Genomic DNA, 57,029 nt, shown 5'->3' on the forward strand with positions numbered 1-57,029 from the left:
GAACCTTTTCAGGTTGTGCCGAAGGAAGATCAACTTTGTTGATAACTGGTACTATTTCCAAGTCATTATCAATAGCTAGATAGGCATTAGCGAGTGTCTGTGCTTCAACACCTTGTGCAGCATCTACTACTAGCAACGCACCTTCACAAGCAGCCAATGAACGTGAGACCTCATATGAGAAATCGACGTGTCCTGGTGTATCGATAAGATGAAAAATATAGTCCTTACCATCTTTGGCAGTATATTCTAATTCAACTGCATTAAGCTTAATTGTAATTCCACGTTCGCGCTCCAAGTCCAAATCATCAAGAATTTGAGCTTTCATATCACGTTTTGAAACAGTATGTGTTTTTTCCAAAATACGATCAGCAATTGTTGATTTACCATGATCGATATGCGCTACGATAGAAAAATTACGAATTCTTTTTTGTCGTTCTTTTAATTTATCAAGATCCAGATCCATAAATGTTTCCCTTCTATCAATTATTTCCAATTTATTTTGAATTAATTCTCATTTCATCTATTTTACACTATTTTAAAGTATACAACCACGAAGCAAGCTATTCTTCCTTATCATCAAAATGTGGTCGAAGATTTTCTACTTGAATTATGTGTAATTTAAATATATATGCAAATATATCTCCATAACATATCAAGAAAAACACTAACAGAACTGCCCCAGCAGCTATGGCAATAAAAATCATATCTGTCCCAGTATTTATTTTGCGCAAAAATATAGCCAGTTGCGCTATTCCACCCCCGATTAGTGAACCAATAACAATCCTTGAAATTGTATATACTAATTGGAGATTCTTGGCTCTCGATGAAATTTCATCCCTTCTAGTTAGATATTTCGACGTATTAGAAATGAAAATCGGGAACTTATAACTTCCCTGACTATAGCTATCTATCTCAGCTCCTTTAGAAATAGAATGCCACCCGAATCCATATAAAATCTGGTAATTAAGTTCTGTTAGAAGCAGGAAAACAAATATTGATACGGTTATTCCATAAAACAATCCCATAGAATTACTTTTAAAAAGTACTTCCGTATATACACTGAGATGTATCATCGCAATTGCAAATGCAATAATTTGTAACACGATCCATCCAAAGAACGCTGTACCTGAAGAACCAAATGATTCTGTATCATTAGCCGTAGATACCTCCTTGATATTATTATCTACACTAGTCTTCTTCAATACTTGTGAAATATTAGAATGAACTGAATTTTTACTTCTTATAAACTGCTCATTAGTCATATCATCCCCGCGTAAAAAACCATTTATGACTTCCACAAAACTTGCAACTTTATTATCGTCTGCACCACTACACTTTATTTGCCGTTTACTATTATCATTCAAATACAAGATCACAGCTGGAACTGTCACTTCTCCTTGTGGTACATCTTCATATTCACAATTTTTAATATCCTTCAGTTGTAATCTTTCTTTGATTGAATACAAATTAGCCCTAAATGATATGTCTTGGTCATCAATCAAGATAATTGGTTTTCCAGTTAAACATCCAATCATAATAATTGAATAATAAAATGACAGTATTAACAAAATAATCCCCAAAGTAACATACATTACTGAACCATTCATAATGTATATTAACAATCCTGAAAAAATAAAACCGCATAAGGCCATAAAAAAATAAGTTATAAATGAGTTTTTTTCTCTAGCTAAGACATATTTATCTCCCATGACAAAATCCCCTTAGAAGTACATTTACTTAAATTATAACAAAAAAAGAAGTTCCGGCTTATTTAAAACCAAAACTTCTTTTTTTACGATATATGAACCTATCTATCCATTAAATGCATCTTTGATCTTATTGAAAAAGTTACTATCTTTTTCTTTAACTTTGTCTCCACCTGCTTCAGCAAACTTCTTCAAAGCATCTCTTTGTTCCCCGGACATCTTACGTGGTGTAACAATATTAACTGTTACCTTCTGATCACCGATGTTCTTACTATTAAGAACTGGAGCTCCTTTACCACGCAGTCTGAATGATGTACCAGTTTGAGTACCACTAGGGACTGTTAGTTTCACAGCACCGTGAACAGTATTAACCTGGATCTCATCGCCCAATGCAGCTTGTGGGAAACTAATATTTACTGATGAATAAATTGTTGAACCATCACGTTGAAATTCTTTACTTGCAGCAACATGAAATACAATATATAGATCACCGTAAGGTCCACCATTTTCACCGGCTTCTCCTTGGCCATCTAAGCGCATTTGTTGACCATCTTCGACACCTGCTGGAACGGTAACTTTAAGAGTATGTTTCTCATTAACTTTACCCTTACCATGACAAATGTTGCACTTTTCTTTAATTTCTTTACCAGTACCACCACAAACGTCACAGACAACCCTTGTACGCATACGGCCAAGTGGTGTTTGACGGTCTACTTCAACATAACCAGAACCGTGACACTTAGAACATGTTTCAGGATGTGTACCAGGTTTGGCACCACTACCATCACAAGTTTTACAGATTTCTTCACGATCATAAGAAATGTCGTCTTTCTTACCAAAGACACCCTCTTCAAAGGTCAAATCCATACGATATTGCAAGTCTGATCCTTGTCTTGGAGCATTAGGACTTTGGCGAGCAGTACCACCACCAAAGAATTGACTAAAGATATCTTCGAAGCCGCCGAATTGTTCACCACCGGCTCCTCCGCCACCAAAGCCACCGAATCCTTGGCCTTGATTCATGCCAGCTGATCCATATTGATCATATGCAGCACGTTTTTGAGGATCTTTTAGTGTTTCATAAGCATCGTTGATTGTCTTGAACTTTTCTTCAGCATCTGGAGCCTTATTAATATCTGGATGATACTTCTTCGAAAGTGTACGGAAAGCTTTTTTGATTTCATCTTCTGAAGCGTTTTTATCAACGCCTAAAGTTTCATACGGATCTCTATCTGCCATTTAAAAATCACCCTTGTGTTGACTAGGACTTTTCGTCCGATTTTATCTTTTATGCTCAAAAGAGCAGTTGTTAATACTATACCATTGTTGGTCTAGTAATTAAAATGACTGCTCTTTATCACAATAATATTATTATTTCTTGTCTTTATCTGGATCTACTTCTTCAAAGTCACCATCAACTGTACCATCGTCAGACTTCTTACCATCTTTTGAATCAGTACCAGTTCCAGCATCTGTACCAGTAGCACCTTCAGCACCACCAGCTTGTTGAGCCTCTTGAGCTTGTTGATATAGTTTTACAGAAAGATCTTGAACGATCTTATTCAAATCGTCACGTTTCTTCTTCATATCTTCAAGATCACCAGAGTCTTGTGCCTTCTTCAAAGCATCACGAGCATCTTCAGCCTTCTTGATTTCATCGTCAGAAACTTTACCCTTAATGTCTTTAAGAGTCTTATCAGTAGCGAATAATGCTTGTTCAACATCATTCTTAACGTCTACTTCTTCCTTACGTTTGTTATCTTCGTCTGCGTGTTCCTTAGCTTCTTTCATCATTTCGTCGATTTCGTCATCGCTCAAACCTGATGAACTCTTGATAGTAATCTTTTGTTCCTTATTAGTACCAAGATCTTTAGCAGAAACATTTACAATACCGTTCTTATCGATATCGAATTTAACTTCAATCTGAGGTACACCACGTGGTGCAGCTGGAATATCATTTAATTGGAAACGACCTAAGGTCTTATTGTCAGCAGCCATTGGACGTTCACCTTGTAGAACATGGATATCAACAGCGCTTTGGTTATCAGCAGCAGTTGAGAATGTTTGTGACTTGCTTGTTGGGATAGTTGTATTTCTATCGATCAACTTAGTGAATACTCCGCCCATTGTTTCAATACCTAATGAAAGTGGTGTGACGTCAAGTAGAACAACATCTTTAACATCACCAGAGATAACACCACCTTGAATAGCAGCGCCTAAGGCAACGGCTTCATCAGGGTTAATTGAGTGGTCAGGTGTCTTACCAGTCCATTTCTCAACAGCATCTTGAACAGCAGGTGTACGTGTTGAACCACCATTTAAGATAACTTTGTCAAGATCATTGATTGATAAACCAGCATCTCTAAGAGCATTGTCAACAGGAATTTTTGTCTTTTCAACTAAATCTGATGTCAATTCATCAAACTTAGCACGTGTTAATGTTTCTTCCAAGTGAAGTGGGCCATTAGCGCCTGATGAAATAAATGGAAGACTGATTGATGTTTGTGTAACACCTGATAAGTCCTTCTTAGCTTTTTCAGCAGCGTCCTTTAGTCTTTGTAAGGCCATCTTGTCTTGACCTAAGTCAACACCATTTTTGTTCTTAAATTGTTCAACTAACCAGTCGATAACTTTTTGATCAAAGTCATCACCACCAAGATGTGTATCACCATTTGTTGAAAGTACTTCGAAGACACCGTCACCTAATTCAAGGATAGAAACATCGAATGTACCACCACCAAGATCATAAACAAGGATCTTTTCGTCACCCTTATCATTATCAAGGCCATAAGCAAGTGCTGAAGCTGTTGGTTCGTTAACGATACGTTGAACGTTTAAGCCAGCAATCTTACCGGCATCTTTAGTAGCTTGTCTTTGTGAATCATTGAAGTATGCAGGAACTGTAATAACTGCATCTGTAACTGGTTCACCGAGATAATCTTCTGAGAACTTCTTAATGTGTTGCAAGATCATAGCTGAAATTTCTTGTGGAGTATATGACTTGCCAGCAACGGTAACCTTGTATCCTGCTTCACCCATATGTCTCTTGATTGATGAAACTGTATCTGGGTTAGTGATTGCTTGTCTCTTAGCAACTTCACCAACTTGAATTTCACCGTCTTTAAAAGCTACAACTGAAGGTGTTGTTCTTGCACCCTCCGCATTAGCGATAATCTTTGGTGATCCACCTTCAAGTACGGCAACGGCTGAGTTGGTTGTACCTAAATCAATACCAATAACTTTTGACATAAATATAAACCTCTTTTGATTTTTAATATTATTTAATTAACTTAATTATAAAAAACTATTGAGCTACAACGACCATTGCTGGACGTAGAACACGATCTTCTAGTTTGTAGCCCTTTTGTAAAACTTGAACCACGGTATCCTTAGCATGGTCTTTGTCAGCAGGAATAGTTTGAACAGCTTGACTGTCAGCTGGATCAAATTTATCACCAGCATTATCAATAATCGTGACATGATTATCAGTCAGAGCCTTAACCATATGTTGTTGAACCATTTCGATACCCTTCTTTAGTTGCTTGCCAGCATCATCGCTGACTTCAACTGCCAAAGCTCGTTCCAAGTTGTCAATAACTGGAAGAATTTCTGTAGCCAACTTTTGACCATCATACTTAAGAATTCCAGCAACTTCCTTCTTATGACGATTATTCATATTTTGAATTTCAGCTTGGCTTCTCAAAAACCTATCTTCTAGCTCTGAATTCTTAGCCTCAAGATCCTTGATTTTTACATCCTTCGGATCGATCTTGGTTACTTTTTCAGCATCCTTTTTAACATCTTTGGCTTCTTTCTTTGCCTCTGACTTAGGTGCTTCTTTTGTTTGTTCACTAGAAGATTTTAAATCTTCTTGTTTCTCTTTATCTGCCATTACTTCCTCCTAAATATCAAGAATCATCATACCGTGAATAATAGTCGATCAGGCGCTTAGCCAGTTCTTGTCTAAATTCGCCAAGTAAACCAATTAATTGTGAGTAATGCATTGTTGTTGGACCTAGCAGTGCTATCACTCCCTTACCATGATGACCAACATCATAGTTAGCAGTGATAATACTGTAGTTCTTCAATGCATCAGATCCTAACTCACTACCCAGACGAACACGAATGCCGTCGTCAGTATCACTTGGATCAAGTAGTTTTTTCAAATCTGTACTTTGATTAATAATTGAGAATAACGATTGAACATCTGACAGATCTTCATTATTCGCATAATTCAACAAATTAAGTTGACCATCAACGAAATACTTTTCTGATCCGGCTTTTTTGAATAATTGATCTATCATGTCCATCAGTCCGTTGTTTGAATACATGTATTCCGACAAAATAGCAGGTATGTCATTGTGAAGCATTTTTAAAACGATTGGCAATGGCTGACCGACTAACTTATCATTAACAACTCTTACAATTTTTTCGATTAACTCTGTATCAAAGTTTTCATCAATTGTATAAATGTTACTCTCAACATTATTGTCACTCGTGACGATGATCGCCATAATTTGACGTGGATTCAAAGGTACGATTCTAAATCCTGTTAGCAGAATTGAACTGCTCTCTGGTCCTAATGTGATTGCTGTATAACTAGTTAGATGAGATAAGATTTTCGCCGATTGTTCAATGATATCATCGATCTGATGATAAGTTTGACCAAAATCCTCGTCGATTCTCTTTGCGATATCTTGCGGTACGGTAGTTGGTTGTACCAAATTATCTAAATAATAACGATATCCCATTGCCGAAGGAATACGCCCAGAAGATAAATGAGTCTTCTCTAGATAGCCTATTTCTTCTAGCATAGCCATTTCATTTCTGATAGTCGCTGAACTAACGTTAAATGGCAATGCATTCATCAATGTTTTTGAACCAACCGGCTGGCCGGTATCTGTGAAAATGCGCACGACTTCTCTCAAGATAGTATCTTGACGTTCCGATAACATTATACCGTCCTCCTTTTAGCACTATTCATATTGGAGTGCTAACAATGTAAAATATAACAATCTATCCTTATAGTGTCAAGTGGTGAGACTCATAAAATTTAAAATTTACACAAAGAAAAAAGCAGGTCTACTAAACCTGCTGATCTTAATGTTCTTTGAAATAATCGAGTGCATCCAGCTTGTCCTTGTGAAGTTGTTCTACCAATCCCTTGGCACTGTCAAACTTCACTTCACCACGTAAATAATGTAACCATTCGACACGAACGTCTTTACCATAAATATCTTGATCAAAGTCGAAAATATTACATTCAATCGTTACACCTGTATCCTCTTTGAAAGTAACGTTATAACCGACTGAAGTCATAGATGGATACCACTTACCATCTATCTCGATACGAGTCACATATACGCCGATGGAAGGCTTTAATTGGTTATTGCTAGTAACTACATTGGCAGTTGGGTATCCAAGCGTACGCCCTCTCTGCAAGCCATGTACAACCTGTCCCTGATTCTGATAGTTATAACCAAGATACGTATTGGCCATATCGACTTGATCACCCAAAACAAGTTTCTTAATCGTACTAGAACCAATCTTATCACCATTAATGGTTTGTTCCGGTACAGTCACTACTTCGAACCGACCCCTGCTGTATTCTGGCAGTGTCTGCATATTAGCAATATCCTTTTTACCATATGTATAATCAAATCCAGCAACTATGTACTTGCTTCGCATTCGTACCATATACTCATCAACAAAGTCCTGTGGTGCTAAACTAGCAAAATCAGTTGTAAATTCAATGAAGTATAAATAATCCACTCCTAATTTCTCAACAAGTTCAGCCTTACGAGCCATCGTTGAAATATACTTATAATTTTCTTCATGTTGGTATATTTCACGAGGAGACCGATCAAACGTCATAAGAACCGATTTCAAACCTTTTTCATGTGCCAAATCAACACCACGTTGAATAACCTTTCGATGGCCTCGATGAACACCATCGAAAAAGCCCATAATCAAAACAATGTCTGATTCAGGTATTTGACTGTCCCTCAACGGATGCTTTACATTAACAATTTTCATCAGTTCATCCCCTTAATCATTATTCAAAAGCATTGTCTCCGGTATCCACAATTGTCTTTCCTTATTAAACTTATAAATTGCCTTAGTCACGTGATTACGAGTAACGCGCATCATATCACTTTCATCATATCCTGTAAGATCCAAGAAACCACCATGCAAGACGCGAACTTCCCATTCATCATCAGTCAGCTCATGTGCTTGCATATCTGACAAGACATCATCGGTTGAACGCAAGAATTCGTGATTATTCTCTGCCATCATTCTTTCAATATCAGATAGTTTGTATGTTTCATCAATACTGAATCCTGCACTCTTAGTTCTCGTTAACTGAGACATAAACGAAGGCACACCAAGTAGTTCACCAAACTCCACTGCTAATGTTCTAACATAAGTACCTTTGGAACATTTGACATGAAATTTCAACTTTTGTTTTCCAGACTCAACGTCAAATTCTGGTTCACCCATCATATAAAAATCATAAATATGGATATGTCGTTCTGGCCTTTCAACTTCGATTCCAGCACGAGCATATTCATACAGTTTTTTTCCATTAACTCTAACAGCTGAATACATTGGTGGAATTTGTGTTAAATCACCGATCATCTTTTTGAAATTATCTCTCAAAATATCATCAGTGAATGCATCCTTCAAATTCACTTCTTTTACAGTATCGCCTTCACGATCTTCAGTAGTCGTTGAACGACCAAGCGTAATCTCGCCTTCATATTCCTTTGGAGAACCTGTCAAACGATTAACTAGCTTAGTAGATTGTCCAACACAGATTGGTAAGACACCATCTACTAATGGGTCTAGCGTACCCGTGTGCCCAATTTTTCGTGTGTGCAATACTTTTCTTAATTTATATACATAATCAGAACTTGTCATTCCAACTTCTTTATTTAGGGGAATTACTCCATTCATTACTATCTCCCGATTCATCAAAATTATTAATTTCAAACCATATCAAGAACTATTTTACTAGTTATTAAAAATAATAGCATTCATTTTTTAAAAGACGGCCAAAAAAAGACTCAGCAGAATTTGCTGAGTCTTAATTTATCTTATTTATTCGCTTCATCTTGGTGCATTTTAGCGATTAAACGATCGATTTTTTCTCCATATTGAATGGATTTATCTTGTTTAAATTCGAGTTCTGGAATCTTATACAATGTCAGTCTTGGAGCTAATTCTTTACGAATAAGTCCCTTAGCCTTATCTAATCCTGCTTGAGTATTCTCAATATCTGCGTCTTTCTCAGATAAGATACTGTAATAGATCGTAGCGGATTGTAAGTCACCCGTCATCTCAACGCCAGTAACTGTAACGCCTTGTACACGTGGATCACGAACACGTTTTAGTAGAATATCATTTACTTCTTTTTGAATCTCTTGTTCTACACGACCGATTCGATGTTTTACCATACTATCATCTCCTATTTGACTGGAACTTCTTCCATCACATAGGCTTCAACTTCGTCGCCAATCTTGATGTCATTGTAGTTTTCGATTGTGATACCACATTCGAACCCTGACTTAACTTCTTTGACGTCGTCCTTGAAACGTTTAAGTGAGGCAAGTTTACCTTCATAGACAACAATACCGTCTCTAATCAAACGAACTCCACTTTCACGAGTGATGCTACCAGTATTTACGATACATCCAGCAATTGTACCGATCTTAGAAACATTATATGTTTCACGAACAGTAAGATTACCTGTGATTTTTTCTTCATAAACTGGTTCTAGCATACCCTTCATAGCGGCTTCAATTTCATCAATAGCCTTATAGATAACTCTGTGTAGACGAATATCAACATTTTCATCTTTAGCTTGAATACGAGCTTGCGCAGTTGGACGAACATTAAATCCGATAATGATAGCATTACTTGCTGAAGCAAGGTTAACATCACTTTCAGTAATAGCACCAACGGCTTGATGAATAATATTAACACGAACACCCTCAACTTCGATCTTCTTCAAACTTCCAGCAATGGCTTCAGCAGAACCTTGAACATCGGCTTTGATAATAACGTCGACAGTCTTAAGTTCTCCCTCTTTCATTGTTTCAAATAAGTTATCAAGTGTTACAGGGTTAGTATTCTGACGTTCGATTTGAAGAGCACGACTTGCACGTTCTTCACCAGCTGCACGAGCTGTCTTCTCATCATCGAAGACAACGAACTTATCGGCTGATTCAGGAACATCATTCAAACCAGTAACTTCAATTGGTTGAGAAGGCAATGCCTTAGTAACCTCTTTACCGTTATAGTTTGTCATCGTTCTAACACGACCATATGTATTACCAACAACGATTGGATCTCCGACATGAAGTGTACCTTGTTGTACCAATAGTGATGCAACCGGTCCACGTCCCTTATCAAGCTTAGCTTCAATAACAGTACCAACGGCTTTTTGTTCAGGATTTGCTTTCAATTCCATCACATCAGCTTGTAGAAGAACCATTTCTAGCAATTGATCAATGTTTGTTCCGACTTTGGCAGAAATATTAACAAAGATAGTATCCCCACCATAATCTTCGGGAACAAGTTCATATTCCATCAATTGTTCGATAACATGTTGTGGATTGGCACCTGCTTTATCGATCTTATTAACTGCAACGATGATTGGATCATTAGCAGCTTTAGCATGGTTGATAGCTTCAATAGTCTGTGGCATAACACCATCATCAGCAGCAACAACTAGGATAACGATATCAGTAATATCAGCACCACGAGCACGCATATTTGTAAAGGCAGCATGTCCTGGAGTATCAAGGAATGTGATCAAACGATCGTTTAATCTTACTTGATAAGCACCGATATGTTGAGTGATACCACCAGCTTCACCGGCTGTAACGTGAGTATGTCTCAAGTGATCAAGCAATGTTGTTTTACCATGATCAACGTGTCCCATGATAGTAACAACTGGAGGACGTGGTACTAAGTTCTCTTTGTTAGTTGTTTCAGCATCAAAGTATTGATCGATATCAGCAATATCTTCTTGAACTTTTTCTTCTGCATTAATACCGTAATCAGTTGCTAACAACTCGATTGCGTCTTTATCCAATGATTGGTTTTGGTTGATCATAATACCAAGCATGAACAACTTCTTAACAATTTCAGCTGGTTCACGGTGAATCAACTTACCAATATCTTGAGCGTTCATACCAACTGTATAATTAAGTGTTTCTGGTAATGGACGATCTTTTCTTTGTGGCATTGGCTTCTTTGGTTCAGTTCTTTGACGTTGTTGTCTCTTTCTTTCCTTCTTCTTCTTACGAGTTCCGAAAGGATTAGCCAAGTTTGTCTTATGACCAAAGTTACGATTGTTATTGGTTGGCTTGCTCTTCTTGTATTCTGGCTTTGGAACTTCAACACTTGCTGGTGATACAGCTGTCTTTTGAGTTTCTTTAGCCTTGTTATCAGAAGCTACAGGTCTTCTTGAATTGTTATTATTATTGTTTCTGTTATTGCTATTGTTATTGTTATTACTGTTGTTATTATTGAAACGATTGTTATTAGGACGGTTGGTATTGTTGCTATTGCTATTACGGTTAGCATTATTATGGTTATTATTATTGCGATTGTCGCTTGGACGACTGGCATTGTTACCATTACGGTTATTATGGTTGTTAGTTCTAGGACGGTTAGTTGAACGACTTGCTTCTTGGATATTTGTCTTGAATTGTTCTAGATACTTGTTACCAGCACTTTGTTGTACAGGTCTTGGTGCTTGTTGTGATTGTGGACGATCACGTCTAACACTGCCATTGTTACGACGATCACGATTTTGGGAATTATTTCTGTTGCCGTTATTATTACGATTGTTCGGATTGTTTCGATTATCGTTTGGACGACTGTTCCCGTTATTATTTGCATTACGGTTACCGTTAGTATTATTGGTACTGTTGGTATTACTTCTATTGTTTGAGTTAGAAGTATTAGGACGATTACCGTTATGATTATTATTGTTATTATTTCCACGATAATTACTGTTGCCGTTACCATTACTATTGTTGCGGTTATGATCGAAGTGACCCTTATTCTTATTTGGATCTCTTCTTACAGCAGTAATCTTTATTTTAGTCTTTTGATCACCATTTTGTTGGTGGTTTTCATTAGACTTTTCTTTTGGAGCATTGTTTGATGTATTATTTGAAGTTGCGTTTGTAGCAGGCTTTGTGGCTGGTCTTTGTACTGATTTAGCAGCTGGTTTACCACCCTTAAGACTACCTACAATCTTCTTTTCACTATTTTCATCTACTGATGACATGTGATTTTTTACATCGATACCTAGTTTGGCAGCGGCATCTAATACAACCTGGTTTTCAACACTATTTTCTTTTGCAATAGTATAAATTCGTTTTTTGGCCATCCTATCACTCTCCTTAATTTTCCATAATTTCAATTAACCTTCTAGCAATTCCAAGATCCGTAATACCGATAACTTTTCGTTCCTTACCGATTGCATCTTTTAGTTCTTGACTGGTGAAATTATCAATCAACACTACATCATAAGAATTTGTCTTATTAGTCAAATCCTTTTTAGTACGATCACTACAATCACTTGCCATTATTACTAATTTAACACTTTGGTTTCTAATTCCTTGCATGGTTAACTCTGTACCACTAATCATTTTTCCGGCACGTAAAGCTATACCTAAAAAATCTAAAAATGACTTTTTCAATGTTTCTTACCTAAATCACCGAATAGATCCATTCTGGCTTTTTGATGATCAACAAAGTCGAATAGTTCATCATAAAAATCCTCTGGAACTGCATGTGAAAATACCTTCTCCAAAGTTTTTTTAGACTTTGCTTCCTTAATGGCGTCAGGATCTAGCCCAACATAAGCACCACGTCCGGATTTTTTACCTGTTGGATCAATCGAAATAGTACCTTCTTTATCTCTTACAATTCTAACTAATTCTCTTTTAGGAAACATTTGATTGGTTAGAACATCTTTTCTCATGGGTATCTTACGCGTTGCCAAACCCATCACCCCCTTAATCTTTTGAATCAGTATCAGGATCTGTATTTGTATCAGTGTCAGATTCTGAAGTTGCTTCTGTATCAGATTTGACATCTGCATTAGATTCCTCGTCTAATTTCTTGTCAATATCATCTATAGCTACATCTTGGTCGTTTGCATCCACAAATTCAACTTGTGATTCTGGTTTAATGTCGATTTTGTATCCTGTTAGCTTAGCAGCCAAACGTGCATTTTGACCCTTTTTACCGATTGCTAGTGATAAATGATAGTCGGGAACAATTACAATACATTGTTTCTTGTCAGTATCATCGAATTGAACAGCAATCACCTCTGCTGGATTCAATGCATTAGCAATGAAGTCAATTGGATCGTCAACATAAGGAACAACATCAATGTTTTCACCGTTTAACTCATCAACAACAGCTTGAACACGAGAACCTTTAGGACCGACACAAGTACCAACTGGGTCAATATCTGGGTTATCAGATTTAACAGCAATCTTAGTTCTGTCTCCAGCCTCACGGGCAATTGAAACAATTTCTACTGTTCCATCATATATTTCTGGAACCTCTTGTTCAAATAATCTTTTTACTAGACCTGGATCAGTTCTAGATACGAAGACTTGAGGTCCCTTAGTAGCATTTTCAACTTTTGTAACATACACACGAATTCTATCACGTGAATTGTAAGTTTCACCTGGCATTTGGTCAGACTTAGCCATAACTGCCTCAATCTTACCAAAGTTAATGTATACAAATCTACTATCACTACGTTCAACAATACCTTGAATGATTTCATGCTCGTATTGACTGTATTCACTATAAATGATATCACGTTCTGCTTCACGAACACGTTGCATAATTACTTGTTTAGCAGTTTGCGCAGCAATTCTACCGAAATCCTTAGGAGTTACCTCTTCACGAACGTGATCACCGAGTTCATAACCTTTGCTCTTCTTCATTGCATCTTCTAATGAAATTTCTAATCGTTCATCAACTACTTCTTCAACCACTTCTTTGACTGCATAAACATGTATATTACCCTTTTTTTGGTCAAATTCAACCTCAACGTTTTGAGCTTGATTGTAGTTGCGTTTGTAAGCTGCAACTAGTGCGGCTTCTAGTGACTCAATAACATATTCTTTTTTGATACCTTTTTCAGTTTCCAACGCATCAAGTGCGTCAACCATTTCTTTACTCATGCTATTCTCCTTAAATGAGTTCTTAGACGTTCTCTAGAATTCAATTGCGAGTCGAATCTTAGCAATCTTATCTCGTTGGATAACGATTGTCTTTTTAAGATTCTTCACTTTTATTATTAAAGTTATTTGTGAATCAGTTACTTCAGTCATTGTACCTTCGAAAACTTTGTCGCCGTCTTGTTTTTGGTACAGAGAAACATTAATATACGCACCTTCATAGTTGGAAAGACTTTCGTCATTTTCCAATGGACGTTCTGCACCAGGTGAAGATACTTCTAAGTAGTAAGCAGGATCGATTGGATCTAATTCATCCAATTTTTCACCATACTCTTCACTGATAACAGCACAATCATCAATACTGATTCCACCCTTCTTATCAGCATATACTCGTAAATACCAATCCCCACGTTCGTGAACGAATTCTAAATTTACAAGAAAAAATTCATGTTTGTCCAAAATCGGCTGTAAGATGGCTTTTAATTCATCAATTTGTGTATTCAAAAATACTCCTCCAAAGTAATCGGCAATAAAAAGAGTGAGCATTTCTGCTCACTCATTAATCTATAATTAACTAATAGGTAATTTAACATATATTAACAATTAAATCAACCTCTAACGCTTGACATTAAAAGAGAGAGAGCTGATTTTCATCGGGCATCCCGTCTAAAGCATGATTTTGTGTCATATATTCAATGATAGTTTTTGATACTTTACCACGTGTCGACAGGTCTTCTTTGGATAAGAATGGTTGTTCTTCACGTGCAGCAACGATCTGCTTAGCAACGTTGTCACCAAGGCCTGGAATAGCATTGAATGGTGCTAACAATGTTTTGTCATCAACTATCTTAAATTCAAATGCGTCAGATTTTTCAAGATCGACCATTTTGATCTTGAAGCCTCTTTCCAAACATTCATTGGCAAGCTCTAAAACTGTCAATAAATTTTTTTCTTTAGTCGAGGCATCCATACCTTTATCATTAATTTCTTTCATTGAATTCTTAACCGCATCTTTGCCAGTCGTCATGGATACAAGATCAAAGTCATCAGCACGAACTGAAAAGTATGCACTGTAATAATACAATGGATAATGAACCTTGAAGTAAGCGATTCGCAAAGCCATCAAAATATATGCCGTCGCATGAGCCTTAGGGAACATATACTTGATCTTCAAACACGACTTGATGTACCAATCAGGCACATCGGCATCCTTCATATCTTGTTGCCACTCATCTGGAATACCACGTCCTTTACGAACATGCTCCATGATTTGGAAAGCTGTTTGTGATTTCATACCCCAGTGAATCAAATCCATCATGATATTATCACGACAACCAATAACTTCCTTCAGAGTAACAACACCATCATCGATCAGCTCTTCTGCATTACCCAACCAAACATCAGTCCCATGCGATAGCCCTGAGATCTGTAGCAATTCAGCGAAAGTCGTTGGATGTGTTTTTTCTAACATTCCTCGAACGAACCTTGTTCCAAATTCAGGAACTCCAAGTGTACCAGTTTTAGAAAAAATCTGTTCCGGAGTGACACCAAGTGAATCTGTACTACGGAATAATTCCATAACTTCGGGATCATCAACTGGAATTGTCAGTGGATCGATACCTGACAAATCTTGCAAGGTACGAATCATTGTCGGATCATCATGACCCAGAATATCAAGTTTTAAGATATTATCATGAATTGAATGGAAATCAAAATGGGTTGTCTTCCATGCTGCATTTTGATCATCCGCTGGATATTGGATCGGCGTAAAATCAAAAATATCCATGTAATCAGGAACAACGATAATACCTGCTGGATGTTGACCGGTTGTTCGCTTAACACCTGTCGAACCCATCGCCAAACGTTCTTCTTCAGCATTACGTAATTGTTGACCAGTTAATTCTTCATAATTCTTAACATAACCAAACGCCGTTCTATCTGCAATTGTACCGATAGTACCAGCCCGGAACACGTGGTCTTCCCCAAACAAGACTTTTGTATAATTATGTGCAACTGGTTGATAGTCACCTGAGAAGTTCAAATCAATATCAGGAACCTTATCACCCTTGAACCCTAAGAAGGTTTCAAAAGGAATATCTTGACCATCTTTTTTGAGTTCAGTTCCACACTTAGGACATTTCTTATCGGGTAAATCAAATCCAGAACCAACTTCACCTTTAGTAAAGAACTCAGAATACTTACATTTAGGACAACGATAATGTGGTGCTAGTGGATTAACCTCAGTAATACCAGTCATAGTTGCAACGAAACTTGATCCAACAGAACCACGGGAACCAACCAAGTATCCATCTTTATTAGATTTATAAACTAAACGTTGTGAAATCAAATAAATAACTGAGAAACCATTACCAATAATACTTTTAAGCTCTTTGTCCATTCGCTCTTGAACAATTTCAGGAAGATCCTCACCATATAATTCGTGGGCCTTATTCATTGTCAAACTACGAATTTCTTCTTCGGCACCCTCCATTTTAGGAGTATAAAGTCTATCTTTAACCGGAGAAATCTCATCGATTAGATCCATTATTTTTTTCGGATTATCAACGATGATCTCTTGCTCTGTGTCATGATCAAGAAAATCAAATTCATCGAACATTTCGTTGGTTGTTCTAAATTGCACATCTGGCAATGTTTGACGAGCAAGAATATTGCTCTTAACTGCCTTAATAACTATCTCGCGATAAATTTTATCATGTGGATCAAGATAGTGTACATCTCCAGTCGCAACAACTGGTTTATTTAATTCTTTACCTAATTTAATAATATTCTTGAGAATTTCTTCTAATCCAGATTCATCCTTGATCAACTTTGCATCTAGCAAGTGTTGATAAACTGGTTTAGGCATTACTTCAAGATAATCATAATATTGGGCAACTTCACGTGTATCTTCATATCCCTTTTGCATCATTGTATTGAAGACTTCGCCATCTTTACATGCAGATCCAACGAGGATACCTTCACGATATTTATTCAATAAACGTCTTGGCACACGCGCCGTACGATAATAATATTCTGTCATCCCATATGAAACTATCTTGAACATATTTTTGAGTCCGGCTTGAGTCTGTGCCATTAAAATTGCATGACTTGGACGAGCTTGTTTATAGGCTTCTTCTCCACCTACGTGATCATTAAGTTGTGACACATTGGTGATTTGAAATTTATCTTCCATTTCATCAAACAACTTATACATCAAATAACCAGTTGTTTCCGCATCAGCATTGGCCCTGTGATGGTGTTCCAAAACAATATTATACCGTTTGGCTAGTGAGTCCAATTTGTGATTACGATACTCAGAATGCAATGTTCGTGAAATTTCCAGCGTGTCAATAACTGGTACTGACACGCGGTCATGTCCCATTCTTGTTAACGCAGAATTAATGAAACCTATATCAAAAGTAACATTATGTCCTGCTAGAATATCATTGCCAACAAAATCAATGAATTTCTGAATGATCACTCCCTCATCTGGAGCATCTTTCACCATATCATCTGTAATACTAGTCAAACTTGTTGTAAATTCTGACAGAGAATGATGAGGATTGATAAACTCATCAAATGACTCGACCACTTCACCATCTTTCATTTTTGTAGCCGCAAGTTCGATGATACTATCGTAAACGGCCGATAATCCAGTAGTCTCAACGTCAAAAATGACATACTCCGCAGGGTTCAATTCCTCATCTCTTAAGTTATAAGCAATTGGGTTACCTTCGTCGACCAAATCAACCTCAACACCGTAACCAATTTTTACACCGTACTTTTGACCAGCACTATAAGCTTCAGGGAAAGCTTGAAGTGCACGGTGATCAGTAATAGCAATTGCCGGTTGCCCCCATTCGCTCGCACGTTTGATCAAATCAGTAGCACTCGGAATGGCATCCATTTGACTCATATTGGTATGTGCATGTAATTCAATGCGTTTATTATCTTCTTCAGCAGCATCTTTGCGTCCTGCATGTTTGATGACCATTATGTCATTGGCCATAATCGATAGTTCACGAGAGAAGTTATCTTCTTGAACACTACCACGAGCACGGATCCATGCACCATCATCCAAGTTATCAAAGAAGGCCTCGTCATCTTCACCATTAGAGAATTTTTTCACACTAAATGAAGAAGTGTAATCTGTCACTTTTAACAGTAATAATGAACGTCCAGATTTTAGTTTCTTAACATCTTTGTCAAAAATATGACCTTCAACAACTTTGTTCCGATCCTCTTCAGTAATATCAACCATCTGTGTAACTTCAGCATCATCAGGAATCTTACGACCAATTTTGACAACATTACCCGCTGGCTTCTTGGCACGCTTCTGACTTACTTCCTGAGCTTGTGCTTGAAAATGCTTCGTCTCCTCAAGCTTGGCTGCTTCAAGAGCTTGTGCTTTTTCTTGATCCTTAGCTTCATCTACATCTACACGTATTTTGAATGGAGGGAATCCTAAAGAAGTATATGCATCTTGTATACTAGAAGTTAATTTGCCATCCATGAAATCAGCAATAAAACCACTTGAAACCGTCAAAAAAACTTGGCCATTCTCCAATTTTGGAGGGTTCTGACTAATCAATTGCGACACAACTGGTGATCTCTCTTCACAGTTCTCTAGAACATAGTTCCAATAATCACGAATATTTTTTTCAATCAGCTGAGTGTTTTCCGTATGTATATTAAAATCAACCGTCGCAATACTGTCAAATCCATCTCTCAATAAACTCACAAATATTTGAAAATCATTGAATGGAATTACATCATCAAAATCAAAGAAAAACGTCCACCGACGTGACTTTTTATGCACCTCTAATTTATCTAACTTTGCTGTTTCAAATAACTTATTTGATTCCAATAAATTATCTGCTTTGATCTGTTTAATTAAAATTTTAAAAAGTTGACTTTTATCCGACATATTTTACCCTTCAAAAAATAAAAAAAGGCTTAAGCCTCATTACTGATTCTTAAGCAATATTTTTACTGAATTTACTAATTCATCTTTACTTACTTCAATTGTTTCGCCTGTACTTCTGATCTTCAACTCAACGATATTATCAGCAGCCTTCTTACCGACTGTGATTCTGATTGGCATACCCATCAAATCTGAATCTGCAAATTTAACACCAGGACGTTCTTTACGATCATCTAATAAGACATCATAGCCTTCATCTTGTAGCAATTGCACGATTTCATCACTAAGTTTACCTTGAACATCATCATTATACTTAATTGGAACAACATGAACCTGGTATGGTGCCAAGGCTACTGGCCAAATAATCCCATTCTCATCATTATGTTGTTCAATGATAGCTGACAATAGACGTGAGATACCAATTCCGTAGCATCCCATGATCAATGGATTAGATTTACCATTTTCATCTAAGAAATTAGCACCCAGAGCTTTAGAGAATTTTGTACCAAGTTTAAAAATGTGACCAATTTCAATACCACGAGTAAATTTAATATTACCGTGACCATCTGGTGACATTTCTCCTTCTTTAACAACACGAAAATCTCTGAATGATGGTTCTTCATCTGTAATATCTTCAAAATTAGCATTGATCAAGTGTTTGTTAGCTTGGTTAGGCCCAACAACAAAGTTTGTCAATCCTTCAAGCGAACTATCATACAATACTTGAACATCATCAGCGATACCCTTAGGACCGATGAATCCTGGCACACTCTTAAATACATTTTGAACCTCTTCAGGTGTAGCCTCACTTAAGAAGTCAGCACCTAAATAGTTCTTTAATTTGACGTCATTAACTTCATAGTCTCCGCGGATCATAACTAAGATAGGCTTTTCATCTGCAATGTATGCGACAGCCTTCATAATTATTGAAGATTCAACTTTTAGTAATGAAGCTAAGGTATCAATTGTGTGTACGTCAGGTGTATCAACCAATTCAGCTGTTTTGTGTTCTGCCTCAGAATTGTCAGGCAACTTACTTGCTGCCATTTCAAGATTAGCGGAATAATCACTTTCATCTGAATAAGCAATAGTATCTTCACCAATTTCAGCAATAGCTGAAAATTCTTTGGAATCAGTACCACCCATAGCACCTGCATCACCAATAATCGAACGGTAGTTCAAACCACAAATATCAAAAATATTGCGGTAAGCTTGCTCCATTTGATTGAAGATAACATCCAATTGATCTTTGTTAGCAGTGAATGAATATGCATCATACATATTGAACTCTCTACCACGCAAAAGACCATAGCGAGGACGATCTTCATCACGATACTTCATTTGCATTTGATATAGAATTAGAGGAAGTTTTTTATAACTATTCAAACTTTCTTTTACAACACTAGTAAAGGTTTCTTCATGAGTTGGTCCGAGAATAAATTCTCTATCGTGACGGTCATTAACCTTAAATAAAGTTTGACCGTATGTGTCATAACGACCACTCTCTTTCCATAGATCCGCAGGAATGATTGCTGGCATGCGCATTTCAGCAGCGTCCATTTTGTCGTTTTCCTTACGAATAATGTCTTCGATTTTACGAATTACTGACCAAGCTAGTGGTAAGTAACTGTAAATACCAGCAGAAACTTGTCTTACATAGCCAGCTCTCAACATCAACTGATGACTTACTGCCTCAGCGTCTGATGGAGTTTGCTTTAATGTTGGAATATACAGTCTTGATTGTTTCAAATTTTTATCCCCCTATTTTATGAAAAAGCGTTGGATATCATTCCAAGTTACAGCAACCATCAATAATACTAATATGCCGACCCCAATAAGTGTAATGACATTCTCGTATTCTTCTGGAAGTGGCTTGCGTCTAATTGCTTCAATAATATTAAGTAAAATTTTCCCGCCATCTAATGCTGGAATAGGAATCAAATTAACGATACCTAAGTTCATTGATAGCATAGACATGAATAATATTATACTCAACAATCCTTGTGACGAAACTTGTGAAGTCATCGAATAAATACCAACCGGTCCAGATAACTGATTGATACTAAATCCACCAGTTACCATTTTCCCTAACACTTGTAGAATTTGTACAGTTGTTTGCCAGCTATACGTAAATCCATATTTTATTTTAGCCGAAAAACTATAGTCTCGTTTTGGCATTATACCAATTTGACCATATTTTTGACCCGATGATTTAATTGTTTTCGGAGTTAATGTAACATTAGAAACTTTATTTCCTGATTGAATCTTAAAAGTAGTCTTTTTACCTGGATATTTTTGGATAGTCGTCGACAGATCCGTCCAGTCAGTGGTTTTGTGACCATTAACTGCAAGAATTCTATCATTAGCCTTCAATCCAGCTTGTGCAGCAACACTGCCACTTTGAATTTGACCCAATTGATTACTATTGTCGATCACACCATTCATCATGAATGCAGCAATAATGGCACAAACAATCGCCAAAATAAAGTTGTTGAACGGGCCGGCAAAATTTGTAATCATTCGTTTCCATACAGACACCGATTGAAGTTGAACATCACGTGGTGCAATTTGTACTTCAGTCCCGTCCTCTTCAACGATAGTGGCATCGTGATTTACTGAATATGTTTTAATAGCAGTTTCATCACCATTTTCATATCCTTCAATCGTCAATGCATCCACCAGGTCTGCCTTGGAAATTTGAACTGGAACACCATTAGCGTCATAGACCTTACTCGAAGTAATAATCTTTCTAACTTTTTGTTCATCATTCAAAACCAAAGAGGCCATAGTACCAGGCTGTATTTCAGAATCGTCCTCTTGTGCTCCGGCCATTCTGACATATCCGCCTAGTGGCAATAGTCTCAATGTGTATGTAGTACTATTCTTTCGATATGCAAAAAGTTTGGGTCCCATTCCAACAGAAAACTCTCGAACTAAAATTCCAGATTTTTTTGCAGCATAGTAATGTCCAAATTCATGAACAATTACCAATATTCCAAAAACAATAATAAATGTAATTATCGCGGTCATTTTTACCTCCACGAATCGCCTATACTAGGCCAAAAATGTGTAGCAAAGGTAAGACAATTAACATACTGTCAAATCTGTCCAAAATCCCACCATGACCAGGTAGAATATTTCCAGAATCTTTTACCTTGTAATATCTCTTATATGCTGATTCAATCAAATCACCCATTTGTCCAAATACTGATAGAACAAACGCAATCAATAACATTGATGTCATTGAATATTGTTGTGGTACAAAGTACATATAGATACCTGAGAGAACTAATGCGGATACAACTCCACCAATAGTACCTTCCCAAGTTTTATTAGGACTGATGGCAGGCCACAACTTGTGCTTACCAATTTTACGTCCGAATGTATATGCAAAAATATCAGTTGACCAAACAACTATCAAAGCAAACATCAATAGTCCTAAACCACCATCAGAGTTTCTAACTGAAGCAAGATAATGGAATCCAGTACCAATATAAATCATTGATACAACGGAAACACCGACATCCTCAAAGTTAAACTTGTTCTTTGATAACACGGTCATTATCAATAACAAGATTGCAAAGACATAAAATACATCTAAGCGTGTAAAGCTGCCTGGTAACCAACCCTTGTAGAAGTTCAATGGTACGGCTACCGCCAGTGTTCCTAAAACTGTGATCACGAAATCCATTGAAACAATGATTCGTTTTCGCATAATATAAATCTCAAATATACCTACAACTGCCAATGCTGCTGCAGCAATCTCAAGCCAAATTCCACCCGCAAGTAAAATTGGTATGAAGATTGCCAAAGCAATAACAGCCGTGATTACACGTTGTCTCATAATCTTCCCCCAAATTAAATCGCACCAAATCGACGATCCCGGTCGTTAAAAATTTTAATATCTTCAACCAAATTATCTTTTGTAAAATCAGGCCAGTAAGTCTTATCAAAGACCATTTCTGAATAGGCCAATTGCCACAACAAGAAATTGGAGATTCTCTCTTCCCCACTTGTTCTGATTAACAAATCAGGATCAGCTAAACTTCCCAAAGGACTAGTTAATAGCTGATCCGCAAATAATTTATCATCAATGTCGTCTGGACTAATTGAACCATTAACTGCTTCTTTTGCCAAATTTTTTGCCGCATTAACTATTTCTGCACGACCACCGTAATTGAATGCAAAGTTCAACACCATACCGGTATTATCCTTAGTATCATCCATCGCTTTGAAAACAACTTTTTTGGTTTTTTCTGGCAAATGTTCAGTAAATCCAGTAACTAAAACTTTAATATTCTCTTTGATTAAGTCTGGCATAAATGTTCCAAAGAAATCTACTGGAAGACGCATTAAAAAGCTCACTTCTTTGCTGGGTCTACTCCAGTTTTCCGTAGAAAAGGCGTAAAGGCTCAACACCTTAACGCCCATGTGACTAGCTGCAGTGGCAATGCGTTTGACATTATTCATGCCTTCTTTATGACCTGCAATACGAGGTTGACCGCTACGTTTAGCCCATCTACCATTACCATCCATAATGATAGCTATATGCTCTGGAACTCTTAATTCAGAACTTAATTCACTATTATTAATTTCTGTCATAAACAATCACTCCAAAGGTTACCCTTCAGTGATTTCCTTTTCTTTATCTGCAGCAATTTGATTAATATCTGTTACTGCTTTATCTGTAACTTTTTGAATTTGTTTTTCTAAATCATGCAAATCATCTTCGGTGATTTCACTCTTTTTTTCTTGTTTCTTAATATCATCCATAGCATCACGTCTAACATTACGAACAGCAATACGAGTTTCTTCAGCTTCTTTACCAACTTGTTTGGCAATCTCTTTACGGCGTTCACCAGTAAGTTGTGGAATAACTAATCTAATTACATCACCATCATTAGCAGGGTTCAAACCAAGATCAGAAGAATTGATCGAATGCTCAATGGCATCCAATGATGTCTTGTCATAAGGTGAGATCAACAACACACGTGCTTCTGGAGTATTGATTGAAGCAACTTGATTCAATGGAACTTCTGTACCATAGTATTCTACTTTGATGTTATTAAGAATTGAGGCATTAGCTTTTCCGGCACGGATATTAGCTAATTCTTTTCTTAATACTTCGATAGATTTAGACATGTTTTCTTGAGCTTTTGAAATTGCATTATTTTCAGTCATTACTACCACCCTTTATGATTGTTCCAATGTTTTCGCCTTGAACAACCTTTTTAATATTTTCTGGTTCATTTAAATTGAACACAATCAATGGAATATTATTATCCATTGATAATGATGAGGCAGTTGAGTCCATTACACCTAAGTTTTTATTAATGATATCAAGTTGAGTCAACTCATCATACTTTTTAGCATTTGGGTCTTTCTTAGGATCTGCTGAATAAACACCGTCGACGTTATTCTTAGCCATCAAGATAACATCAGCTTCGATTTCTGCAGCACGTAATACTGAAGTAGTGTCTGTTGAGAAGTATGGATTACCAGTACCACCAGCAAAAATAACTACGCGTCCCTTTTCAAGATGTCTAACAGCCTTCCGTCTGATGTATGGCTCTGCAACTTGTCTCATTTCAATAGAAGTCTGTACGCGTGTTGGTACATCTAATTGTTCCAAACCGTCTTGTAAGGCCAAACCATTCATAACTGTGGCCATCATACCCATGTAGTCTGCTTGGGCACGATCCATTCCCATTTCAGCACCTGTTTCACCACGCCAAATGTTACCACCACCACAGACAATAGCAACTTGAACTCCAAGTTCATGCACACTCTTAATTTGTTCAGCGATTTTTTTGATAACTGGAGGGTTGATTCCAAATCCTTTATCTCCAGCCAAAGCTTCACCGGAAACTTTTAATATAATTCTTTTATACTTGATATCAGGCATAAGTACTCTCCTTTAATTTTGCTACTAAACATTTTAACATAATCAATTACGGTAGATTGAATTAATAGCCAATTTTACACAAAAATTGACTGAAATATATCCTATATACAAGAAAAGACCGTTTAATTCATAAGAATTAAGCGATCCCCTCTATAAAAATTACAAATTAATTACTTGATTTGGTTCATAACTTCGTCAACAAAGTTTTCTTGAGCCTTTTCAATACCTTCGCCGACTTCGAAACGAACGTAAGATACTAATGAACTCTTCTTTGATTCAACATATTGTTGAACAGTCATGTCTGAATCCTTAACAAACTCTTGATCAGCCAAACTAATTTCTGACAAGTACTTGTTTAGACGGCCTTCAACGATTCTTGGAACAATCTTTTCTGGCTTGCCTTCAGCTTTTGTTTCTTCAGTGAAAATTTTCTTTTCATGTTCCAAAACATCAGCAGGAACAGCTTCACGGTTCAAGTATGTTGGGTTGATAGCAGCAACGTGCATAGCAACGTCTTTAGCGACTTCTTCATCAGAACCGTTAAGAAGTGTAAGTGCAGCAATCAATCCACCATTATGTAGGTATGAACCGAATACTTGATCATCAGTCTTATCAACGATTTGGAAACGTCTCAAAGTAATTTTTTCACCAATAACAGCTGTCAAACCAGTGATAGCGTCGTTGACTGTTTCGTCACCAGCTTTAAGTGCCAATGCTTCGTCCATTGTCTTTGGTTCATTTTCAACAAGTGCTTTACCGATCTTAGCAACAAGATCTTTGAACTTGTCATTTGATGAAACAAAGTCAGTTTCTGAGTTTACTTCGTAGATAGCAGCTTTGTTACCAGAAATAACGATTTCTGCTAGACCTTCAGCAGCAATGCGGCTGTTCTTCTTGGCAGCCTTAGCAATACCCTTTTCACGAAGTTCGTCGATAGCTTTTTGCATATCACCATCAGCAGCAACCAATGCCTTTTTAGCATCCATCATACCAACGCTTGTCTTATCACGTAATTCTTTAACTTGAGCAGCAGTAATTTTAGCCATGAATATCCTCCAGTCGTATAAATAAAGCCATCTTGCTCAGATGGCTCTATTTATAACTATTATCTTTTTATTTTTCTGCGTTACCATTATTATCAGCTGATTCAGCAACATCTTCAATTGACTTGTCAGATGAAGCATCGTCATTCTTTGCGAAATCATCAGCAGCAACTGATTCTTCACCTTGTTTGCCTTCAACGATAGCATCAGCCATCTTAGAAACAATTAGGCGAACGGCACGGATAGCATCATCGTTTGATGGGATGATAACATCGATGTCATCAGGATCTGTATTTGTATCAACCATAGCTACGATAGGAATGTTAAGTTTCTTAGCTTCGTTAACAGCAATGTTTTCCTTGTGAGGGTCAACAATGAACATAACATCAGGAATTCTTGGCATATCTTCGATACCACCAAGGAATTTCTCCAACTTAGCTTGTTGTTTTTCAAGCAAAGCAACTTCTTTCTTAGGAAGGCGTTCAAAAGTACCGTCTTCTGACATTGCTTTGATATCCTTTAATCTCTTAATACGTTTTTGGATTGTGTTCCAGTTAGTCAAAGTACCACCTAACCAACGATGGTTAACGTAGTATTGACCAGCACGTGTAGCTTCTTCTTCAATAGCATCTTGTGCTTGTTTCTTAGTACCAACGAATAAGAAGATACCGTCATCACCGGCAACAGCCTTCATATAATTGTAGGCATCGTCGATCATGCGAACTGTTTTTTGTAAATCAATGATGTAAATACCATTTCTTTGTGTAAAAATAAATGGCTTCATCTTAGGGTTCCAACGTCTTGTTTGGTGTCCAAAATGTACACCGGCTTCAAGTAGTTGTTTCATAGAAATAACTGACATAAATAATTCCTCCTGGTTTTTACCTCCACTTAAGTCGTGTTCAGTTGACACGCCGTAGCGCACCAACAACTGAATCGTTAAGTGTGTGTATTCAATACAAGAAAATATTATAGTGGAATACCGTTACGAAATCAAGAAATCTCGCCAATTAATTCCTTCACTAAGTAAAAAAGTTTCTTTTTTCTTGCGACTAAACTTTTTTAATTCAATTTCTCGTTTTAATGCATCAGACTTATTATGCTGATTTTCGTAATAAAGTAGTTGTACCGGTCGGCGCGCTTTGGTATATTTAGCGCCCTTACCTGCATTATGAGTTGATACTCTCTTTGATACATCATTGGTTGTACCAATATAAAATGTTTTGTCTGCACACAATAATATGTAAACGAAGTAATTGTTATTTTCCATCAATTATTCTTTTACCTTCCAAACTTAAATTATCGCCATCATACATTATCAGATCTGGTTCAACTATAAGCGATGCTGATTTAACTGTTTTAATTGCATCGACTAAGACCAAGTTAGCATCATCATTAGCATGCGACCTGACAAATCGTATTCTCTTAGCTTGAAGAAGATTTTGAGACATTCCTGTGAATAAGTCACCTAATCGATCGGGCCGATACACAATGTATGCGTGAGCATTCTCCTTCAACAGAACCTTAATCGTATACAATACTTCATTAACATTTGTTTTCAGCTCATGTCTTGCGATTGCCAAAACTTGATTATCTTTGGTCAATGTTGTTTGCTTTGAAGTAAAGTAAGGTGGATTACAAACTAATACATCAATAGAATCATGTAATAAATAATTCTGAATCTCTTTAATATCCGTATTAATAACTTTAACCTGTTTTTCTAATCCATTTTCAATTACACTCATTTGAGCCAACTTGGATAATTGTTCTTGGAGTTCAACTAAATAAATATTTGCTTTTGTTTTTGAAGCCAAACTTAGTCCAATTGCACCATTACCGGCACATAAATCAACAATTTTTCCTTTTTTTACAGTTTTTGCAAAATTATAAAGTAAAATAGTATCTAGATTAAACGAATACAATTTTTTATCTTGGAAGATTTTAATTCCACTATTGGAAATTATATCCTGAGAAAGATTAGACATGTTACACCTGCTTTGTGTTATTTTATTAAAGTAAAAATTATTTTAGGGAGAATGATAATTAATGTTTTATAAATTCATCCGTGTGATTGCCAGAGGAATCGTCTTCTTGTTGAATGGACGATTTGAAATCAATGGTAAAGAAAACATACCTGACAAACCATTTATCATTGTTGCACCACATAGAAATTGGTGGGAACCCATTTTCTTTGCCTTAGTAATTGCACCCAAAGAAGCAACCTTTATGGCAAAAATAGAGTTATTCAAAAATCCAATTTTAAGATATATTTTAGTTCATGCGCACGCTTTTCCCGTAGATCGTAAGCATCCCGGACCTTCAGTAATCAAAACACCTGTCAAAGCATTAAAGAAAAAAGGGCAAGTATTAATTATGTTTCCTTCTGGAACCAGATATTCTGAAGATTTAAAAGGTGGAGCGGCATTAATTGCTAAACTATCAAAAGCACCACTAGTTCCATTTGTTTATCAAGGACCATTGAAGTTCTCTGGATTACTCAGACATCAAAAAATAACTATTGGTGTTGGTCCAGAAATTGACTTTGATTTTAAAGCCAAACTTGATGAAACACAAACAAAACAAGTCAACGATGATATGGAATTAGCTTGGAACGAAATTGACAAAAAGATTGATCCTAATTTTAAATATATCCCACCTGTAAAAAATAAATAACCTTATAAGTATAAACAAAAAATATTTTCTTGCTTTAGTTTTTTCATTTCTTGATAAATTAATTTTTGAGTGGTCTCCAAATCATCCCCATGCGTTTTAACAACGAATAATCTACCGCCATTGGAATCAAATGAATCTCCATTAAGCTTAACACCAGCATAATTAATATCACAATTCAGATTTTCAAATGACTCAGTTGTTCCTAAATTTGCATTTTTAATGGGTAAATCAGGATATCCACTCACGGATGCAAATACACCCAAATCCACTCCCGATGTTTCCCAATTGATCTCAGGATTATCACCATTCAAAATTGAAAAAATAACATTTGATAAATTGTTTTTGAGACGTGGTAAAACGACCTCTGTCTCAGGATCACCAAATCTAACATTGAATTCAATTACCTTGATTCCTTTGTCAGTCAGGATTAACCCTGCATACAAAACTCCCGTGTACTTAATATGATCTTCAGTTAAGGTTTCTATAAATGGCTTGAGCACCTTATTTACCGCCCGGTCATAAGTAGACTGTGAAATATTGTTTACAGGACAAATTGCACCCATTCCACCAGTATTTGACCCTTTATCGCCATCTCTTAACTTTTTATAATCCTGAGCCGCAGGCATGGGATAAAATTTGCCATTATTGACAAATGCCATTAAGGAAAATTCTTCACCATCCAGATACTCCTCAATAACGATTTTACTTGTTTCAAACTTGTGTTCATTTAATAAACCACTAGTTATTTCAATCGCCTCGTCAAAATCTTTAACAATATATACACCTTTGCCGGCCGCAAGACCATCAGCTTTGATAACAACCGGATACTCAGATAGATGATTCAAATATTTTTCCGCTGCTTTATAGTCTTTAAACTCAGAGTACTCTGCAGTGGGTACATTAGCCAATTTAAGAAGTGACTTTGTAAATGACTTTGAACCTTCGATCTGTGCAGCTCTTTTATTTGGTCCAAAGACTCTTAATCCATGTGCTTCAAAGAAATCAACAATTCCATTAACTAGCGGCGCTTCAGGACCAACTATGGTATATGCAATGTTCTCTTTGATAGCAAAATTGACCAAACTATCAAAATCATTTTCATCAATATTAGCCGAATGAATGCCTGATAACTTCATGCCATCATTTCCTGGTGCACAGAATACTTTATTATTCTTAGATGATAGTGCGTCACATATAGCATGTTCACGAGCGCCAGATCCAATTACAAGTATTTTCATATTTTACCTCTTAATGTCTAAAATGACGTCTGCCTGTACAGATCATTGAAATACCATATTTGTTAGCCATATCAATTGAATCTTGGTCATGAATCGAACCACCAGGTTGAATGATGGCTGTTACTCCATGTTCTGCGGCATATTGAACACAGTCATCCATTGGAAAGAAAGCGTCTGAGGCCATGACCAACGGTGTCTCCGTATTATTATTTTCTTTCTGCTCGATGGCAATTTTAACTGATCCGATACGATTCATTTGTCCTGCTCCAACACCGAGTGTCTTATCAGTTGTGGAAATAATAATGGCATTACTCTTAACATGCTTAACGACTTTTTGACCAAATAATAAAGCTTTGATTTCTTCTTCGGTTGGTTCCTTTTCTGTAACAACTTCGAAATCATCAATGCTATCAATTGTACTATCACGTTCTTGAACCAAGAGTCCACCCATAACTGAAACGTATTCGTACTTATCAGCATTCTTAGATTCATCAAAATCAACTGTCAAAAGTCTGATATTTTTCTTCGATTCAAGGATTTGCAGAGCTTCATCAGTAAAGCTAGGAGCAATAACTATCTCTAGGAAAATCTTGTGTAACTCCTTAGCAACTTCTTCTGTGACTTCGCGATTAAGGGCGATGATCCCCCCAAAAATGGAAATTTTATCAGCACTATAGGCTTTTTGCCATGCCTTATAGATGCATTCATTATCAACACCCACTCCACAAGGATTCATATGCTTAAGTGCGGCTACACATGGTTGGTCAAAATCAGCAACAATTCGTAATGCGGCATCAGCGTCTTTAATGTTGTTAAAAGACAATTCTTTACCATGCAGCTGTACTGCAGATGCAATTGAATATTGTGTTGGCAATGAGCTCTTATAGAATGCGGCTTTTTGATGAGAATTTTCCCCATAGCGTAATGATTGTTCAAAATCATAAGACAACGTTTCAATATCAGGAAATTCTTCGCGATTAAGGTTTGACAGATATCCAGCAATAATGCTGTCATATTGTGCTGTATGTCTAAATGCTTTAGCAGCTAATTTTTGTCGGAAAACTAAAGCATCTTGATTATCCAAATGTTCAATAACAACTTGATAATCCAGTTGATCTACCACCACAAAAACACTCTTATAATTTTTTGAAGCCGATCTGATCATTGACGGACCGCCAATATCAATCTGTTCAATGGCTTGATCTAGAGTTACATCAGATTGAGAAATTGTTTCTTTAAACGGATATAAATTGACACAAACTAGGTCAATCGTATCGATGTGCAATTTTTTTAAAGTTTCCATGTGTTCTGGATTATCTCTTTTAGCCAACAAACCGGCATGTACTTTGGGATGTAATGTCTTAACACGTCCATCTAATATTTCCGGAAAACCTGTTACTTCGTCGATTTCAATTACGGAAACGTTGTTTTCTTGCAATTTTTTATATGTTCCGCCTGTTGATATAATTTCATATCCCTTTTCAATCAAGCTCTGAGCAAATTCAACAACTCCAGTTTTGTCTGAAACACTAATCAATGCCTTTTTCAAAATTAACGTTCTCACTTTCTCTTTTTATTAAATCAAGAATTACTTTGATATACATCTCATGTTCTTTAGTGTGAATCCGTTCTTCTAATGTTTCTACGTTATCAGTTCTTAAAATTGGAATATGACTTTGACAAATAATTGGCCCAGTATCAACATTTTCATCAATGTAGTGAATCGTTACACCGGTTTCTTCGTCACCCGAATCAAATGCACGTTGAATTGCATCTAAACCTGAAAATTTTGGTAATAGTGAAGGGTGAATATTTATAATCCTATTTCTATACTTATTCAAAAGTTCACTAGTTACTACTCGCATATAGCCTGCTAGAAAAATATATTCAATGTTCAAAGGAGACAACTTGTCAACGATAGTTTTTTCATATTCTTTTCTATTAGGGAAATTTTTGAGTTCATTAACAAAAACTGGAATCTTAAACTTATTAGCCTTTTGTATTACTGGTGCATTTGGTTGATCACAAACCAAAATTGCTATCTCTAAACCTGCATTTTGCAATTTGCTAGAATTAACAATTGCATCAAAATTAGTACCATTACCTGAAGCAAAGATGGCTACTCTCATGCATCCACCCCCGTTAATTCAATACTATTTTTAGTTTTGTTTACAATATCGCCAATCTTCCAAGCTTGTAAAATGGATTTGTTTAACTCTGCTAACACAGTGGCTGCTTCTTTTGAATCAACCGCTAGAATCATCCCTAATCCCATATTGAAGATATGATACATATCATCAGTTTTGATTGATCCATATTTTTGAACTGCAGTAAATATCTCATTTTTTACCCACCTGTTGGTATCAATCACAGCAGAAAGTTCATCCGGCAACATTCGTGGAATATTTTCATAGAATCCGCCTCCGGTTATGTGAGCAATTCCATGGATTTCTTTATGATTCAATAGTGGCAAGACATCTTTAACATAGATTTTAGTAGGTTCTAACAAATAATCTCCGAGTGAACCATTTGGCAATTCAGGCAACACAGAATCCATTTTAAAATCGTGATCTTTGAAGAAAATCTTTCTAATCAATGAATATCCATTTGAATGAAGTCCGCTAGAAGAAATTCCAATTAGTATGTCATCAGCCTTGATATTAGATTTATTTAAGACATTATCTTTTTCGCAGATTCCCACGGAGAATCCAGCAATGTCATAACTTGTTTCGGAATAAACATCGGGCATTTCAGCAGTTTCTCCACCAATAAGGCTGGCATTTGCTTGACGGCAACCTTCAATGACACCAGTGAGTATTTTTTTAACTTTATCGTCAATTTTTCCAGTTGAAATATAATCTAAAAAATACAATGGCATAGCACCCTGTGCAAGAATGTCATTAACACACATTGCAACACAATCTATCCCAATCGTGTCAAGTTTCCCATTTTCAGTAAGGAGTAGCTTAGTTCCAACGCCATCATTGCTAGAAATCAAAACAGGCTTTTTATACCCTTCTGGAATTTCATACATGCCACCAAAATTACCAATATTAGATTTATTATCCGCGGTATTTTGCTTAACAAATTTGGAAATTTGATAACCTGACTCAACATTTACCCCTGCATCTTCGTAAGGATTTGTCATTACTATCTCCTTTATAAATCTTTTTCTACTTCATCGGCGTAATCATACAAATAAGTTGGATATTTACCATTGAAATATGATAGATCCAGACCTGAATCAGGCAGACTACTACCGTTACTTAATTCAATGGCATCAACTAATCCCTCTTCACTTAAGAACTCTAGGGAATCAGCATCAAACATTTTACGCATCTCTTCAATTGATTTATGAGAAGCAATCAGTTCACTTCTCTTTTGAATATCAATTCCAAAAAAACATGGAAACCTAAACTCTGGTGAAGCAATTCTTAAATGCACTTCACGCGCACCAGCATCGCGTAACATTTTGACAATGTATGCGCATGTTGTTCCACGTACAATTGAGTCATCTACTAAAATTACACTTTTATCTTTGACTACACCTTTAACAGCTGCCAATTTCTGACGAACACTTTTTTCTCTCAATTCTTGCGTAGGCTGAATGAATTCACGACCCATATATTGATTTTTAATAAGTCCCATTTCATATGGAAGTTTAATTGCTTCAGCGTAACCACTGGCTGCCGATAGAGATGAATTAGGAACCCCAACAACAATGTCGCCATCAGCTGGACATTCTTCAGCCAAATTTCTTCCCATGCGTTTTCTAGCAGAATGAACATTTATTCCTAACAAATTAGAATCAGCTCTGGCAAAGTAGACAAATTCCATTGAACAAAATGCTAACTTAGTATCTGTCGTCCAATTATCGATCTTCATACCTTCGTCGTTAATTGTGATTAGTTCGCCAGGTAAAACATCACGAACAAACTTAGCATTGACCGCATCTAACGCACACGTCTCACTGGCGACTACATAAGAACCATTCTCTAATTGACCAATTGATAATGGTCTGAAACCATTTCTGTCTAGAGCAACAATTAATGAATCTCTGGTCATCAGCAGATATGCAAATCCGCCTTGGATTGTATTAAGTGATTCTTTTATCTTGTCGATTAAATTTTGCTTTTTGGACTTTTTGATCAAGTGCATTAAAACTTCAGAATCTGAACTTGATTTAAAAATATGACCGCTCTGTTCAAGTTCCTTCTTTAAAGTAATAGCATTAGTCAAATTTCCATTATGAGCTAGAGCAAATTGATCATCGGTAAAATCAAATAACAATGGTTGAACATTTTCAATTTTGTTTTCTCCAGCTGTAGAATACCTAACATGACCGATTGCTGAATTGCCCGTTAGTGCATACAAATTTTTTTGATCTGCAAAAACTTGCGAGACAAGTCCAAGGTTGCGATAACTCATTAACTTGCCATTATCATTGGTAACTATTCCAGCACCTTCTTGTCCACGATGCTGTAAACTATGCAATCCAAGGTATGTTAAATAGTTAGCATTTTCTGCGCCCCAGACACCAAAAACTCCACATTCTTCATTCAAGCTTTTTACTTCATTAAACATGGGATTGCCTCTTTCCAGTTACTCAAAGCCTCACTTAATTCAATATCCATCTCATTATCACTTGTATGAATAGAAAATACTGAATCATTAGTCACAAAGCCAAGACACTCAAAATTATCTTTAAAGATTTTTTCTAAGGATTTCTTATCCTTACTTTCAATTGTTACCAAATATCTTGACTGCGTTTCAGAAAACATTTGCTTAGCTGTTAACGATGTTTGAATATTGAATCCTAACATGTTTTCAAAAGCCGACTCTGAAATTGCCGCAACTAGACCACCATCGGATAAATCATGACAACTCTTTAATAAATTATTTTTTATAGCTTTTAAAATCAATTGTTGATTATTCAATTCAACATCTAAGTCAATTTCATTTAACTTTCCTTGAACAGTTCCTAATTGTTGTTCTTGTATCTCAGAACCATTGAAATCATTACCAGTGCTGCCTAACAAATAAATCAAATCTCCTGAATTCTTAAATGACGATGTAGTGATATGACTGATATCCTCAATCAGACCCACCATTCCAATCATTGGGCTTGGATATATTGCTTCTTTATTGAATTCATTGTATAAAGATACATTTCCAGAAATAACCGGTACGTCGAACTTATTACAGACATCAGCGATTCCTTGAACACTTTGATCTAATTCCCAAAATATTTCAGGATCTTCTGGATTTCCATAATTTAAACAATCAGTTATTCCAACTGGAATTCCACCACTAGCCACAATATTTCTGGCAGCTTCCAAGACAGTTATCTGACCTCCAATATACGGATCCACATAAACGTATCTAGAATTACTATCGTTCGTTGCGGCAATAGCTTTTTTTGTTCCCCTAATACGAACAACACCAGCATCACTACCCGGTCTTACGACTGTGTTGCTCTTAACTTGTGAGTCATATGTCTCATACAAATATGACTTAGAAGCAATCGATGGACTCTTTAAAATGTTCATCCACGATTCCTTAAACGATTCTAATTCTGGTTCAAATTGAGTATCATCATTTTCAAATCTTGCCGGTTTGATACCATGGTGATCGTATTCAGGAACATCTTCCGTCAAACTATCGATTGGGATATCAACGACCAATTTGTTTTGATGATAAATCTTATATTGCTTATCAGAGGTTACCTTTCCAATAATTACAGCATCCAAGTTATATGCTTCAAAGAAATCTAATACCGCATCTTCAAACTCTGGTTTGATACATAAAACCATTCGTTCTTGAGATTCAGATAACATCATTTCATACGCACTCATATCAGCTTCTCGTTGAGGAACATTATCTAAATTTAACATCAGACCACTTTGAGCTTTTGAAGCCATTTCAGCCGTTGATGATACTAATCCAGCCGCCCCCATGTCTTGAACTCCCAAAATCCAATCCGAATGCTCTTGAATAATTTCCACACAAGCGTCCATCAATAGTTTTTCAATAAATGGATTACCAACCTGAACCGCTGAACGTTGTTTCTTTTTTTTGTTTGAAAACTCATCTGAGGCAAAAGTAGCCCCGTGAATTCCATCGCGCCCAGTTGTTGAACCCACATATACGATTAGATTATTGTTCCCACTTGCTTGGCCATGTTTAAATTGCGTATTATCCAACAAACCTATACACATAGCATTAACTAACGGATTTTTTTCATAGCATTTCTCAAATGTAATTTCTCCACCAATAGTTGGGATACCAATGCAATTACCATATCCACCAATTCCGGCAACTACTTCTTTGACCAAATGTTTAGTTTGATCGTTATCGATTGGGCCGAACTTCAGACTATCGAGTAATGCAATTGGTGTTGCACCCATTGAAAAAATATCTCTAATAATTCCACCGACACCTGTAGCCGCACCTTGGTATGGTTCAACTGCAGATGGATGGTTATGACTCTCTGCCTTAAAAACTACTGCCTGATTATCACCAATATCGATAATTCCGGCATCTTCACCAGGTCCAGCCAAGACACGGGAACTATCATTTGGCAACTTACGAAGAACCTTTTTCGAATTCTTATATGAACAATGCTCGCTCCACATAACAGAATACAATCCGGTTTCAGTGTAGTTTGGCAATCTACCCAAAATCTTTTCACTGATTAATTTATACTCAGAATCACTTAATCCCCATGTTTGATAAATTTTTTCTTTTTTAATTTGTGCTGGTGTTGGTTCACTCACTATATATGCACCCCATTCTTTTGAGTTTCTAACATCGACTTGAACAGTTTCAAACCATCATCTGAACCTAGAATAGATTCAATTGCTCGTTCTGGGTGGGGCATCATACCTAATACATTTCCTTGCTTATTAGTAATTCCAGCAATTTCTTCAACGCTACCATTTATATTTTGACCGTATCTGAAAATAACTTGATTATTCTCGTTTAATTCTCGTAATGTTGCTTCATCACAGTAATATCTACCCTCACCATGTGCAATTGGGATAATGATTTTTTCATTCAAATTATATTTATTAGTAAAAATTGTCTTATTATTTTCAACCACTAATTCAACCTGTTTGCATATAAAACAGTTTTGACGGTTATTAGTTAACGTTCCTGGTAATAATCCGATTTCTGTTAAAATTTGAAATCCATTACAAATTCCTAAAACGGGTTTCCCTTCGTTGGCTAATCTTATAACCTCTTTGATAATTGGTGCATGGCTAGCTATTGCACCACTCCTAAGATAATCCCCATATGAGAAACCACCAGGAATTAAAATCCCATCATATCCATCTAATGATTCTTCCTTGTAACTAACTAAATCAGCTTCTTGCCCAATTCCTTTACTAACAGCGTAGTAAAGATCCATGTCACAATTAGAACCTGGGAAAACGATGACTGCAAATTTCATTAGGCTTCCTCCGCAATTTCATAACGGTAGCTTTCAATGTTTGGGTTTGCTAGTAATCCATCACAAATTTCATCAACATCTTGTTCAAGATGTTCGGCATTATCATCGAATTTTAATTCAAAATATTTACCCATTCTTACTTCAGATACATTAGGATACCCCATCGTATGTGTTGCATCTTTGATAGCTTCACCTTGTACATCAACAACTGAATCCTTTAAAGTTACATATATTTTGACAAGAATCATTTCTTTTCTCCTTATTTAGCTGTTAATCTATCCAGCACTTTTTGATATGTTTCAACTAAATCGCCTTTTTTTTGTCTAAAAATATCTTTGTCTAACGATGTATGACTGCTTTGATCCCATAAACGGCAGTTATCCGGAGAAAATTCATCTACAAGAATAACCTTTCCATTCAAACGTCCAAATTCTAATTTGAAATCAATCAAATCAAGTTTCTTGTCATCAAAGAATTTGATCAACAGATGGTTAACTGCTAGAGCCTGTTCTTTGACATATTCAATTTCTGATTGAGTAGCAATCCCTAACGAAATCACTTGTGAGTCATTGATAAAGGGATCATCTAACTTGTCACTCTTGAAATAAAATTCAATGATCGGCGTTTCTAACATCTCACCTTCGATCAAATCAAATTTCCTTGCTAAACTTCCAGACACGCGATTTCTCAAAACCACTTCCAATGGAATGACTTCAGTTTTTTTGATCAATTGCTCATGATCAGAGATATTTTTGATTACATGTGTTTCAATACCATTTTCAATCAAGTAATCAAAAACCAATGTTGATATTTGACAATTCAGTATTCCTTTTCCTGGAAACATTTCCTTACGCTTGCCATTCAAAGCCGTGGCTTGATCCTTGTAGACCACTAATAATTCATCTTCATTGTCAGTTTTGAATAAATCTTTAGCTTTTCCAGAATAAATCAGTCGGTTATCCATAATTTCTCCTATAAATTCCAAATTGGATTTTCTTCAATACTTTTTTGAGCTTCATTCACGTCATTAGTCAAAATAGTTATATGTCCCATTTTTCGATTATATTTAATTTCATCTTTACCATAATCGTGTAAATGCCAGTCAGAATGATTAAAAACATCTAGTCTAGCATTGGAAAGATGTTGACCTAATAAGTTGACCATAATAGCTGGTTGTAAAAAATTTATCTTTGGCATTGGCAGATTACAGATTCCTCTGATGTGAGCGTCAAATTGAGAAATATTGCATGATTCAATCGTCAAATGTCCAGAATTATGCGGTCTTGGTGCAATTTCGTTAACATACAAATCTTCTTGTGTGGAAATAAAGAACTCCACACACATAGTTCCCACTAATTCTAATTTTTCAGATATTCCTTCCGCAATTTGATGAATGTTTTGACTCAATTTATCGCTAATTCTAGCCGGGCAGATGCTCAAATGAAGAATGTTATCTCGGTGAATATTTTCTATAACAGGGAAAATTGAGGTTTGACCATTAATATTCCTTGACACAATCACTGATACTTCTTTATCCAAGACAATAGTCTTCTCTAAAATACATTCTGACGATTTTACTAAATCATCAATTCCTTTGAATGATTCATCTTCAATTCTTATTTGACCTTTGCCATCATAACCGCCACGAGTTGTCTTGATGATTGATGGGACCCCAATTTTTTTGATTGCCTGTTCAAATTCTTTCATATCTTCAACAATCGCATGTGGTACAACTGGAAAACCATTATCTTCCAAAAAACCTTTTTCAGAAATACGATTTTGCGTTACGGTCAATGCCTTTGTTCCTTGTGGAATATAAGTATACTGAGATACTTCTTCAATCGTTTCAGCATCAACATTTTCAAATTCATATGTCAATACATCTACGTGCTTTGCTAATTCAATTAAAGACTCCAAATCATCATATTCTGCAATGATCTGTGCATCAGATACTTGTGCAGCAGAACAATTATCTTGAGGATCAAGAATAATTACCTTATATCCCATCTCTTTTGCAGATAAAGCCATCATTTGACCTAACTGGCCGCCACCAATGATTCCAATAGTTGAACCTGATAGAGATTGATTATTCAAGATTTTTCCCGCTTTCTACTGATTTGTCATGCATTTGATTTTGATAATCGATTAAATTAATTGCATATTGTTCGTTTTCCAATGCACAAATCTTAGTAGCTAAGATTGCGGCGTTAGTTGCACCAGCGTCGCCAATCGCTACCGTAGCAACCGGCACACCACTGGGCATTTGAACAATAGATAAGAGTGAATCTATTCCATTGAGCGTACTAGATTTAACGGGCACACCGATAACTGGAAGAATCGTTGAGGATGCAACCATACCCGGTAAATGTGCAGCACCACCAGCACCGGCAATAATGACTTTAAAGTGATTTGCGGCTGCTCCAATTGCAAAATCAAGCATTTCCTGCGGCATCCTATGTGCAGAGATTACTTTGACTTCATAACTAACTTCCAATTGTTCCAGTGTCTCAATCGTTTTTTCCATTGTTTTCAAATCTGAAATGGAACCCATGATTATTGCAACATCTTTCATTATTTGTTTACCCTTTCTAATTAGTACTCAAATATTAACAGCTATTATTTTATTTTTCAAGGAAAAGACGTACATTAACATCTATAATTTTAATAATCATTCGTGAATTCGCTTTAAAAAAGAATATTTTAATTATTAAGATTAATATTGTTCGTATATTATTAAAAGATTTATATATAAAATAAAAAAATAGGTAGATCGTGATTAACTTAATAATCAAGATCTACCTACTAAAAATTAAAATATTGAAATTTTACTTTTTATTATTTTCTTTCTTTTGTTGTGCTTTCATTGAGCTCATCAATTGATTTAACTTCTTTTGTGAAGGCTTTTGTCCCATTTGTGCCATCATTTGTTTAATCATATCAGGGCTAATTGGTGGATTATCTTCGAAGTATTTCTTCATGTACCATCTTGCGGCGAAGAAACCGATGATCAATCCAACTAATAAAGCCAAAACTCCAACTGCGATCGTTATTCCCATATCTTATTTTCACCCTTTCCATACATCTTATAATGATACAAAATATTTAATGTAATTAAAAGACTAATCGTCACGTAATCCCTTTTTACGTTGAATTTCTTTTACTTTATTCGGAGTAACTTCTTTTCCTTCTTTGTCATAGACCTTCATTAATTCGATTTGTGATCTAAAACTGGCACGGAAATTTTCCAAATATTCTTTGCGAAGGACAGATTGTTGATGCTCCTCTTCGTGTGTCAATCCGCCATTTTTTGCCTTATGTGCTAATTCATTTATCTTTGCAATTAATTCTTCTTGTTCTTTCATTTATATATCTCCTAATTATACCGAACACTTGTTTGAATTTATATCCTCATTCTGATACAATCTAAATAAGATATTAACAATGAGGTGTTCTAATGTCAAAAGCTGAGGGCTCTAAACAATCCCAAATTTTACAATGCATCCATGATTATTTAGACGATCATGGTTATCCACCAACCGTCAGAGAAATCTGTGAAGCAGTTGATCTATCTTCGACATCAACTGTACACGGTCATTTATCTCGACTAGAGAAAAAGGGCTATTTACAACGTGACCCTACCAAGCCAAGAGCAATTGAATTAACAGTTGCTGGGTTGAATTCAATCGGTGTTAAATCAAAACAAATTCCAATCCTTGGTGCAGTCGCTGCTGGCCAACCAATTACAGCCGAACGTAACCCTGAGGGTTACTTCCCTATCCCACCTGACTTAAACCGTAGTTCCGGTGAATTATTCATGTTGGACATTCACGGTGAAAGTATGATAAATGCTGGTATTTTTGATGGTGACCAGGTTATCGTTCACGAACAAAATACTGCTAACAATGGTGAAATCGTCATTGCAATGACTGAAGATATCGAAGCTACTTGCAAACGATTCTACAGTGAAAATGGACATTACCGCCTACAACCTGAGAATGATACAATGGATCCAATCATCTTGGACAACGTTGAGGTTATTGGAAAAGTTGTTGGATTATATCGTTCACAAATATTCTAAAGTTAAGGATACTCACTTGAGTATCCTTTTTTGATACAAAAAAAGATGCCACATAGGCATCTCTTCAATTGCAATATTAGATATCGCGACGACGTTCCTTGATACGTGCAGCCTTACCCTTACGATCACGTAAGTAGTATAGCTTAGCACGACGTACACGACCATGTCTGATAACTTCAATCTTTTCAACACGAGGTGTGTTTAGTGGGAATGTTCTTTCAACACCAACACCACTACTGATCTTACGAACAGTATATGTAGCACTAACGCCTGTACCGTGTTTCTTAATTACAACACCTTCAAACAACTGAACACGTTCACGTGTTCCTTCAACAACCTTGGCATGGACACGAACTGTGTCTCCAGGGCGGAAATCAGGAATATCTGAACGAAGTTGTTCTGATGTAATATCTTGAATTAATTTATTCATAAAACTCTCTCCTGTTTCGACACTCTTATATATCCTTAATGGTATACAGCGGAATATCGTTAATATGTGTTCAAACACTCTTACAATAATACATTAATTATATTTCAGTGTAAACTATTTTCTGATTTTATTTCTCTCAAAAAATGTTTCTCTTCATTTGACAGTTCAACTGTATCCAACAAATCGGGGCGTCGCTCCAAAGTCTTTCTCAGAGACTCTTTTAAACGCCATATACGAATTTTTTCATGATCACCACTAGTAAGTACTTCAGGAACTTCTTTTCCTCTAAAATCAGCGGGACGCGAATATTGCGGGTATTCCAACAATCCATTTGAAAATGATTCATCTTCAGCTGAAACGGAATTACCTAAAACACCAGGAACAAATCTCAATGTGGCATCGATCATACTCATAGTTGGTAATTCTCCACCTGTCAGAATATAGTCACCGATAGAAACCTCATCCGTTACTAAATCTTTGATTCTTTCATCGAATCCTTCATAGTGGCCACATATAAAAACCAGTTGATCTTCTTTGGCAAAATCCCGTGCCATACTTGTGTTAAAAGTTTTGCCAGCCGGGTCCAGTAAAATAACTCTTTTTTTACCTGGTTTTTGCTTTTCGACATAATCCATTGCGTCATATATCGGTTGTGCTTGGAGAAGCATCCCTGCTCCACCACCATATGGAGAATCATCAACATGGTTTTGTTTATTAGTTGTAAAATCACGAAAATCTACCACATCAATATTAACTAAATCTTTTTCTTGAGCTTTTCCAATCAATGATTCGTCCAAAGACTGAAACATTCTCGGAAAAATACTTAAAATTGTAATATCCATTAGTCTATCAATCCATCCGGAATCTCAACATCGATCTTTTGACCAGCGAGATCCACTTTTTTAACAACATCTTCAATATAAGGAACCAGCACTTCTTTATATTTTGAGCCTTTAACAACCCAAACATCATTCGGACCCAGTTCAATTATTTCTTTAACTTTGCCAATATTACCTAGAACAGGATCGATTACATCTAAGCCAATTATTTGACTATAAAGAAATTCACCTTCAGCGAGTTCAGGCTTCACTTCACTATCAGCAAATAATTCAGATTTAACATATTGTTCCACGTCATTGATGTTGTCATAACCCTCAAATTTTATCAAAATAAAATTCTTATGTTTACGTGAAGACTCTACTACCAATTGTTTTTCAGCACTTCCGGATTTATGTAAGTACAACTTAGCACCTGACTTAAATCTCTCTTCTGGAAAGTCTGTAATAGGTATGATCCGTAGTTCACCCTTAATACCGTGAGTATTAACAATTGTACCCACTCTGTATAATTTTTCGGCCATTGGCTCCTCCGTGATAAATAAATAGGACCTGACAAAACAAAGTTTTATCTGATCCCACTTTTATTATTCAATTATTTTGAATATTTGCTTTCATGATACTTTTGCATAATACCATGTGTCTTAAGCAAGTTACGAACTGTATCTGAAGGTTGTGCACCTTTTTGTAACCAGTCCATGATCTTGTCATCATCTAACTTGATCTCTTCTGGTTGTGAGATTGGGTTGTAGTAACCAACTTGTTCGATGAAGCGGCCATCACGTGGTGCACGTGAATCAGCAACAACGATTCTATAAAATGGTCTTAACTTACTACCCATACGTTTCATTCTAATCTTAACTGACATTTTGTTTCCTCCTAAATACTTAACTTTGTTAGTATACACAAAAAAAATAGAAGTGTAAAGTTTTTTTCTTTACACCTCTTATTTTTTTATGATTTAAAACGTTTGATTTTCTTCAAGCGCTTCTTTTTATTTTTCTTTTGCTTCTTAACCATAGAACGCATAGCCATTTTACCAATTTTTCCGGACATACCTCCGCCCATCATCTGGTCCATACCAGCCATGTTACCCTTACTCATTTGTTTCATCATGTCACGAGATTGCTTGAATTGTTTGATCATACGATTGACTTCTTGAATATTACGACCAGATCCACTAGCAATTCTGCGGCGACGTGATGGATTTAATAGCTCTGGATTCTCACGTTCCTTAGGTGTCATAGAGTAAACAATTGCCTTCAAGTGATCAATATCTTTCTCACCGATACTAACATTTGCCAATTGTGGATTATTCGCCATGCCAGGGATCATCTTCATAATCTCATCTAGAGGTCCCATTTTTTGAACCTGATCCATTTGGTCGATGAAATCATTGAAATCAAAACTGTTTTCTCTGATTTTTTCAGCCATTTCTTCAGCTTGTTTGGCATCATAATCTGTTTGAGCTTTTTCGATAAGAGTAAGCATGTCACCCATACCTAAGATACGGTCAGCCATACGATCAGGATGGAAGACGTCCAATTGATCTAACTTTTCACCTTGACCGATGAACTTGATTGGTTTTCCAGTAACCGAACGAATTGAAAGTGCGGCACCACCACGAGTGTCACCATCTAACTTAGTTAGTACAACACCAGTAATATCAAGTTGTTCATCAAAACCGTGAGCAACCTTAGCTGCAACCTGACCTGTCATCGCATCAGCAACAAACAAGATCTCATTTGGATGTGCTAGTTCTTTGATACGAGCCAATTCATCCATTAACTTGTCGTCGATTTCCAAACGTCCCGCAGTATCAATAATTACGTAATCATTCTTATTCTCTTCAGCTTGTTTCAAACCATTGCGAACAATGTCAACTGGGTCCTTGTCAGTTCCCTCATCATAAACCGGTGCACCAACTTGCTCACCAACGACCTTCAACTGCTCAATAGCAGCAGGACGATAAACGTCTCCTGCAATAAACATTGGACGTGCTTTTTCGTTTGCCATCAAATACTTAGCTAACTTACCAGCGGTTGTTGTTTTACCAGCACCTTGAAGACCAACCATCATAATAATAGTTGGGATATGTGGTGATTTATTTAACGGAACAGCTTCCTCACCCATTAACTTAGTTAATTCATCATCAACAATTTTGATTACTTGTTGTGAAGGTGTCAAACTGTCCATTACTTCTGAACCTAATGCACGTTCTCTAACTTGCTTAACGAATCCTTTAACAACATCGAAGTTAACGTCAGCCTCAAGTAGAGCCATTCTAACTTCACGCATTACGGCACGAACATCATCTTCTGAAAGCTTTCCTTTACCTCTCAGCGAAGAAAAAACCTTTTGTAGTCGTTCACTTAATCCTTCAAAAGCCATCTCTTACTCCTATTATTTTTCATTTATTTTTGAAATACGTCTTACTAATTCGACTAATTCTTTATCTTTAGGATACTTCGTCAAAACAATCCGATCCAATAGACTTGCGATATCATCAATTTCTTGAGTCTTTTGCACTAATCCAAGTTCCTTTTCAAACGATTCTAACAGACTGACTGAACGATGCAAATTATCCATTACCGCTTGACGTGATACATCAAGTTGTTCAGCAATTTCACTCAATGAGAAATCTTCAACGTAATATAAATTAATATATTGACTTTGTTTTTTCGTTAATAAAGAATGATAAAAATTATACAACAAATTTATCTTAGTTGTTTCATTAATGTCCATAATTATTTACCAGAACCGACGATTAGTTCCTTAAATAATCCATAAATAAATTTCTCAGGATCGAAATCTCTAAGATCATCCATTTGTTCACCCAATCCAACCAATTTAACTGGGATGTGTAACTCATTACGAATCGGTAAGACGATACCACCTTGAGAACTACCATCAATTTTAGTCAAAACAATTCCGGTAACGTCAGTTGTTTCATTGAATTGTTTAGCTTGACTCAGAGCATTTTGCCCAGTAGAACCATCCAAGACTAACAACACTTCTTGTGGTGCATCAGGTAGTTCACGAGTAATAACACGTTTGATTTTTTCAAGTTCACGCATTAATCCTTCTTTATTCTGCAAACGTCCAGCAGTGTCAACTAATAGAACATCATAGTCGTCATTTATTGCACGTTGAACAGCATCATAGACGACAGAAGCAGGATCCGTCTGTGGTTTACTTGCTTCAACAGGAACATTTACGCGGCGGCCCCATTCTTGAAGTTGCTCGATAGCGCCAGCTCTAAATGTATCACCAGCGGCCAACAGAACTTTTTTACCTTCTTGTTGGTACCTATGAGCTAATTTACCAATGGTTGTTGTTTTACCAGCACCATTAACTCCAACAAATAAGAAAACAGTTGGTGTTTTGTCACTACTGAACTTCAGAGAATTATCTTCTTCTTTGCCTTCTTCATCATACATATCAACCAATTTACGAACGATAACATCAGAAACATCTGAACGTTTCTTGACATTCTCTAACTTAACTTCTTCACGCAGTTCGTCTGACAATTTCAAAGCAGTTTCGTAGCCAACGTCAGATTCGATCAGCAGTTCTTCCAAATCATCGAAGAATTCTTCATCAACGCTTCTAAAGTTAGCTAGGAATCGATTGAAACGTGCTCCAAATGAGTTACGGCTCTTTTTTAATCCTTCATCATATTCTTTGATGTCGTCATTTTCTTCAGATTCTTCTGAATTTTCTGGTTCTGAATCTGATTCATCAGCTAGTTCATCTAGTTCATCAGATTCAGACTCAGACTCAGTTGCTTCTTCAGGCTGTGCATCGGCGACAGGAACTTCTTTGGATTCTACATTTGACTCCACTGAAGTACTATCTTCAACCGGCTCTTCTTTTTCTTCTACTGGTTCAACCGGTTCATCGGATGTAACCTTTTCAGCTTTCGGCTCTGGCTGCTCAGGTTCTTCAGGAACTTCACTTGATGCAGTTTCCGATTCAGTTGGATCTTCAGTAGTTTCTGATTGATCAGGCTCAGAATCTTCTGCCGCAGCAGCATCATCGGCTTCTTCGCCTTCAACTTTTTCTTTTGTTTCTTGTTCTTTTTTATCTTCTTCTTCGTCTTTACCGGTAAAAGCTTTTTTTATTCGATCAAAAAGTCCCATTAATTAATCTCCTTTTAAGCGTCTTTGTTAATGTCTTTTAGTGAAACCGAGAGCATTCTTGAGACTCCGGATTCTTCCATTGTTACGCCATATAAACGATTTACATTCATCATTGTACCCTTACGGTGAGTAATAACAATAAATTCAGTATTTGCATCATAACGATTTAAATAGTTTGCAAAACGATAAACGTTAGCATCATCCAATGATGCTTCAACCTCATCCAGAATACAAAATGGTACAGGATGAACTTTGATGATTGCAAACAGCAACGTTATTGCAGTCAAGGCTTTCTCACCACCAGATAACAAGCTCAACCGTTGAAATTTCTTCCCAGGTGGTTGAGCAATGATTTCAATTCCTGTCTCTAACAAATTGCTAGGATCAGTTAGAACTAACTTAGCACGACCGCCAGCAAACATTTCAGGAAAAATCACTTCGAATGCGGCACTGATTTCGTCAAACGTCTTCTTGAAACGAGTTGTAACTTCATTGTCCATCTCTGACATTGTATCTAACAATTGTTGTCTAGCTTGTAACAAATCATTTTGCTGCGTTGTTAAGAATTCATAACGATCTTTTACTTTATCATATTCTTCGATTGCAGATAAATTAACCGTTCCTAACTCATCAATTCCCATTTTCAACAATCTTGCTTCTCGTTTGAGAGTTTCGGGATCAGAATCTTGTTGCTTAAGATTCTTCATTGCGGCTTCATATGTCAGTGAATAGTCTTCTGACAATGTATCCAAGCGACTGTCAATTTTGTTAGCCAACTTAGTAACAGCAATTGCCAAACTTTCTTGTTCATCAGATGCAGATTTTTGTAGATCAAAATTACGCTGAGCCTTCTCATTTAGTGAGGCTGCTTGCTCGTCTTTTTCACTTCGCTGTGTCTTCAAATTATCTAAATCAGCCTGCAACCGCTTGATCTCATTTTCAAATTGTGTTGTTTTAGCTTTGATTTCAGCATTTGACATACTTAACTGATCTCGTTCTGAATTCAATTGGTCCAAGCGAATTTCTAATTCTTTGATCTGTTCATTTGAGGCAGATATTTCGCTTATCAAACGTTCCCTTTGAATCTTTTCGTTATCAAAATTACTATTAACGACCGCAAGATTGGTCTGCGTCTTTTGAATATCATCATTGATTTGACTTAGTTCTGAATCGAAGTCCTTCAAAAGCTTCTGTTTGGCTTCGATCTCTTGTTGAACATCGGCAACTTGTTGTTTCAGCTTATCAGCATTTTCAATTTGTACATTAAGTTCATTTTGTAATTCATTTTTTTCCGAGTTATTTTTATTAGCAGTATATTGCAATGCATCCCTTTGTTCTTCAAGATGTTTTGCCTCGTTAGTATATGTCGATAGTGAGCTACTTAGCTGACCTTTCTTTTGATTGAAGTCAGCCAACTTACTCTCAATTTGTTTCTTTTCTTCACGTAGATCAACTAGTTTTTGACGCAGATCGACCACAGCTTGTTGTTTCTGATCAAGTAACATTTCTTGTTTGGAAAGCTTGGCATTCAATGATGTCAACTCGTCCTTACGTGTCAAAATGCTTGAGTTTACCCGACGTTGCTGTCCACCAGTCATTGATCCGCCGGCATTGACCACATTACCATCCAAAGTTACTACACGGTACTTGCGATTTACAGCTGCTGAAACCCTTGTAGCTGCATCAATATTCTCAGCAATCAACAAATTACCCAGAATGTTTTTGACAATATTCGATACTTTGTCATCAAACTTAACTAGATTGCTTGCCACTCCAACATAACCAGTAACTTGTTCAGCATTGTTCAGATCAGTTGCATAAATGGTTCTCGCCTTAATGATATTAATTGGTAAGAAAGTCGCACGTCCGCCGTTTCGTTTGCGTAAATAAGCAATTGCTTGTTTAGCAGACGCTTCATCTTTAGTAACGATAGATTGTAACTGATTACTGACAACCGTTTCGATTGCCAATTGATACTTACTTGGCACCTTGATCAATTCAGCCACTGCGCCAACGATTCCACCGATTTCATTTTGATTATTTAAAACATTTTTAGCACCTTCAAAAAAGCCAACATGCTCTTGCTCCATGTTTTCTAAAACCGTCTTACGTGCCTTTGTCTCTTGAAGATTCTCCAAAAATTTTAAATACTCTTGATTCTCAGCAGTACCTGTTTCAGTAATTTGCTTAATGCTATTATCAATTTCATCATTTTTTTTGATTAAATCTTGATTATCATTGATTAATTTTTGTAGTTTTGCGCTGATTTCAGTGGTTTTATTGGTTGATTCTTTTAAATCAACCTCAATATCAGCCATCTGATGTTCAGTATCTTCATTGGAGGCTTGAATTCTATCTAACTGGCGTTGCGTATATTTTTGATCATTACCAGTAGAAACTTGTTCTTGCAACGTATTAACATATTTATCACGTAGCTCTGAAATATCATCTTTAATCTGTTGAGGTGTCTTCTTTTGTAGTTGTGTTATTTCTTTCAGCTTTGTCTCAAACTCATTGATTTGTGATTGATACTCAGAAATTTTTTCATTACATTCAGTTAATTTGGCTTCATGTATTTTTTTATCAGCCTTAATACTTTTCAACTGTTCATTTAAAGAAGTTTGATTAGTTGTATTGAATCCATTTCTCTCATCAGAAACAGCGATTTGACCATTCAAGATTTCAAGTGATTGTGTCTTTTTAACCAAATCTGATTGACTAGCATCAATTTTTTTTGCTAATTTACTGATTTGATCACGATTATCAACCACTTTTTTATTAGAAATTTTTACTTGTTGTTCAATATTTTGCAAACTCATTTTAACTTCACGTAGTTTGGATTCCAACTGGCGCTTTTCTTTAGATAAATCTTTTATTTCAATCGTTAATATTTGTTGATAAATATTATCATATTTGCTTTTTTGCTCTTTATAATCTCGAGCAATACTAGCTTGTTCTTTTAATGGTTCTACTTGCTTTGACAGTTCTGAAACAATATCAGATACACGATGCAAATTATCAGTCGTTTCACTTAATCGATTCTCGGCCTGTGTTTTTTTCTGTTTAAATAATGCAATTCCAGCGGATTCTTCAATAATTGAGCGACGCTCAACTGGTTTACTATTGAATATTTCTTCCACTCGTCCCTGAGAAATAGTCGAAAATGACTGCTTACCCATGCCAGAATCCATAAACATTTCAGTTATATCACGGAGGCGACACGACTTATTGTTGATTGAAAATTCAGTATCACCATTTCTGAACAACTTACGTTGGATCGTAATATTGGTCTGGTCAGACTTTAACTCCCCATTAGAGTTATCGAACTCCAATGTAACTTCAGCATGATTCATCTGTGTTCGTGTTGCACTTCCGGCAAAGATAACATCTACCATCTTGTCACCACGTAGGCTCTTAGCTGATTGCTCACCCATTACCCAACGAATTGCTTCTGTAATATTTGATTTTCCACTTCCATTGGGTCCTACAATACCGGTGATTCCACTTGTAAAATCAATCTTTGTCTTATCAGCAAAAGATTTAAACCCATTGATCGTTAATGATTTTAATGGCATAAAATAAAAACTCCTATAATTCTTCTAACGCTTGTTTAGCAGCCATCTGTTCTGCATGCTTCTTACTATATCCAAATCCCTTAGACAATATTTTGTCATTAACAATCAATTCTATTTCAAATTTTTTGTCGTGATCTGGACCTTCTTCGTCGATTACTTTGTAGTCGATCTCAACTTCACCTGACTGTTGTAGCTTTTCTTGCAGGTGAGTCTTAAAATCAGTATCTTCTGAGAATTCACCTGAATCGATGTGTGGATAAACAACACTTTCAAGGAATTCTTCAACAGCTTGGTTACCTTGGTCCAAGTATAATGCACCGTTAAATGCCTCAAAAATATCTTCAAGTAAAGTATGTCTCTGACGTGCACCTTGCTTTTCTTCACCTTTACCGATCAACAAATACTTGTCGATTTGAATTTGCTTAGAAAACTTGGCAAAGCTATCCGTTCTAACAATGTCAGATCTTAATCTAGTTAATTTTCCTTCAGGTAGTTGGGGATATTTTTCAAACAAGTATCTTGAGATGTTGATTTCCAAAACGGCATCCCCAAGGAACTCTAGTCGTTCATAATTACCTATTCCTAATTCTTTGTGTTCGTTGTCAAAAGAAGAATGAGTCATAGCACGCTCAATCAACTTCTTGTTGTTAAAAGTAATACCATAATTCTTTTCTAAATAATCTAGAAATTTTTGATCTAGCATAACGCGTCCCCTTTCCAATAACCTTAATTATACTAAACTTTTACACTAAATAATTAAATGGCGAAAAAAATAAGACCTAAAGGTCTTATTTTTGATGACTCATGATGTAATCAACAGCGTCACCAACTGTTTTGATCTTCTCAGCGTCTTCATCAGGAATTTCTGCATCAAACTCTTCTTCAAGTTCCAAAACAAATTCTACCAAATCAATTGAATCTGCATCCAAGTCTTCAGTGAACGAAGTCTCTTTCTTTATCGCACTTGCATCAACTTCAAATTTGTCGGCGATTAGTCCAACGATCTTATCGTAAATTTCTTGTTCTGACATTTAACGAATCTCCCTATTTATCTTCATCTTTTTTGTTCATTTGTTCAAAGTAAGTATTAGCTTTGTTAATCGTGTCGTTTAGCAACATATCATAAATCTGCTTAACTGTATAGAAAACTGTCTTACTATCGGCAGCACCATGAGCTTTGATTACGGGTGATTTCAAGCCAAGTAAGACTGCACCACCAGCATGAGATGTATCAAACATATCACGAAGTCCCTTCAATGAAGGAGCAACAATAGCTGCACCCATTTTAGTAAAGAAACCATTGTTTAGCAAGGCATGTTTCATTTCTTTGAGGAGGACTGTAGCAGTACCTTCAGTTGCCTTCAATGCCGCATTACCAGTGAATCCATCAGTAACAATAACGTCAGCAACACCATTCAAGATATTATTTGATTCTACATTACCAATAAAGTTGATACCTTCAGTGTTAGACAACAGTTTGAAAGCTTCTTTATGAAGAGTATCACCCTTATCTTCCTCAGTGCCATTGTTCAATAATCCTATACGGGGTTCTTTGATCTGTTTGACATCGCGAGCATAAATTGAACCCATAACTGCCCATTGTTGTAAATATGCCGGTTTAGCTTCTGCGTTAGCTCCGACATCCAATACATTAACGCCTAATGCTGAATTGGTTACGGGCAAAGTTGGCATCAAGGCTGGTCTTTCAACTTGTTTGATACGGCCAATGATAAAAATACCAGCGGCCAATAAGGCTCCTGTATTACCAAGCGACAACATAGCATCTGCTTCTTTAGCTTTAACAGATTTTGCAGCTAAGACCATTGAAGAATTCTTTTTAGAACGGATCGCCTTAACTGGCTCATCAGTTCCGAGAATTTCTTCATCCGTGTGAACAATAGAAATACGATCACTGTTCTTCAAATACTTCTTGATTTTAGTTTCGTCACCATACATTACAAATTCCAAATCAGTCCATTCGTCACGAGCTTTTTCGATTCCCTCAACAATAACTTGAGGTGCATTATCTCCGCCCATAGCGTCTACTGCAATTTTCATTCACTAATTCCTCACAAATCTAATTATTTTTTTAGTCAAAATTATTTAATTGATCAAATTCATCATTCAAGAATGATTTTAACACTTTGTTTTCTGGATTTTCCATTGCTTGTGGATCCTTAAAAATTTGTTCAGCTTCAATTTGAGCTGTCTGCAAAATATTAAAGTCTGCAATTGGATTACCAACTTTGAAATCCGGCAATCCGGATTGCTTGCTACCAAGCAAGTCTCCAGAACCACGCATCTTCAGGTCTTCTTCAGCCAAAACAAATCCATCATTAGTTGAGGTTAAAATCTTCATGCGTTCTAAGGCGACGTCGTTCTTTGGATCCGCAATCAAAATACAATATGACTGCTTCTCACCACGGCCAACACGGCCACGCAACTGATGCAACTGTGATAGTCCAAAGCGGTTGGCATCATATATTACCATAACTGACGCATTTGGTACATCGACACCGACTTCTATAACGGTTGTCGAAACCAACACATCGATCTCTTGATGACTGAACTTATTCATTATATCTTCCTTGTCATCATTGGACATTTGACCATGCAACAGACCAATCTTATATTTTGGCGCATACAATTCATTGAACTTATCATAAATCAACTCAGCGTTTTTCAAATCAATCTTTTCAGATTCAGATATTAATGGCGTAACAACATAGACTTGAGCATGGTCTGCCAGTTGTTTTGAAACAAATTTATACATTTGTTCAACTTTTTGGCCTCTTATCCAATAAGTTTCGATTTTTTTTCTGCCAGCTGGAAGTTCATCAATTCGAGAAACTTCCATATCTCCATACGTTGTGATTGCTAATGTTCGAGGGATTGGCGTTGCTGTCATTGCTAGAACATCAGGGTTATTTCCCTTTTCACGTAACGCCTTACGTTGATTGACACCGAATCTATGCTGTTCGTCGATCACAATCAAACCAAGATTTTTGAAATCAACGCTATCTTGAATCAATGCGTGCGTTCCAACAATTACATTAGTTCGGCCTTCACGAATATTTTCAGCTATCGTATCATGTTCTTTTTTTGTTTGTGAACCAGTTAGAATTGCCGTTCTAATGTGTAGCTTTTCTAATAAATTACCAATTTTTTCAAAATGCTGCTGTGCCAAAATTTCAGTTGGTGCCATAATTGCAGCCTGAAAACCTGCGGTCACGGATGCAAGCATTGCAATTACCGCAACAATTGTTTTACCAGAACCAACATCGCCTTGCAATAGTCGATTCATATGATGATCTGACTTCATATCAGCTAATATTTCATTAACCACACGACTTTGTGCATCAGTCAATTTGAATGGTAATGTCTCGACAAATTTATTAACGTAATTTTCATCATAAGCTTCAACTAAACCATCATTTTCTCGCTCATCCTTCGACTTTACGCTTTGAATTCCACATTCAAACAAGAAAAATTCTCTAAACTTGGCACTCCGACGGGCTGATTCATTTTCATCCTCACTATTTGGAAAATGCATACCCTTAACCGTTGCACGATCATCCATCATTTGATACTTTTCTAATAAATGTTCTGGAATAATCGATTCAATTTCATCTTGATACTTATCAAAAGCCAGTTTAATTAGACTGACTAATGTTTTTTGATGAATATTCTTGTTAACTGAGTATACCGAATCAATAGTGTCTTGTTGGCTACTGCCAATAACTTTCATCCCAGTCAGTGCACGTCTATTCTCATTCCATTTGCCATAAACTGCAACTTCATTTCCAGTTTCAAATTTATCTTTCAACCATGGTTGATTAAAAAATGTCGCCATAATTGATTCATTCTCAACCAAAATTCTGACATTCAAACGATTCTTTTTATATCCAAATCTCACAACAACAGGTTCACTTGCGACAATACCTTTTAGTAAGATCTTTTCTTGATCAACCGCATCGTCTAATGACTTAACTTCCATGTCTTCATAACGAAAGGGAAAATAGAATAATAAATCATAGATACTGTTGATTCCTAGAGATTTGATTGCATCTAACCTTTTAGGACCTACTCCCGGTAATTCAGCAACTGATATTTCTCTTAAATTCATTTTCCCCTCCTCATACAAAAAAGAGACTAGAAGTAGTCCCAGCCTCATTTTGTTTGATTAAATTAATTATTCAACAGCGATCATATATGGATATACTGGTTGATCACCTTGGTGAATCTCTGTTTCTAAGTCAGCATACTTATTATCTAAATAATCGGCAAATTTTTGTGCGTCTTCAACATTACCATCTTGTCCAACAAGAATAGTAATGACTTCACTGTCATCGTCAATCATTTTATCAAGCATTTTTTCAGTTGCAGAAATAATATCTGCATCATCAACCAAAATCTTGCCATCAACAATTCCCATATAATGACCCGTAGTAATCTTCAAGCCATCGATTTCAGTATCACGAATTGCTTGAGTTACTTGGCCACTCTTAACAGTATCAAGTGAGTCTTCCATGTTGTCCTTGTTGTCGTCCAATTCAACTTCAGGATTAAATGACAACATCGCAGTCATACCCTGAGATATTGTCTTAGATGCTACGATTGCAACCGGAATATTAACTAATTCAGCCGCCTGTTTTGCAGCCATGACAATGTTTCCGTTATTTGGCAAAATAAGTGCACGCTTAGCATTAGCATTATTGATTGCATCAACGATATCGTTCGTTGAGGGATTCATTGTCTGTCCACCACTGATGATATTAGTTACACCGAGACTTTCAAACAACTTCGACAAGCCTTCACCAGATGAAACAGCAATAACAGCATAATCAACTGGTTTGTTACTTGCTGGTGCAGCGGTTGTTTCTTCATCATCTTCAACAATGGTTTCATGTTGAATCTTCATATTATCGATCTTGATTTTGGTTAAAGCACCGTATTTCCTACCAGCGGCCCAAACTTTTCTTGGGAAGTTAGTATGAACATGAACCTTAACAACTTCATCATCAGAAACAACAATCAACGAATCACCAATTTCACTTAGATAATTACGTAATTTTTCATTATCGAATTTTTCGTCTGAAGTTGGATCTACACCCAACTCAACCATCATTTCAGTACAGTAACCATTGGCGATCTCATCAGTATTGAACTGACCCTGTGCTGATTGATGATGAGTAGCATTGACCATTTCACCCATTTCAGTTTCATCAGGTGTATATGCTTCATCGCTGGCTTCTCCGGATATTCCTTCTAAGAATCCTTCGTAAATAAAGACTAGTCCTTGACCACCAGAATCAACTACGCCGACTTCTTTTAGAACTGGCAATAGTGACGGTGTTTTTTCAAGTCCAACTTTGGCACCTTTGACAACAGCTCTCATAACTTCAACGGCGTCTTTTGTTTCTTTAGCTTTCTCAACACCAGCATCAGCTCCAAAGCGAGCAACTGTCAAAATCGTACCTTCAACTGGTTTCATAACAGCCTTATAAGCTGTTTTAACACCATCATCAAAGGCTTTTGCTAAATCATCTGAGTTTAAAGCTTCCTTAGCTTCAATACTCTTAGAAAAGCCTCTGAATAATTGAGAAGTAATAACTCCAGAGTTTCCACGTGCACCCATTAGCAAGCCCTTAGCCAGCGCTTTACCCAATATTCCTACATGTGTACTCTCTGATTCGTTTACAGCCTTAAAACCGCTTTGAACGGTTAAGCTCATGTTTGTTCCAGTATCACCATCTGGTACTGGAAAGACATTTAGTGAATTAACAAATTTTGCGTTCTTCTCAAGTCTGTGTGATGCCACACGAACCATATCGGAAAATTCATTTTTGGTAATAAGTTCTTTGCTCAAAAGTTTCCCCTCCAACTAGCGTAATACCTATTTAATGTCATCTAGAACTTTGATTCCTTGAACATATACATTAACAGTGCCAGCTGGTGTTCCAAGCATTGTTTCTAGATTATATTTTACTTTTTCTTTTAAATTCTTTGCAACTTCAGATATTTTAATACCATATCCTACAATTATGTAGACATCAACGGCAATTTTATCATCCTCTTGATGAATAACTACTCCGCGTGAGAAATCTTCACGATTTAAAATTGTGTTCATCCCGTCGCGTAATTGATTCTTGCTTGCCATACCTACAATTCCATAGATATCTAACGCAGCTCCACCAACGATCGTTGAAACGGTATTGGTTGATACATCAATTTCACCATGTTTTGTTTTTATTGTAACTGCCATTTGGGATCCTCCTATCTTGGATCTAACTATCATAAACATTAAAATTCTATCATAGCATGTTTTTGAATTAAAGATTTATGACACATTATTATTCAAGTGTTGTTTTTATTTTTAGTTTATGGTAAATTAGTCAGGTGATATTTTAAAGAAAACATGTAGCCAAAGGAGGTCGGTCCCATGGCAAAAGATATTATTACAGGCCGTAAGACAGTGTTTGGTAACAAACGTTCTCACGCTCTTAATCAATCAAAACGTTCTTGGAAGCCAAACTTGCAAAAAGTTCGTATCATGATTGATGGTAAGCCTAAACGCGTTTGGGTTTCAGCTAGAGCTTTGAAATCAGGAAAAGTTACTAGAGTATAATTATCATATAATTAACTAAAAAAGACTAGCAATTTATTGCTAGTTTTTTTTGTGTTCAAAAATAAAAGAAGATTCCATTACGGAATCTTCTTTTATTGGCTCTTTGTCAAATAGTATTGATGAATAACTTTTAACCATAGGCATCCTCATTGAGGATGCCTATTTTCATGCACA

General features: G+C 36.4%; 55 protein-coding genes (1 of these 55 only partly in view). 3 read left to right on the top strand and 52 right to left on the bottom strand.

The annotated features are described in order from the left end of the window. From lepA to EKM68_RS05540, 25 genes are all read right to left on the bottom strand, one after another. A protein-coding gene (gene lepA, locus EKM68_RS05420; RefSeq protein ID WP_404810796.1) for a translation elongation factor 4 crosses the window boundary here: on the bottom strand, positions 1-463 show its 5' end (the start). The gene continues 1,388 nt to the left of window position 1, outside the view; only the first 463 of its 1,851 coding nucleotides appear in the window; it begins with the start codon at positions 461-463; its stop codon lies beyond the left edge, outside the window. Positions 464-560: 97 nt separating this feature from the next. Continuing rightward, positions 561-1,709 (bottom strand): hypothetical protein, encoded by a 1,149-nt coding sequence (locus EKM68_RS05425; protein WP_125588650.1) that lies wholly within the window; start codon positions 1,707-1,709, stop codon positions 561-563. Positions 1,710-1,811: 102 nt separating this feature from the next. Continuing rightward, positions 1,812-2,945: a molecular chaperone DnaJ gene (gene dnaJ, locus EKM68_RS05430; protein ID WP_125588651.1), complete on the bottom strand. Its 1,134-nt coding sequence runs from the start codon at positions 2,943-2,945 to the stop codon at positions 1,812-1,814. 132 nt (positions 2,946-3,077) lie between these two features. Next, on the bottom strand, positions 3,078-4,955 hold the full coding sequence (dnaK, locus tag EKM68_RS05435; RefSeq protein ID WP_164509364.1) for a molecular chaperone DnaK: 1,878 nt from the start codon (positions 4,953-4,955) through the stop codon (positions 3,078-3,080). Between the two features lie 55 nt (positions 4,956-5,010). Beyond that, the gene (grpE, locus tag EKM68_RS05440; protein ID WP_125588653.1) at positions 5,011-5,598 is read right to left on the bottom strand and encodes a nucleotide exchange factor GrpE; all 588 of its coding nucleotides are present in this window, start codon (positions 5,596-5,598) and stop codon (positions 5,011-5,013) included. Positions 5,599-5,614: 16 nt separating this feature from the next. Next, the gene (gene hrcA / locus EKM68_RS05445; protein WP_125588654.1) at positions 5,615-6,661 is read right to left on the bottom strand and encodes a heat-inducible transcriptional repressor HrcA; all 1,047 of its coding nucleotides are present in this window, start codon (positions 6,659-6,661) and stop codon (positions 5,615-5,617) included. A gap of 145 nt (positions 6,662-6,806) precedes the next feature. Further along, positions 6,807-7,742 carry a riboflavin biosynthesis protein RibF gene (gene ribF / locus EKM68_RS05450; protein ID WP_125588655.1) on the bottom strand — a complete coding sequence of 312 codons (936 nt, stop codon included), beginning with the start codon at positions 7,740-7,742 and terminating at the stop codon, positions 6,807-6,809. 12 nt (positions 7,743-7,754) lie between these two features. After that, positions 7,755-8,663: a tRNA pseudouridine(55) synthase TruB gene (truB, locus tag EKM68_RS05455; RefSeq protein ID WP_125588656.1), complete on the bottom strand. Its 909-nt coding sequence runs from the start codon at positions 8,661-8,663 to the stop codon at positions 7,755-7,757. Positions 8,664-8,803: 140 nt separating this feature from the next. Continuing rightward, positions 8,804-9,163: a 30S ribosome-binding factor RbfA gene (gene rbfA / locus EKM68_RS05460; protein WP_125588657.1), complete on the bottom strand. Its 360-nt coding sequence runs from the start codon at positions 9,161-9,163 to the stop codon at positions 8,804-8,806. Positions 9,164-9,174: 11 nt separating this feature from the next. Beyond that, positions 9,175-12,114 (bottom strand): translation initiation factor IF-2, encoded by a 2,940-nt coding sequence (infB, locus tag EKM68_RS05465; RefSeq protein ID WP_125588658.1) that lies wholly within the window; start codon positions 12,112-12,114, stop codon positions 9,175-9,177. A gap of 13 nt (positions 12,115-12,127) precedes the next feature. Then, positions 12,128-12,427 (bottom strand): L7Ae/L30e/S12e/Gadd45 family ribosomal protein, encoded by a 300-nt coding sequence (locus EKM68_RS05470; protein ID WP_125588659.1) that lies wholly within the window; start codon positions 12,425-12,427, stop codon positions 12,128-12,130. Continuing rightward, entirely contained in the window at positions 12,424-12,732 is a 309-nt protein-coding gene (rnpM, locus tag EKM68_RS05475) for an RNase P modulator RnpM (RefSeq protein WP_164509365.1), read from the bottom strand. The genes EKM68_RS05470 and rnpM overlap by 4 nt, the downstream gene beginning before the upstream one ends. 13 nt (positions 12,733-12,745) lie before the next feature. Then, positions 12,746-13,933, bottom strand: coding sequence for a transcription termination factor NusA (gene nusA, locus EKM68_RS05480; protein WP_125588660.1), 1,188 nt, complete (start codon positions 13,931-13,933; stop codon positions 12,746-12,748). 33 nt (positions 13,934-13,966) lie between these two features. Next, on the bottom strand, positions 13,967-14,434 hold the full coding sequence (gene rimP / locus EKM68_RS05485; protein ID WP_125588661.1) for a ribosome maturation factor RimP: 468 nt from the start codon (positions 14,432-14,434) through the stop codon (positions 13,967-13,969). 124 nt (positions 14,435-14,558) lie between these two features. Then, positions 14,559-18,857, bottom strand: coding sequence for a PolC-type DNA polymerase III (locus EKM68_RS05490; RefSeq protein ID WP_125588662.1), 4,299 nt, complete (start codon positions 18,855-18,857; stop codon positions 14,559-14,561). A 39-nt stretch (positions 18,858-18,896) separates the two neighbouring features. Beyond that, on the bottom strand, positions 18,897-20,603 hold the full coding sequence (locus EKM68_RS05495; RefSeq protein WP_125588663.1) for a proline--tRNA ligase: 1,707 nt from the start codon (positions 20,601-20,603) through the stop codon (positions 18,897-18,899). Between the two features lie 12 nt (positions 20,604-20,615). Beyond that, positions 20,616-21,884, bottom strand: a complete 1,269-nt coding sequence (gene rseP, locus EKM68_RS05500) for an RIP metalloprotease RseP (protein WP_125588664.1) — start codon at positions 21,882-21,884, stop codon at positions 20,616-20,618. A 19-nt stretch (positions 21,885-21,903) separates the two neighbouring features. Continuing rightward, positions 21,904-22,698, bottom strand: a complete 795-nt coding sequence (locus EKM68_RS05505; protein ID WP_125588665.1) for a phosphatidate cytidylyltransferase — start codon at positions 22,696-22,698, stop codon at positions 21,904-21,906. A 14-nt stretch (positions 22,699-22,712) separates the two neighbouring features. Then, entirely contained in the window at positions 22,713-23,456 is a 744-nt protein-coding gene (locus EKM68_RS05510; RefSeq protein WP_025024073.1) for an isoprenyl transferase, read from the bottom strand. A gap of 18 nt (positions 23,457-23,474) precedes the next feature. After that, on the bottom strand, positions 23,475-24,035 hold the full coding sequence (frr, locus tag EKM68_RS05515; RefSeq protein WP_125588666.1) for a ribosome recycling factor: 561 nt from the start codon (positions 24,033-24,035) through the stop codon (positions 23,475-23,477). Further along, positions 24,028-24,759, bottom strand: coding sequence for a UMP kinase (gene pyrH, locus EKM68_RS05520; protein ID WP_125588667.1), 732 nt, complete (start codon positions 24,757-24,759; stop codon positions 24,028-24,030). The genes frr and pyrH overlap by 8 nt, the downstream gene beginning before the upstream one ends. A 170-nt stretch (positions 24,760-24,929) precedes the next feature. Continuing rightward, entirely contained in the window at positions 24,930-25,805 is an 876-nt protein-coding gene (gene tsf / locus EKM68_RS05525) for a translation elongation factor Ts (protein ID WP_125588668.1), read from the bottom strand. 67 nt (positions 25,806-25,872) lie between these two features. After that, the gene (gene rpsB / locus EKM68_RS05530) at positions 25,873-26,664 is read right to left on the bottom strand and encodes a 30S ribosomal protein S2 (protein ID WP_125588669.1); all 792 of its coding nucleotides are present in this window, start codon (positions 26,662-26,664) and stop codon (positions 25,873-25,875) included. A gap of 123 nt (positions 26,665-26,787) precedes the next feature. Then, positions 26,788-27,072, bottom strand: a complete 285-nt coding sequence (locus EKM68_RS05535; protein ID WP_125588670.1) for a GIY-YIG nuclease family protein — start codon at positions 27,070-27,072, stop codon at positions 26,788-26,790. Beyond that, on the bottom strand, positions 27,062-27,787 hold the full coding sequence (locus tag EKM68_RS05540; protein WP_125588671.1) for a tRNA1(Val) (adenine(37)-N6)-methyltransferase: 726 nt from the start codon (positions 27,785-27,787) through the stop codon (positions 27,062-27,064). The genes EKM68_RS05535 and EKM68_RS05540 overlap by 11 nt, the downstream gene beginning before the upstream one ends. 61 nt (positions 27,788-27,848) lie before the next feature. Between EKM68_RS05540 and EKM68_RS05545 the strand changes: the two genes are divergently transcribed. Further along, positions 27,849-28,475, top strand: coding sequence for a lysophospholipid acyltransferase family protein (locus EKM68_RS05545; RefSeq protein ID WP_125588672.1), 627 nt, complete (start codon positions 27,849-27,851; stop codon positions 28,473-28,475). A 2-nt stretch (positions 28,476-28,477) separates the two neighbouring features. Here the strand turns inward: EKM68_RS05545 and purD are convergent, their stop codons facing one another. The 13 genes from purD to EKM68_RS05610 form a co-directional block, all read right to left on the bottom strand. After that, complete coding sequence (gene purD / locus EKM68_RS05550; RefSeq protein ID WP_125588673.1) at positions 28,478-29,713, bottom strand: phosphoribosylamine--glycine ligase; 1,236 nt, start codon at positions 29,711-29,713, stop codon at positions 28,478-28,480. Positions 29,714-29,723: 10 nt separating this feature from the next. After that, entirely contained in the window at positions 29,724-31,262 is a 1,539-nt protein-coding gene (purH, locus tag EKM68_RS05555; RefSeq protein WP_191987372.1) for a bifunctional phosphoribosylaminoimidazolecarboxamide formyltransferase/IMP cyclohydrolase, read from the bottom strand. After that, a complete protein-coding gene (purN, locus tag EKM68_RS05560) occupies positions 31,243-31,842 on the bottom strand; it encodes a phosphoribosylglycinamide formyltransferase (RefSeq protein ID WP_125588674.1) in 600 nt (199 codons plus the stop codon). Before purN ends, purH begins: the two co-directional genes overlap by 20 nt. Further along, a complete protein-coding gene (purM, locus tag EKM68_RS05565) occupies positions 31,839-32,861 on the bottom strand; it encodes a phosphoribosylformylglycinamidine cyclo-ligase (protein ID WP_125588675.1) in 1,023 nt (340 codons plus the stop codon). The genes purN and purM overlap by 4 nt, the downstream gene beginning before the upstream one ends. Positions 32,862-32,872: 11 nt before the next feature. Further along, complete coding sequence (purF, locus tag EKM68_RS05570) at positions 32,873-34,297, bottom strand: amidophosphoribosyltransferase (protein WP_125588676.1); 1,425 nt, start codon at positions 34,295-34,297, stop codon at positions 32,873-32,875. Beyond that, complete coding sequence (purL, locus tag EKM68_RS05575; RefSeq protein ID WP_125588677.1) at positions 34,282-36,489, bottom strand: phosphoribosylformylglycinamidine synthase subunit PurL; 2,208 nt, start codon at positions 36,487-36,489, stop codon at positions 34,282-34,284. The genes purF and purL overlap by 16 nt, the downstream gene beginning before the upstream one ends. Next, entirely contained in the window at positions 36,489-37,166 is a 678-nt protein-coding gene (gene purQ, locus EKM68_RS05580) for a phosphoribosylformylglycinamidine synthase subunit PurQ (RefSeq protein ID WP_125588678.1), read from the bottom strand. Before purQ ends, purL begins: the two co-directional genes overlap by 1 nt. Beyond that, a complete protein-coding gene (purS, locus tag EKM68_RS05585) occupies positions 37,166-37,414 on the bottom strand; it encodes a phosphoribosylformylglycinamidine synthase subunit PurS (RefSeq protein ID WP_125588679.1) in 249 nt (82 codons plus the stop codon). Before purS ends, purQ begins: the two co-directional genes overlap by 1 nt. Before the next feature lie 11 nt (positions 37,415-37,425). Beyond that, the gene (purC, locus tag EKM68_RS05590) at positions 37,426-38,130 is read right to left on the bottom strand and encodes a phosphoribosylaminoimidazolesuccinocarboxamide synthase (RefSeq protein ID WP_125588680.1); all 705 of its coding nucleotides are present in this window, start codon (positions 38,128-38,130) and stop codon (positions 37,426-37,428) included. Positions 38,131-38,138: 8 nt separating this feature from the next. Beyond that, positions 38,139-39,260 carry a 5-(carboxyamino)imidazole ribonucleotide synthase gene (purK, locus tag EKM68_RS05595; RefSeq protein ID WP_125588681.1) on the bottom strand — a complete coding sequence of 374 codons (1,122 nt, stop codon included), beginning with the start codon at positions 39,258-39,260 and terminating at the stop codon, positions 38,139-38,141. Then, positions 39,253-39,738 carry a 5-(carboxyamino)imidazole ribonucleotide mutase gene (purE, locus tag EKM68_RS05600; protein ID WP_125588682.1) on the bottom strand — a complete coding sequence of 162 codons (486 nt, stop codon included), beginning with the start codon at positions 39,736-39,738 and terminating at the stop codon, positions 39,253-39,255. The genes purK and purE overlap by 8 nt, the downstream gene beginning before the upstream one ends. A 253-nt stretch (positions 39,739-39,991) precedes the next feature. After that, positions 39,992-40,222, bottom strand: coding sequence for a YneF family protein (locus tag EKM68_RS05605; protein WP_125588683.1), 231 nt, complete (start codon positions 40,220-40,222; stop codon positions 39,992-39,994). 63 nt (positions 40,223-40,285) lie between these two features. Then, positions 40,286-40,528 carry a DUF896 domain-containing protein gene (locus EKM68_RS05610; protein ID WP_125588684.1) on the bottom strand — a complete coding sequence of 81 codons (243 nt, stop codon included), beginning with the start codon at positions 40,526-40,528 and terminating at the stop codon, positions 40,286-40,288. Between the two features lie 92 nt (positions 40,529-40,620). On the opposite strand from EKM68_RS05610, the gene lexA reads away from it, so the two are divergent. Continuing rightward, positions 40,621-41,244, top strand: coding sequence for a transcriptional repressor LexA (lexA, locus tag EKM68_RS05615; RefSeq protein WP_125588685.1), 624 nt, complete (start codon positions 40,621-40,623; stop codon positions 41,242-41,244). Between the two features lie 76 nt (positions 41,245-41,320). Here the strand turns inward: lexA and rplS are convergent, their stop codons facing one another. From rplS to EKM68_RS05685, 14 genes are all read right to left on the bottom strand, one after another. Next, the gene (gene rplS / locus EKM68_RS05620; protein ID WP_125588686.1) at positions 41,321-41,674 is read right to left on the bottom strand and encodes a 50S ribosomal protein L19; all 354 of its coding nucleotides are present in this window, start codon (positions 41,672-41,674) and stop codon (positions 41,321-41,323) included. A 104-nt stretch (positions 41,675-41,778) separates the two neighbouring features. Then, positions 41,779-42,516, bottom strand: a complete 738-nt coding sequence (gene trmD, locus EKM68_RS05625) for a tRNA (guanosine(37)-N1)-methyltransferase TrmD (protein ID WP_125588687.1) — start codon at positions 42,514-42,516, stop codon at positions 41,779-41,781. After that, a complete protein-coding gene (rimM, locus tag EKM68_RS05630; protein WP_125588688.1) occupies positions 42,516-43,034 on the bottom strand; it encodes a ribosome maturation factor RimM in 519 nt (172 codons plus the stop codon). The genes trmD and rimM overlap by 1 nt, the downstream gene beginning before the upstream one ends. A 71-nt stretch (positions 43,035-43,105) precedes the next feature. Next, positions 43,106-43,378 carry a 30S ribosomal protein S16 gene (gene rpsP, locus EKM68_RS05635; protein ID WP_076616149.1) on the bottom strand — a complete coding sequence of 91 codons (273 nt, stop codon included), beginning with the start codon at positions 43,376-43,378 and terminating at the stop codon, positions 43,106-43,108. Between the two features lie 86 nt (positions 43,379-43,464). Continuing rightward, entirely contained in the window at positions 43,465-44,901 is a 1,437-nt protein-coding gene (ffh, locus tag EKM68_RS05640) for a signal recognition particle protein (RefSeq protein WP_125588689.1), read from the bottom strand. Positions 44,902-44,913: 12 nt separating this feature from the next. Beyond that, positions 44,914-45,255 (bottom strand): YlxM family DNA-binding protein, encoded by a 342-nt coding sequence (gene ylxM, locus EKM68_RS05645; protein WP_125588690.1) that lies wholly within the window; start codon positions 45,253-45,255, stop codon positions 44,914-44,916. Positions 45,256-45,257: 2 nt separating this feature from the next. Then, positions 45,258-46,652, bottom strand: coding sequence for a signal recognition particle-docking protein FtsY (gene ftsY / locus EKM68_RS05650; RefSeq protein WP_125588691.1), 1,395 nt, complete (start codon positions 46,650-46,652; stop codon positions 45,258-45,260). Positions 46,653-46,666: 14 nt separating this feature from the next. After that, positions 46,667-50,227: a chromosome segregation protein SMC gene (gene smc / locus EKM68_RS05655; RefSeq protein ID WP_125588692.1), complete on the bottom strand. Its 3,561-nt coding sequence runs from the start codon at positions 50,225-50,227 to the stop codon at positions 46,667-46,669. Between the two features lie 13 nt (positions 50,228-50,240). Beyond that, the gene (gene rnc, locus EKM68_RS05660) at positions 50,241-50,930 is read right to left on the bottom strand and encodes a ribonuclease III (protein ID WP_125588693.1); all 690 of its coding nucleotides are present in this window, start codon (positions 50,928-50,930) and stop codon (positions 50,241-50,243) included. An 85-nt stretch (positions 50,931-51,015) separates the two neighbouring features. Further along, positions 51,016-51,258 (bottom strand): acyl carrier protein, encoded by a 243-nt coding sequence (gene acpP, locus EKM68_RS05665; RefSeq protein WP_125588694.1) that lies wholly within the window; start codon positions 51,256-51,258, stop codon positions 51,016-51,018. Between the two features lie 13 nt (positions 51,259-51,271). Beyond that, positions 51,272-52,285, bottom strand: coding sequence for a phosphate acyltransferase PlsX (gene plsX / locus EKM68_RS05670; RefSeq protein WP_125588695.1), 1,014 nt, complete (start codon positions 52,283-52,285; stop codon positions 51,272-51,274). A gap of 31 nt (positions 52,286-52,316) precedes the next feature. Continuing rightward, positions 52,317-54,353 carry an ATP-dependent DNA helicase RecG gene (gene recG / locus EKM68_RS05675; protein ID WP_125588696.1) on the bottom strand — a complete coding sequence of 679 codons (2,037 nt, stop codon included), beginning with the start codon at positions 54,351-54,353 and terminating at the stop codon, positions 52,317-52,319. A gap of 66 nt (positions 54,354-54,419) precedes the next feature. Further along, positions 54,420-56,057: a DAK2 domain-containing protein gene (locus EKM68_RS05680; protein ID WP_164509367.1), complete on the bottom strand. Its 1,638-nt coding sequence runs from the start codon at positions 56,055-56,057 to the stop codon at positions 54,420-54,422. A 66-nt stretch (positions 56,058-56,123) separates the two neighbouring features. After that, positions 56,124-56,492, bottom strand: coding sequence for an Asp23/Gls24 family envelope stress response protein (locus tag EKM68_RS05685; protein WP_025024042.1), 369 nt, complete (start codon positions 56,490-56,492; stop codon positions 56,124-56,126). 177 nt (positions 56,493-56,669) lie between these two features. Between EKM68_RS05685 and rpmB the strand changes: the two genes are divergently transcribed. After that, positions 56,670-56,855, top strand: a complete 186-nt coding sequence (gene rpmB, locus EKM68_RS05690) for a 50S ribosomal protein L28 (protein WP_054641956.1) — start codon at positions 56,670-56,672, stop codon at positions 56,853-56,855. Positions 56,856-57,029 lie beyond the last annotated feature (174 nt).

The sequence above is a fragment of the Companilactobacillus jidongensis genome (genome assembly GCF_003946575.1).
GTDB classification, from domain to species: Bacteria; Bacillota; Bacilli; order Lactobacillales; family Lactobacillaceae; genus Companilactobacillus; species Companilactobacillus jidongensis.

Coding starts and splice junctions, on each gene's coding strand:
- plsX (WP_125588695.1), bottom strand. CDS start 52,285: ATGAAAATTGCAGTAGACGCTATGGGCGGAGATAATGCACCTCAAGTT.
- rpsP (WP_076616149.1), bottom strand. CDS start 43,378: ATGTCAGTTAAGATTAGAATGAAACGTATGGGTAGTAAGTTAAGACCA.
- dnaK (WP_164509364.1), bottom strand. CDS start 4,955: ATGTCAAAAGTTATTGGTATTGATTTAGGTACAACCAACTCAGCCGTT.
- infB (WP_125588658.1), bottom strand. CDS start 12,114: ATGGCCAAAAAACGAATTTATACTATTGCAAAAGAAAATAGTGTTGAA.
- rpsB (WP_125588669.1), bottom strand. CDS start 26,664: ATGTCAGTTATTTCTATGAAACAACTACTTGAAGCCGGTGTACATTTT.
- EKM68_RS05680 (WP_164509367.1), bottom strand. CDS start 56,057: ATGGTTCGTGTGGCATCACACAGACTTGAGAAGAACGCAAAATTTGTT.
- ribF (WP_125588655.1), bottom strand. CDS start 7,742: ATGAAAATTGTTAATGTAAAGCATCCGTTGAGGGACAGTCAAATACCT.
- ffh (WP_125588689.1), bottom strand. CDS start 44,901: ATGGCTTTTGAAGGATTAAGTGAACGACTACAAAAGGTTTTTTCTTCG.
- tsf (WP_125588668.1), bottom strand. CDS start 25,805: ATGGCTAAAATTACTGCTGCTCAAGTTAAAGAATTACGTGATAAGACA.
- EKM68_RS05605 (WP_125588683.1), bottom strand. CDS start 40,222: ATGGGAATAACGATCGCAGTTGGAGTTTTGGCTTTATTAGTTGGATTG.
- EKM68_RS05535 (WP_125588670.1), bottom strand. CDS start 27,072: ATGGAAAATAACAATTACTTCGTTTACATATTATTGTGTGCAGACAAA.
- nusA (WP_125588660.1), bottom strand. CDS start 13,933: ATGAGTAAAGAAATGGTTGACGCACTTGATGCGTTGGAAACTGAAAAA.
- dnaJ (WP_125588651.1), bottom strand. CDS start 2,945: ATGGCAGATAGAGATCCGTATGAAACTTTAGGCGTTGATAAAAACGCT.
- EKM68_RS05685 (WP_025024042.1), bottom strand. CDS start 56,492: ATGGCAGTTACAATAAAAACAAAACATGGTGAAATTGATGTATCAACC.
- hrcA (WP_125588654.1), bottom strand. CDS start 6,661: ATGTTATCGGAACGTCAAGATACTATCTTGAGAGAAGTCGTGCGCATT.
- acpP (WP_125588694.1), bottom strand. CDS start 51,258: ATGTCAGAACAAGAAATTTACGATAAGATCGTTGGACTAATCGCCGAC.
- purM (WP_125588675.1), bottom strand. CDS start 32,861: ATGACAAATCCTTACGAAGATGCAGGGGTAAATGTTGAGTCAGGTTAT.
- EKM68_RS05610 (WP_125588684.1), bottom strand. CDS start 40,528: ATGAAAGAACAAGAAGAATTAATTGCAAAGATAAATGAATTAGCACAT.
- purN (WP_125588674.1), bottom strand. CDS start 31,842: ATGAGAGTAGCCATCTTTGCTTCAGGTAATGGTACTAATTTTGATGCA.
- purF (WP_125588676.1), bottom strand. CDS start 34,297: ATGTTTAATGAAGTAAAAAGCTTGAATGAAGAATGTGGAGTTTTTGGT.
- smc (WP_125588692.1), bottom strand. CDS start 50,227: ATGCCATTAAAATCATTAACGATCAATGGGTTTAAATCTTTTGCTGAT.
- rpmB (WP_054641956.1), top strand. CDS start 56,670: ATGGCAAAAGATATTATTACAGGCCGTAAGACAGTGTTTGGTAACAAA.
- EKM68_RS05505 (WP_125588665.1), bottom strand. CDS start 22,698: ATGAGACAACGTGTAATCACGGCTGTTATTGCTTTGGCAATCTTCATA.
- pyrH (WP_125588667.1), bottom strand. CDS start 24,759: ATGCCTGATATCAAGTATAAAAGAATTATATTAAAAGTTTCCGGTGAA.
- ylxM (WP_125588690.1), bottom strand. CDS start 45,255: ATGGACATTAATGAAACAACTAAGATAAATTTGTTGTATAATTTTTAT.
- rbfA (WP_125588657.1), bottom strand. CDS start 9,163: ATGGTAAAACATCGAATCGGTCGTGTAGAACAAGAGATTCAAAAAGAA.
- EKM68_RS05425 (WP_125588650.1), bottom strand. CDS start 1,709: ATGGGAGATAAATATGTCTTAGCTAGAGAAAAAAACTCATTTATAACT.
- grpE (WP_125588653.1), bottom strand. CDS start 5,598: ATGGCAGATAAAGAGAAACAAGAAGATTTAAAATCTTCTAGTGAACAA.
- recG (WP_125588696.1), bottom strand. CDS start 54,353: ATGAATTTAAGAGAAATATCAGTTGCTGAATTACCGGGAGTAGGTCCT.
- frr (WP_125588666.1), bottom strand. CDS start 24,035: ATGACTGAAAATAATGCAATTTCAAAAGCTCAAGAAAACATGTCTAAA.
- EKM68_RS05545 (WP_125588672.1), top strand. CDS start 27,849: ATGTTTTATAAATTCATCCGTGTGATTGCCAGAGGAATCGTCTTCTTG.
- rseP (WP_125588664.1), bottom strand. CDS start 21,884: ATGACCGCGATAATTACATTTATTATTGTTTTTGGAATATTGGTAATT.
- purD (WP_125588673.1), bottom strand. CDS start 29,713: ATGAAAATACTTGTAATTGGATCTGGCGCTCGTGAACATGCTATATGT.
- ftsY (WP_125588691.1), bottom strand. CDS start 46,652: ATGGGACTTTTTGATCGAATAAAAAAAGCTTTTACCGGTAAAGACGAA.
- EKM68_RS05540 (WP_125588671.1), bottom strand. CDS start 27,787: ATGTCTAATCTTTCTCAGGATATAATTTCCAATAGTGGAATTAAAATC.
- purQ (WP_125588678.1), bottom strand. CDS start 37,166: ATGAAATTTGCAGTCATCGTTTTCCCAGGTTCTAATTGTGACATGGAT.
- EKM68_RS05490 (WP_125588662.1), bottom strand. CDS start 18,857: ATGTCGGATAAAAGTCAACTTTTTAAAATTTTAATTAAACAGATCAAA.
- rplS (WP_125588686.1), bottom strand. CDS start 41,674: ATGAATAAATTAATTCAAGATATTACATCAGAACAACTTCGTTCAGAT.
- lexA (WP_125588685.1), top strand. CDS start 40,621: ATGTCAAAAGCTGAGGGCTCTAAACAATCCCAAATTTTACAATGCATC.
- purC (WP_125588680.1), bottom strand. CDS start 38,130: ATGGATAACCGACTGATTTATTCTGGAAAAGCTAAAGATTTATTCAAA.
- rimM (WP_125588688.1), bottom strand. CDS start 43,034: ATGGCCGAAAAATTATACAGAGTGGGTACAATTGTTAATACTCACGGT.
- rnc (WP_125588693.1), bottom strand. CDS start 50,930: ATGCTAGATCAAAAATTTCTAGATTATTTAGAAAAGAATTATGGTATT.
- purS (WP_125588679.1), bottom strand. CDS start 37,414: ATGATTCTTGTCAAAATATATGTAACTTTAAAGGATTCAGTTGTTGAT.
- purE (WP_125588682.1), bottom strand. CDS start 39,738: ATGAAAGATGTTGCAATAATCATGGGTTCCATTTCAGATTTGAAAACA.
- EKM68_RS05510 (WP_025024073.1), bottom strand. CDS start 23,456: ATGACAGAAATTAATAATAGTGAATTAAGTTCTGAATTAAGAGTTCCA.
- trmD (WP_125588687.1), bottom strand. CDS start 42,516: ATGGATATTACAATTTTAAGTATTTTTCCGAGAATGTTTCAGTCTTTG.
- truB (WP_125588656.1), bottom strand. CDS start 8,663: ATGAATGGAGTAATTCCCCTAAATAAAGAAGTTGGAATGACAAGTTCT.